At 68.5% G+C, this 53,900-nt stretch carries 41 protein-coding genes and 1 tRNA gene; 13 read left to right on the top strand and 29 right to left on the bottom strand.

Going from position 1 to position 53,900, the window contains the following annotated elements; all coding sequences use genetic code 11:
- Positions 1–320 precede the first annotated feature (320 nt).
- Positions 321–1,760, top strand: a complete 1,440-nt coding sequence (locus AB0M82_RS35865) for a DUF1996 domain-containing protein (RefSeq protein WP_364731784.1) — start codon at positions 321–323, stop codon at positions 1,758–1,760.
- Between the two features lie 110 nt (positions 1,761–1,870).
- On the top strand, positions 1,871–2,131 hold the full coding sequence (locus tag AB0M82_RS35860; RefSeq protein WP_364731782.1) for an FkbM family methyltransferase: 261 nt from the start codon (positions 1,871–1,873) through the stop codon (positions 2,129–2,131).
- 500 nt (positions 2,132–2,631) lie between these two features.
- Here AB0M82_RS35860 and AB0M82_RS35855 read toward each other — a convergent pair whose 3' ends face one another.
- From AB0M82_RS35855 to AB0M82_RS35840, 4 genes are all read right to left on the bottom strand, one after another.
- On the bottom strand, positions 2,632–2,781 hold the full coding sequence (locus tag AB0M82_RS35855; protein ID WP_364731779.1) for a hypothetical protein: 150 nt from the start codon (positions 2,779–2,781) through the stop codon (positions 2,632–2,634).
- Positions 2,782–3,381: 600 nt separating this feature from the next.
- Positions 3,382–5,817, bottom strand: coding sequence for a non-reducing end alpha-L-arabinofuranosidase family hydrolase (locus AB0M82_RS35850; protein ID WP_364731776.1), 2,436 nt, complete (start codon positions 5,815–5,817; stop codon positions 3,382–3,384).
- Positions 5,818–6,216: 399 nt separating this feature from the next.
- On the bottom strand, positions 6,217–6,762 hold the full coding sequence (locus AB0M82_RS35845) for a hypothetical protein (protein ID WP_364731773.1): 546 nt from the start codon (positions 6,760–6,762) through the stop codon (positions 6,217–6,219).
- Positions 6,762–6,962 carry a hypothetical protein gene (locus AB0M82_RS35840; protein WP_364731770.1) on the bottom strand — a complete coding sequence of 67 codons (201 nt, stop codon included), beginning with the start codon at positions 6,960–6,962 and terminating at the stop codon, positions 6,762–6,764. Before AB0M82_RS35840 ends, AB0M82_RS35845 begins: the two co-directional genes overlap by 1 nt.
- 170 nt (positions 6,963–7,132) lie before the next feature.
- On the opposite strand from AB0M82_RS35840, the gene AB0M82_RS35835 reads away from it, so the two are divergent.
- On the top strand, positions 7,133–10,477 hold the full coding sequence (locus AB0M82_RS35835) for a tetratricopeptide repeat protein (RefSeq protein ID WP_364731768.1): 3,345 nt from the start codon (positions 7,133–7,135) through the stop codon (positions 10,475–10,477).
- On the opposite strand, the gene AB0M82_RS35830 is transcribed toward AB0M82_RS35835, so the two are convergent.
- Entirely contained in the window at positions 10,467–16,670 is a 6,204-nt protein-coding gene (locus AB0M82_RS35830) for an RHS repeat-associated core domain-containing protein (RefSeq protein WP_364731766.1), read from the bottom strand. The genes AB0M82_RS35835 and AB0M82_RS35830 overlap by 11 nt on opposite strands.
- Before the next feature lie 14 nt (positions 16,671–16,684).
- Positions 16,685–20,797 (bottom strand): LamG-like jellyroll fold domain-containing protein, encoded by a 4,113-nt coding sequence (locus tag AB0M82_RS35825; protein ID WP_364731763.1) that lies wholly within the window; start codon positions 20,795–20,797, stop codon positions 16,685–16,687.
- A gap of 302 nt (positions 20,798–21,099) precedes the next feature.
- Here AB0M82_RS35825 and AB0M82_RS35820 point away from each other — a divergent pair, with 302 nt between their 5' ends.
- Both AB0M82_RS35820 and AB0M82_RS35815 read left to right on the top strand, forming a co-directional pair.
- The gene (locus AB0M82_RS35820) at positions 21,100–21,420 is read left to right on the top strand and encodes a hypothetical protein (protein ID WP_364731761.1); all 321 of its coding nucleotides are present in this window, start codon (positions 21,100–21,102) and stop codon (positions 21,418–21,420) included.
- 574 nt (positions 21,421–21,994) lie between these two features.
- Positions 21,995–23,086: a hypothetical protein gene (locus AB0M82_RS35815; protein ID WP_364731759.1), complete on the top strand. Its 1,092-nt coding sequence runs from the start codon at positions 21,995–21,997 to the stop codon at positions 23,084–23,086.
- Positions 23,087–23,549: 463 nt separating this feature from the next.
- Here the strand turns inward: AB0M82_RS35815 and AB0M82_RS35810 are convergent, their stop codons facing one another.
- Complete coding sequence (locus AB0M82_RS35810; RefSeq protein WP_364731756.1) at positions 23,550–24,221, bottom strand: YdcF family protein; 672 nt, start codon at positions 24,219–24,221, stop codon at positions 23,550–23,552.
- Between the two features lie 18 nt (positions 24,222–24,239).
- On the bottom strand, positions 24,240–24,560 hold the full coding sequence (locus AB0M82_RS35805; RefSeq protein ID WP_364731754.1) for a UTRA domain-containing protein: 321 nt from the start codon (positions 24,558–24,560) through the stop codon (positions 24,240–24,242).
- Here AB0M82_RS35805 and AB0M82_RS35800 point away from each other — a divergent pair.
- Positions 24,560–25,060: a tyrosine-type recombinase/integrase gene (locus AB0M82_RS35800; protein WP_364731751.1), complete on the top strand. Its 501-nt coding sequence runs from the start codon at positions 24,560–24,562 to the stop codon at positions 25,058–25,060. The two genes, AB0M82_RS35805 and AB0M82_RS35800, sit on opposite strands and share 1 nt — an antisense overlap.
- Positions 25,061–25,138: 78 nt before the next feature.
- Here the strand turns inward: AB0M82_RS35800 and AB0M82_RS35795 are convergent.
- The 3 genes from AB0M82_RS35795 to AB0M82_RS35785 form a co-directional block, all read right to left on the bottom strand.
- Positions 25,139–25,215, bottom strand: a tRNA-Leu gene (locus AB0M82_RS35795).
- A gap of 48 nt (positions 25,216–25,263) precedes the next feature.
- On the bottom strand, positions 25,264–27,399 hold the full coding sequence (locus AB0M82_RS35790) for a hypothetical protein (protein WP_364731748.1): 2,136 nt from the start codon (positions 27,397–27,399) through the stop codon (positions 25,264–25,266).
- Entirely contained in the window at positions 27,396–28,259 is an 864-nt protein-coding gene (locus tag AB0M82_RS35785; RefSeq protein ID WP_364731746.1) for a 5'-methylthioadenosine/S-adenosylhomocysteine nucleosidase, read from the bottom strand. Before AB0M82_RS35785 ends, AB0M82_RS35790 begins: the two co-directional genes overlap by 4 nt.
- A 217-nt stretch (positions 28,260–28,476) precedes the next feature.
- Between AB0M82_RS35785 and AB0M82_RS35780 the strand changes: the two genes are divergently transcribed.
- Complete coding sequence (locus AB0M82_RS35780) at positions 28,477–29,187, top strand: NUDIX domain-containing protein (protein ID WP_364731744.1); 711 nt, start codon at positions 28,477–28,479, stop codon at positions 29,185–29,187.
- A gap of 209 nt (positions 29,188–29,396) precedes the next feature.
- Here AB0M82_RS35780 and AB0M82_RS35775 read toward each other — a convergent pair whose 3' ends face one another.
- The 3 genes from AB0M82_RS35775 to AB0M82_RS35765 form a co-directional block, all read right to left on the bottom strand.
- Positions 29,397–30,731, bottom strand: a complete 1,335-nt coding sequence (locus tag AB0M82_RS35775; RefSeq protein WP_364731742.1) for an NAD(P)/FAD-dependent oxidoreductase — start codon at positions 30,729–30,731, stop codon at positions 29,397–29,399.
- Between the two features lie 84 nt (positions 30,732–30,815).
- The gene (locus AB0M82_RS35770; RefSeq protein WP_364731739.1) at positions 30,816–31,499 is read right to left on the bottom strand and encodes a uracil-DNA glycosylase; all 684 of its coding nucleotides are present in this window, start codon (positions 31,497–31,499) and stop codon (positions 30,816–30,818) included.
- Positions 31,496–32,167 carry an endonuclease V gene (locus tag AB0M82_RS35765; RefSeq protein ID WP_364731736.1) on the bottom strand — a complete coding sequence of 224 codons (672 nt, stop codon included), beginning with the start codon at positions 32,165–32,167 and terminating at the stop codon, positions 31,496–31,498. Before AB0M82_RS35765 ends, AB0M82_RS35770 begins: the two co-directional genes overlap by 4 nt.
- Positions 32,168–32,215: 48 nt before the next feature.
- Between AB0M82_RS35765 and AB0M82_RS35760 the strand changes: the two genes are divergently transcribed.
- Positions 32,216–33,709: a peptidase S10 gene (locus AB0M82_RS35760; protein WP_364731733.1), complete on the top strand. Its 1,494-nt coding sequence runs from the start codon at positions 32,216–32,218 to the stop codon at positions 33,707–33,709.
- Between the two features lie 37 nt (positions 33,710–33,746).
- Here AB0M82_RS35760 and AB0M82_RS35755 read toward each other — a convergent pair whose 3' ends face one another.
- The 8 genes from AB0M82_RS35755 to AB0M82_RS35720 form a co-directional block, all read right to left on the bottom strand.
- Positions 33,747–34,538, bottom strand: coding sequence for a hypothetical protein (locus AB0M82_RS35755; RefSeq protein WP_364731730.1), 792 nt, complete (start codon positions 34,536–34,538; stop codon positions 33,747–33,749).
- A gap of 49 nt (positions 34,539–34,587) precedes the next feature.
- Entirely contained in the window at positions 34,588–35,424 is an 837-nt protein-coding gene (locus tag AB0M82_RS35750; protein ID WP_364731727.1) for a hypothetical protein, read from the bottom strand.
- A 78-nt stretch (positions 35,425–35,502) separates the two neighbouring features.
- Positions 35,503–37,197: a S8 family serine peptidase gene (locus AB0M82_RS35745; RefSeq protein WP_364731837.1), complete on the bottom strand. Its 1,695-nt coding sequence runs from the start codon at positions 37,195–37,197 to the stop codon at positions 35,503–35,505.
- Between the two features lie 102 nt (positions 37,198–37,299).
- The gene (locus tag AB0M82_RS35740; protein WP_364731725.1) at positions 37,300–38,298 is read right to left on the bottom strand and encodes a dipeptide ABC transporter ATP-binding protein; all 999 of its coding nucleotides are present in this window, start codon (positions 38,296–38,298) and stop codon (positions 37,300–37,302) included.
- Positions 38,291–39,289, bottom strand: a complete 999-nt coding sequence (locus tag AB0M82_RS35735; RefSeq protein ID WP_364731723.1) for an ABC transporter ATP-binding protein — start codon at positions 39,287–39,289, stop codon at positions 38,291–38,293. Before AB0M82_RS35735 ends, AB0M82_RS35740 begins: the two co-directional genes overlap by 8 nt.
- Before the next feature lie 5 nt (positions 39,290–39,294).
- Positions 39,295–40,248: an ABC transporter permease gene (locus AB0M82_RS35730; RefSeq protein WP_364731720.1), complete on the bottom strand. Its 954-nt coding sequence runs from the start codon at positions 40,246–40,248 to the stop codon at positions 39,295–39,297.
- Positions 40,241–41,170, bottom strand: a complete 930-nt coding sequence (locus tag AB0M82_RS35725; protein ID WP_364731718.1) for an ABC transporter permease — start codon at positions 41,168–41,170, stop codon at positions 40,241–40,243. The genes AB0M82_RS35730 and AB0M82_RS35725 overlap by 8 nt, the downstream gene beginning before the upstream one ends.
- 108 nt (positions 41,171–41,278) lie before the next feature.
- Entirely contained in the window at positions 41,279–42,904 is a 1,626-nt protein-coding gene (locus AB0M82_RS35720; RefSeq protein WP_364731715.1) for an ABC transporter substrate-binding protein, read from the bottom strand.
- 384 nt (positions 42,905–43,288) lie between these two features.
- Between AB0M82_RS35720 and AB0M82_RS35715 the strand changes: the two genes are divergently transcribed.
- Positions 43,289–43,522 (top strand): DUF6355 family natural product biosynthesis protein, encoded by a 234-nt coding sequence (locus tag AB0M82_RS35715; protein ID WP_364731713.1) that lies wholly within the window; start codon positions 43,289–43,291, stop codon positions 43,520–43,522.
- A gap of 29 nt (positions 43,523–43,551) precedes the next feature.
- Here AB0M82_RS35715 and AB0M82_RS35710 read toward each other — a convergent pair whose 3' ends face one another.
- The 6 genes from AB0M82_RS35710 to AB0M82_RS35685 form a co-directional block, all read right to left on the bottom strand.
- Positions 43,552–44,505, bottom strand: coding sequence for a Ppx/GppA phosphatase family protein (locus AB0M82_RS35710; RefSeq protein ID WP_364731711.1), 954 nt, complete (start codon positions 44,503–44,505; stop codon positions 43,552–43,554).
- Positions 44,506–44,599: 94 nt separating this feature from the next.
- Positions 44,600–45,763 (bottom strand): lytic murein transglycosylase, encoded by a 1,164-nt coding sequence (locus tag AB0M82_RS35705; protein ID WP_364731709.1) that lies wholly within the window; start codon positions 45,761–45,763, stop codon positions 44,600–44,602.
- A 65-nt stretch (positions 45,764–45,828) separates the two neighbouring features.
- The gene (locus tag AB0M82_RS35700; RefSeq protein ID WP_364731707.1) at positions 45,829–46,338 is read right to left on the bottom strand and encodes a DUF501 domain-containing protein; all 510 of its coding nucleotides are present in this window, start codon (positions 46,336–46,338) and stop codon (positions 45,829–45,831) included.
- 141 nt (positions 46,339–46,479) lie between these two features.
- Positions 46,480–47,031: a septum formation initiator family protein gene (locus AB0M82_RS35695; RefSeq protein WP_364731704.1), complete on the bottom strand. Its 552-nt coding sequence runs from the start codon at positions 47,029–47,031 to the stop codon at positions 46,480–46,482.
- 6 nt (positions 47,032–47,037) lie between these two features.
- On the bottom strand, positions 47,038–48,324 hold the full coding sequence (gene eno, locus AB0M82_RS35690; protein WP_364731702.1) for a phosphopyruvate hydratase: 1,287 nt from the start codon (positions 48,322–48,324) through the stop codon (positions 47,038–47,040).
- A 102-nt stretch (positions 48,325–48,426) separates the two neighbouring features.
- Complete coding sequence (locus tag AB0M82_RS35685; protein WP_364731700.1) at positions 48,427–48,888, bottom strand: VOC family protein; 462 nt, start codon at positions 48,886–48,888, stop codon at positions 48,427–48,429.
- A gap of 73 nt (positions 48,889–48,961) precedes the next feature.
- On the opposite strand from AB0M82_RS35685, the gene AB0M82_RS35680 reads away from it, so the two are divergent.
- Positions 48,962–49,366: a tetratricopeptide repeat protein gene (locus tag AB0M82_RS35680; RefSeq protein WP_364731698.1), complete on the top strand. Its 405-nt coding sequence runs from the start codon at positions 48,962–48,964 to the stop codon at positions 49,364–49,366.
- 224 nt (positions 49,367–49,590) lie between these two features.
- Here the strand turns inward: AB0M82_RS35680 and AB0M82_RS35675 are convergent, their stop codons facing one another.
- Complete coding sequence (locus tag AB0M82_RS35675; protein WP_364731835.1) at positions 49,591–50,337, bottom strand: murein transglycosylase; 747 nt, start codon at positions 50,335–50,337, stop codon at positions 49,591–49,593.
- Positions 50,338–50,705: 368 nt separating this feature from the next.
- Between AB0M82_RS35675 and efeU the strand changes: the two genes are divergently transcribed.
- The 3 genes from efeU to efeB form a co-directional block, all read left to right on the top strand.
- Complete coding sequence (gene efeU, locus AB0M82_RS35670) at positions 50,706–51,548, top strand: iron uptake transporter permease EfeU (protein WP_364731696.1); 843 nt, start codon at positions 50,706–50,708, stop codon at positions 51,546–51,548.
- Entirely contained in the window at positions 51,545–52,696 is a 1,152-nt protein-coding gene (gene efeO, locus AB0M82_RS35665; protein ID WP_364731693.1) for an iron uptake system protein EfeO, read from the top strand. The genes efeU and efeO overlap by 4 nt, the downstream gene beginning before the upstream one ends.
- Positions 52,693–53,900, top strand: a 1,208-nt coding sequence (gene efeB, locus AB0M82_RS35660; RefSeq protein ID WP_364731691.1) for an iron uptake transporter deferrochelatase/peroxidase subunit, incomplete at its 3' end; no start/stop codon positions are given. The genes efeO and efeB, both read left to right, overlap by 4 nt.

Genomic DNA, 53,900 nt, shown 5'->3' with positions numbered 1-53,900 from the left:
GCTGGCGACGTCGGTGACCTACGGCTCGGTCGCCGAGGGGTTCGCCGGCGCGCCTCAATGAGCCATTCACGGCCTTCCGTTGACCGCTTGCGCGGCAGAGGAATCCTTAACTACCCAGCGATTTGGTAACGAAACGATAACGCAGTCAGGCCGACTTGAACCGCTTGCCCGAATTGCCCGTTTCCGTCTACGTCGGGACCAGTGGTCCTCCGGCCACTCCCCGGGTCCCGCGCGTCCGGACCGGACGTGCCGCCGGTTGCCGCCCAGGCCGCGCTTTACCTTGCCGCGCCTGGGGAAACCCGAACGAGGTGAACAACTCCATGCCCAGAAATCCCACCACGGGCCGACACCGCGTCACCCGCCGCACCAAGATCGCCACGCTCGGCATCGGCCTGGCCCTTGCCGCCGGCGCCCTCGTCGTCGCCACGACCACGGGCGGCACCGGCACGGCCGGAGCGTCCGAAGTGGACAAGTCGTTCTTCGTCGACATCACCCAGGTACCACCGGGCACGAACGTCAACCAGGCGCTGCAACGCCAAGGCGCGCGCGGGACGTTCACCGTGGACTGCGGCCGCAACGAGAACGGCCACTTCAACCCCGACAACTTCATCGCCCAGCCCGGTGTCCGCAACGGCGCCGAGCACCTGCACGACTACGTCGGCAACCTCTCCACCAACGCCGACTCCACCAACGAGAGTCTCGCCAAGGCGGGCACCACCTGCAAGAACGGGGACAAGTCGACGTACTTCTGGCCGGTCGTCCGCATCGACACCGAGGAAGACGAAGAGAACCCGCCCGCCAAAGACGTCTCCGGCGATCGTGAGCAGGCGAAACAGGAAAAGGCGGCCACGCAGGTGGACTGCCCCGACGTCGCCAGCAAGCTCGCCGACGTCCCCGATCCGGCGGCCGCCGAGGTCGAGCGCAACCTCGACCTGCTCGACAACCAGGTCAAAGAGGCCAACACCCGGATCGCCGGCGGCGACCTGAAGTCGGAGCAGGACATCCGCAACGCCGTCCTGAACCCGCTGACCGAGAAGCGGAAGGCGACGCTCGACCGCATCGCGATCGCCATCGGCCGCACCGGAGCGAAAGCGGAAAACCTCGGCGGCCTGGCCCCGTGCGCGTTGAAGCAAGGCGGGCAGGGCGGCCTGGACAACGGCGGCGGCAACAGCGACGGCAAGCCCGCCGAGCTGCCGGGCGTCAACGAAAACAACGAGATCGGCGACAACGAAGGCGAGATCCAGCGCGTCGAACGGGCCGACCTGACGTTCACCAGCGGCGGCGCGCGGCAGGTCGTGGCGATGCCGCAGTTCCTGCGGATCCTCTACGGCGACGCCAAGCAGAGCACGAACGGCCCGGCCAACGCCCGCCCGAGCTGGACGTGCAGCGGCTTCGAGGACCGGCTCACCGACAAGTACCCGATCTGCCCCGAGGGCAGCAAGGTGAAGCGCGTCCACGCCTTCCCGAACTGCTGGGACGGCAAGAACATCGACAGCGCCAACCACCGCACGCACATCGTGTTCTCCGACCAGCAGGGCCGCTGCCCGCAGGGCTTCAAGAACGTCCCGCAGCTGCGGATCACGCTGACCTACGACATCCCTCGCGACGTGCAGGTCAACGGACAGTACAAAGTGGACGCCTTCGAACAGGAAAAGCACAACCCGCGCTCGGACCACGACGACTTCGCCAACGTCATGGGCCAGCGCCTGATGAACCAGGTGGTCGGCTGCATCAACAGCGGCAAACGCTGCTCACAGTGACCGGGCCGAGCTGAGGCGGGCCGGCGCGACGAGGGGGGAGGGTACGCGCCGGCCCGCACGCTCAACCGTAGTGCGGCGCGGGCCGGCCCGCCGCGCAGTCGAACAACGTCATGCCCACCCTCGACGGACTCCGCGCGGCCGCCGGCCTGACCCGGCTCGACTTCGTCAAGATCGATGTCGAAGGCGGGGAACTTCACGTCCTGCAAGGCGGACAGCAGACCATCGAGACGTTCCGGCCGACAATGCTGATCGAGATCGAGGCGCGGCACACCGCACGCTACGAATACTCCCCGGACGACGTGGTGGACTGGCTGACGCGCCGCGGCTACACCATGCACGCCTGGCGGAACACGTCCGAAGCCGCCAACTAAGGTCCGCCCGGCCGACCCATCATTTGGCGTTGACAGTGGGGCGAAACCGGGGACACTTGATCTTGTCCCTGCCCCGGCACGGGCCGTCCTCAACCAAGATCCCCTTAACCTCATCGACCGGAGTAGGGACAGGTGCGCTCGGCCGCGCGCGGTCCGCCTTGACCCTGCGATACCCGCTTTTGTGGATCACGTCTTCCGGCGATCATCGAGGCTGATCGACATGTACCGTGACCAGCTGATCCGGTCTGTGCGCCGAGTGTGGATCCGTGGTCATCTGTGGTCGTCTCTCGCTCATTGGTGAGGGTAAGGCATGGGTTGGGCGCCGTGTCGGGAGCTCGGCCTGCACGTAACGATCCGGCGGTCGGCGAGTTGGAATCACAACGCCGGGCTGGTTGAAGTCGACTCCCGTGTATGACGAGTCGGGCTGTGCAGGCGCTGCTGGCTGCTGCCACGGGCCTTGCCCTGGTCGCATGTGGCCCGTCCTCAACGCCCGCGCCCGTTCACTCGGTGATGCCCCAGGTGTCACCGAGTCCGGCAACGACACAAACGCCGTCGGCTTCAACTTCGAAGCCGTCGACGTCTTCTGTGGCGCCGACGTCGGCGACAAGTGCTCCGCCGCGATCCACTACGAAGCGGGCGAGTTCTGCCAACGGGCCAGGCTGCGGACAGCGTGCCGTCACCGCAGGCAAGTTCAACCCCAAATGCCATGAGTACCAGGGCTATCTCGATCCTGGAGGACCTGGCCGGCAGAAGACCTCGGGCGATCTCCAACACGAGTATGGGTGTCAGCAGGGCTACATCCCGAAGGACGAATGTTGACCCGAGGTCCCCTATGCACTTACTCGCCCGATCGAGGACCGGCGCAGCCCGTCAAGCTGTAGCCGTTGTGCAGGGAAGACCCGGCTCCTTGGTCATGATCATTCATCCTCATTCGCGGGTGCCATGTGGGCAGAACGTGGTTGCCCGGATGTTCCAGGCTGCGCGCGTTCGTACTCCAGAGCATGAGTGCAATGCCGAAGTAGGCCTGGGCGGTCGTGATCGCAGGCTGCCTGATGGTGGTCGCCGCCGCGTTCGTGCCAGACCGGTTCACCTTCTTGTGCCAGGCCACGGGGGGTCAGCCAGGACCGGCTCAAGCGCCAGTTCTTCGCACCGCGGGCGCTGAATCGTAACGGTGCACACGCCTGCCTCGCGCCGCCGGTGCGGGAGGGGGCGATCCGTTGTACGCACCGGCGGCGGTCACCAGCTCCCGGTCAGCAGGTGGAGTTGGTCTGGGTCAGCAGGCCGAGCCGCCAGGGCAGGCTGTTGTAGTCGCCGCCCGCGCTGGGGTCTTTGCCTTGGTACAGGTACTGCATCCGGCACGGGCTGATGGTGAGCGTCTGGTCGGCGGTGCCGCTGCGGACCATCTCGCCGTGGCTGATGTCGGTCGTCCACGCGGAGCCGCTGAAGGTGACGTTGCTCGCGCCGGCGAACGGGTTGCTCTCGCTGGCGGCCAGCGGAGTCCAACTGCCGCCGAGCGACGACGACGTCCAGGACCGGAAGTACCGGCCGCGGGAGCCGATCGCTTCGACGATGAGCAGGTACTGGTTCTGCCCGGCGACCTTGTACACATTGGACGCCTCGAACAGGTTGTCGCGGTTACTGTCCTGCAGGGCGATGACGGTGTTGGTCATGCCGTTGGGGAAGTTGGCCACGCTGGTCTGGGAGCGGTAGAGGCGGCCGTTGTCGTCGGAGGAGAACAGGTAGCAGTTGGCGGCGTCGCAGATGACCCACATGTCGACCCAGTAGCCGTTACCGATGTTCTGCTGGATGATCGTCGGCATGCTGGAGTAGAAGTTCTTGGGCGCGCTCCACCCGTTGGGATTGCTGATGTCGGGATTGGTGGAGTACGACGCATTGCCGGTCTGGTAGACGAGGTACCACAGCCCCTGCGGCGCGAAGTAGAACACCTCCGGCGCGGCCCGGTAGCCGGAGCCGATCGGGGTCCGGTCCAGGTAGTAGTGCGTCGCCGAGCCGGCCTGCGACCAGTCCGTGAAGCTCAGGTAGACCATGTTGTAGCCCGAGGCGTTCGCGACGCTGGCGAACACGTGGTATTTGCCGTTGTAGTACACCACCGACGGGTCCTTGATTCCGGCGATGTTGTGGGTGGCGTCCGGCTTCGGCGCGATCAACGCACCGCCGGAGCTCCACTGGAAGCTCGACGGCAACGTCCCACTCGCCGGTGGCGGTGAGGACGGGGGTGGCGAGGACGGCGGCGTGGTGGTGGTGGTCGTGGTGGTGCCGCCGATGGGCACGAGGCTGAACTTCTGGTTGGCCTGCCCGCTGCAGTCGTACAGCTGGACCGGTGCCCCGTTGGCAGTGCTCCAAACGTCCAGGCAGCGCCCGGACCGCACGCCGGTGATGGTGCCGTTGGCGTTGACGTTCCACTGCTGGTTGGTCTGGCCGTTGCAGGCGTAGAGCTGGATCGCCGCGCCGTTGCCGGAGCCGGCGGCGTCCAGGCACATGGTGCCGTACACGGTCAACTGCTTGCCGGCGGTGTACGTCCACTGCTGGTTGACCTGGCCGCCGCAGTCGTAGAGCTCTACCCGGGTGCCGTTGTTCCGCGTCGCGCCGGGCACGTCGATACACCGGCCCGACTGAGTTCCGACGATCTGGTTGGCGCCGTTCGGCGGCGCCGTGCTCGTGGTGGGCGAGGTGGTCGGTGCAGGGGTCGGCGATGGGGTCGCAGAAGTGGTCGGCGAAGTGGCGTTGAGGGCGTTGAGCACCGCGGTGTACGCGGGCTTCTTGTTGCCGGAGCCGTCGAACAGCAGCGGGCTCTCGTTGGAACGCCACGAGTCGCTGTCTCGCACGCCCCAGACGCTGACGCCGACGCAGCGGGCCACGTTGAGGCAGGCCTGGGTCAGCCCGGCGTACTGCGTGGTGGATGCGTTGGTCACGTCGACCTCGGTCAGGGCCACGTCCACGCCGAGTGCGGCGAAACTCGACAGGGTGGTCTGGAAGTTGCCCGGCAGTGAGCTGCCGCCGGTGAAGTGGGTCTGCAGCCCGACGCAGTCGATCGGCACGCCCCGGTTCTTGAAGTCCCGGATCATGTTGTACACGCCCTGGGTCTTGGCGTACGACCAGTTCTCGATGTTGTAGTCGTTGTAGCACAGCTTGACCGACGGATCCGCCGCGCGGGCGGTGCGGAACGCCACCTCGATCCAGTCGTTGCCGGTGCCCTGCAGGTTCGACTGCCGGCGGCTGCCGTCCTCGTTGAACGCCTCGTTCACCACATCCCAGTACGCCAGCTTGCCCTGGTAGTGGGCCATCACCCCGTTGATGTGGTCGATCATCGCCTGCCGCAACGTGCTGCCGGACAGGCTCTGCATCCACCCTGGCTGCTGCGAATGCCACGCCAGCGTGTGCCCACGCACCTTCATCCCGCGCTGCGTGGCCCAGTTGTAGATCTGGTCGCCGGCGCCGAAGGTGAACTGCCCCCGCTGCGGCTCGGTCGCGTCGATCTTCATCTCGTTCTCGGCCGTCACCATGGTGAACTCACGGCCGGCGATCGTGGTGTACGCCGGGTCTCCGAGCCTCCCGCCCGCGATCGCCGTGCCGAAATACCGGCCCGACTGCGCCGCCGCCGCACCCAACGTGCTCGCTGCGGCGTCCGCCGACGGAATCATCACCACCACCGCGGCCACCGCCACGACAGCAAGCGTCCCCGCGACCAGCGCTCTGACGATGGGCGGTCGTTTCCGCCGAGCCGTGCCACGATGGATGGTGTGGTTTACCGCCATCATGGTCTCCTTCCTGGTCGGGGCCCGAGCCGTCTCTGGGGAACGACTGGACGTTTCATTCGAAAGAGGAAATCACAACCAAGGACCCCTGGCAGGCAACGGACGCGGGTGGCGGCCCCCCGTTGGGGGAGGGCGGGTGACCGCCACCCGCTTCTCGAACGGTGACTCTCCGAGGGAGAAAGAGTCACCGAGGTCGTGAGGGAGAGTGCGTCCCACGGCACTGTCCACTCACGACGGTGCGGCGTACCCCGACAGGCGCGCGCACCCGCCGAAGGCCTGCCCGCGAACCCGGGTCAGGCCTTCGACGCGTCAGGGGTGGGCGGGTTTGGTGACGGTGGGCACGGTCTTGTGTGCATCACCCTGTCCCTCGGTCGGATGGGGCTGCGTTGCGTGGTCGTTCGCGGCCGACGCCGGGGAGGGCGCAGCGCCCTTCGAGGGGTGATCGGCGTCGGCGAGGGTCTTCACGCAGTAGGCGTCGACCTTGTCCTTGCCGCCCGCGGTGGTGATCAGCACGGTGAACGCCGGGCTCTCCAAGGCTTTTCCGTGGTCCGATCCGGCGCCGGCGGTGTAGGCGTGGCACAGGCCGACCAGTGAGGGGGATGGGGACCCACTGGGACCGGCGCCGTTGCTCTTCGCGTCGCCGTGCGAGGGCTCGGCCGCCTCCGTGGTCGACACGCTCGACTTGGCCGAAGCGGTCGTCGGTGCCGACGAGCTCGCGGAGTGCGAGTCCGACGAACCGGACAGGTTGCCGGTCGCCGCCACCGCGGCGACACCCCCGGCGGTCACGGCAGCGGCCGCGGCGGCCGCCACCGCGAGCTTGGCCGTGAGCAGTTTCGCCAGCATCGTCTTGATCATCAAACGTCTCCGGGGTCGAGGAGCAGGGTCGAGACGAGCGGCCCGGAACGCCGCGTGTTCCCACGCAGTTCGGCCTCGCTCGCTGCCCCGGCCGCGGCGGCGAGCAAAGCGTTCAGCGCGTGGTCGCGCCCGCCCGGCGCGCCGTCGAGGAGTTCCTCGGCGGTGCGCCGGTCGAGTCGTCGAGAACGGTCCATGCTCATCTCACCTCCTTCAGCGTCGACGGTCTCATTTCTGTCACACCAGCTTCTGACCTGCGGCTTCTGTCTGGGTATGCGTGTCGTCCGTCGTGCCCGTGCTGTGCGGAGTCCGGCGAACGGAGGAACCTGAAGGGTGTTCGGGGCTAGACTTGCGTCCCGGCGATGGGGGGCATATGTCGGTGTTGACCTTCGGTCTACTCGGCCCGCTGGATGTGGTCCGCGATGGACATCAGATCGCGCTGAACACCGGCAAGCTACGCGTTGTGCTCGCCACGTTGCTCCTACGGGCCAATCGGACGGTGTCGGTCGACGAGCTGGTGGAACGGCTGTGGGGCGAGTCGGCACCGTCCGGTGCCCGCAAGACCGCTCAGCTCTACGCCATGCGGCTGCGGCGGGCGCTGGGTGACGACAGCCATCCGCGGCCGCTGGTGCTCACCCGCCCAGGCGGCTACGTGATCGAACTCGAGGCATCGGGGCAACTGGATATCAGCCGCGTCGATCAGCTGCACGGTGAGGCGAAGGCTGCCGCGCACGCGGGAGACCTCGTCGCCGAGTCGGCACTGCTCGGCAAGGCGCTGGCGTTGTGGCGTGGCCGTCCGCTCGACGACGTCCCATCGGAGTCCCTGCAGCGCGAGGTGGTGCCGAAACTCGAGGAGACGCGGCTTCTGCTGACCGGGCGCCGGCTGCAGATCGGCCTGGAACTCGGACGCCACCAGGAGATCATCGGCGACCTCGGCCAGCTCACCGGCGAGCACCCGTGGCACGAGCGGTTCTGGATCCAGCTGATCACGGCGCTGCACCGGTCGGGCCGCCTGGCCGAGGCACTCGACACCTGCCGCCGGATGCGGGAGCTGTTCCGCGCGGAACTGGGTATCGACCCGGGTGAGGAGCTCCAGCAGTTGCACCGGGAGCTGCTCGCCGGCAGCGTCTCCGCCTCGGCACCGGCGGCGGAGGCCCCGCCACGAGCGGTAGCCGGGACGACACCGTTCACGGCGTCGATCGATCAGCTGCCACCACCGGTCCGGCGCTTCGTCGGCCGGGCTCGTCTCGTGGAGAAGCTCACGGCGCTGGTCGTCGCCGGACCGGACCAGGACTCCGTGCCGATCATCAACGTGTCCGGCCCGCCGGGAATCGGGAAGACGGCGCTCGCCCTGCACGTCGCCCACCGGCTCGGCGCGCATTTCCCCGACGGTCACCTGTACGTGAACCTGCGGGGCTATACGGCGGATCCACCGCTCCCGCCGTCGGCAGTCCTGATCCGCTTCCTGCTCGCGCTCGGCGTGCCGCTCGGCCACATCCCGGTCGAGATCGACGAGCAGACCGCGCTGTACCGCAGCATGCTCGCCGGCCGCCGGATGCTGGTACTGCTCGACGACGCGGCCCATCCCGATCAGGTACGCCCGCTGCTGCCTGGGCGTCCGGGGTGCGTGGTGCTCGTGACCAGCAGAAGCGACCTCCGCGGGCTGGCGGCGACGCACGGGGTCGATCAACTCCGGCTGTCCGTGCTGAGCGCCGAAGACTCCGCGGAGGTGCTGGCCGGCCTCATCGGCGTCGAGCGCGCCTCTGCCGAGCCCGGCGCGGTCGCTGCCCTCGCCGCGACGTGCGCCCACCTGCCGCTGGCGCTGCGCATCGCCGGCGCCAACCTCGCCGCCGACCCGCACGGCAGCGTCGCCGGGTACGTCGAGGAGCTCCGGGAGTCCGGCACGCTGGCGAAACTCGCCATCGACGGCGACGAGCGAGCCGGCGTGCGGGTGGCCATCGACTCTTCCTACGACCGGCTGAACGTGGCGGACCGGCGGCTGTTCCGGTTGCTCGGCATGTCCTATGGCCTGGACTTCACCGTCCACGCCGCGGCGGCGGTCGCGGATCTGACGCCTGCCGGTGCGGCGAGCTCGCTCGACCGGCTGACCGCGGTCAACCTGCTGCACCGGCACGCGCCGGGGCGGTTCCAGATGCACGATCTGATCCGGGAGTACGCGGCGCAGCGGGCGGAGACCGACGACCCCGGCGTCGCCACCAAATCGGCGCTCGTCCGGCTGACGGACTTCTATCTGCACACGGCCGACCAGGCCGCCAGGCGCCTCTACCCCGGCGCGCCCTGGCTGCCGCTGCCCGCGCCGCCGAACTCGCGCCCCGCCACCGGCTTGACCACCGAGGCGGCATCCTTGCGCTGGTTGGACGCCGAGCGCCCCAACCTGCTCGCCGCGGTGATCAGGACGGCGGACTGGCCGGGCCACCGCCACAACGCCTGGCGGCTCATCGACGTCCTACGCGGCTACGTCGAATTGCGAGGCTGCCCGGTCGAGGCCTCAGCCGCATGTGAAGCCGCGCTCGGGGCGGCGGAGCGTGACGGTGACCATCGGGCGCAGGCCGCCGTCCTCGACATCAACGGGCTGATCTCATACAACCGCAGTGACTACCCGCGGGCGATCGAGTACCACACCAGGGCGCTGGAGCAGGCCAGGCTGGCGGATGACCTGGACGCCGAGTGCCACTGCCTCAACAACCTCGGCCGGGCATATGCCCAGCTCGGGCAACCACAACTGGCCGGGAGGCGCCACGAGGAAGCGCTCGCCGCGAGCAGGCGGGCAGGGAACCGGGAGGCCGAGGCGCTGGCGCTGCACGGCATCGGGACGACCAGGCTGGCGTTCGGGCGGCCCGTCGACGCCATCGAATGGCACCAGCGGGCGCTCGGTGTGTACGAAGCGATCGGCGACCGCCGGACGGGGTATCGCGCGTTGAACGGCCTCGGGCTGGCAAGCTGGGCGCTCGGCCGGCTGGACGACGCCGCGAAGTACCTCGAGGAGGCCCTCGGCTACTGCCGGGAGCTGGGCTTGGGTCCTGACGAGGCGGTCTCGCTGGTCTGCCTCGCCGAGACCAACTGCGACGCGGGCCGCTTCGAGGTCGCGGCCGAGCTGGCTCGCGAGGCGATCGAGCTGAGCCTCGAGGTCGGTGAACGGCGGATCGAGGCCGGCGGTTGGGAGATCCTCGCGACCGTGCGGCGCCGTCAGGGCCGGCACCAGGAGGCGATCGAGGGTTACGCGAAGGCGCTTCGGCTGGCCAAGGAAATCAGCATCACCTACAACGAGGCCTCCACACTGATCGGTCTCGCCGGTGCACACCGCGGTCTCGGCGATCCCGCGTCCGGTGCGGAGATGTGCCGGCAGGTTCTCGACACACTGAGTGGCAACGGCATGGACATCCTGGCGGGTGCCGCGCTGACCGAACTGGCCCGCGACCAGCTCCAGCTCGGGGAATTCGACGAGGCGGCCACGACGATCGAGCAGGCGCTCACCACGGCCGGGCAACGCGGGCAGCGGTTGGTCCATGCGCGTGCCCTGTGCGTACTCGGCCTGATCCACGCACGCACCGGCGAGGGAGACCGCGCGGACACGGCGTGGCGATCCGCGCTCGAGATCTTCACCGACATCGGCACCCCGGAAGCCGAGGAGATCCGTGAATGCCACATCGAGGGCCCTGACAGCCCTCAATGTGGCATTCACGGATTTACCGGGTGACCCAGGAATACTCCACACCGGCGCTGGCGTCCACGCCGAACTTGGGCCTGAACGTCGGGGTTCCCGTGACCAGGGTCCCGCCGACCGACGGCTTGCTGAATGTTGGCATGCCGTTCTTGTCGAAATCGACGCTTATCCCGGCGCTCCCGCTGATGCCCAGGCCCGCGCCGGCGGACGCTTCCACTCCCAAGCCCCAGCCTGCGGCGTCGTCCAGGTTGTGCGCTCCGAAGACATACTTCGTCGATTGACCGCCCGACACCGAAACACCCGCCGCGACAGCGACCCTCGCCGTATGCAGTACAGCCCCTGGCTCCTTGGCCGAAGTGCATTCCTCGTAGCCCGCCGAAGCCGGCTCCAGCGTGCCACCGACGCCTTCGCAGGTGAGCAGCAAACCTTTGCTGTCATCTGGTTCCGCTCTCGCGGCCAGCGCCTTGTCGTTCGCGACGGTCTGCTTGAACGCCTGCATCTGTCCCCAGCACGTCGCCATCGACGGGCCCCCGTTACCGAGGTAGGCGGGTGAGAAAGCGGGCGAATAGTTCCCCTTGCAGGCAGGCATGTTCGCCTTCCCGAAGTAGTCGCCGCAGAAGGCACCGATCGAGCCGACCCGATCCCAGCCGTCCCGGCACACTCGCGGCAAGGGAGCTTTGCCTGTCGCATAGGGACCGCCCTTCGCCTTCGCCGGAGGATCGAAGACGCTCGGTCCACCGGGCTGCGTGTGGGGGTTCCCGCCGACCGGGTAGGCACCGTGACCGTTCTGGCATTCGCCGTCCGGGCAACTCTGCGGGATCAACCCGGTCGGGTCCGACTTGGTGGCCGGGTTGTTGTCCGCGTACGCGTACGCGTTGAACTGCTGCGGACTCCCCAACGCCAGGATCGCGTCCACCGAAACGAACTTCCCGGTCTTCGCGTCGTAGTCACGAGCACCGAGATGGGTCAGCCCCGTCCCCGGATCCGGTGCGCCGCCGGCGAAGCCACGGCTGCTCGGCCAGTTCGCCGGCTGTGCCTGCCGTAGCCGGCCGAAGGGGTCGAGCAGGCGGCGGTTCACCTCGAACGAGCCGGCGTTGACCGAAACCGTGTCGCTCCCGGAGCGGTCCTGGAACATCCAGTTGACCCCGCCGGCACCGGCCGCCTTGCGGACGGCGATCGTGCTGCCGCCATAGGTGTAGAACCGGCTGCCCTTGGCGATGCCTGTCGCGGTGTCGTACCGGACTTCGCTCCCGTCGGGCAGGGTCAGCGTGGCGCCGGTGGCGTCCCGCGTCGTGAGCCGGTTGCCGTTGGCGTCGTAGGCATACGTGGTCACCGCGGCGCCCGCGGTCGCCGAGACGACCCTGTCCTCCACGTCCCATGCCAGTACCTGGTTGCCGCTGGTCGGCGCGGGCCTGCCGATGGTGCCACCTGTCTCGCTGTAGGCGTAGCTGTCGACCTTGGTGGGAGCCGGGCCCGTCGTGGTCACCGCCGTCGGCGCGTGCGGCCGCGGCGCGCCCGCGGCCGGGTAGTCGGACTGGCGCAAGGTGTCCTTCGCCCCGCCCAAACCGTGCGACCGGTCCGTCTTCCGGTTACCGACCTGGTCGTACCCGAAGGTTGACCAGTAGGGACTCGGGCCGCCGAGCGAACTGCCCGGGCCGGCGCAGTCCACGGTCGACGTCCACGCTTCGGTGATCCTGCGCAGGTAGTCGTTGCCGAAGCACTGCCGATCCTCGGCCACCCCAGGAACCTTGGTGGACAACGACTTCGCGTTGCCTCCGGGGTCGTACCCGTACGTCACGTCCGATTGCAGATCCGTGTTCTTCGCGTGTTCGACGGTCGTCCTCGACAGCCGGTGAGACGCGAGTTCGTAACCCCGGCGCTCCCAGGTCTCGGCGCCTTCGACACCGAGCCGCACCATTTCCCGTTCCCCGAACGGCGTGTACCGAGAGTACCCGACGTAGGTGTCCGCACCGGCCATCGTGCTCGGCATGCCGTAGTCGTCGTACCCGTAGCTGACCGTCTCCCCCGCCAGGTTGCCACCGAGCTTGGGCCGGGTCTCGGTGCGCAGGCTGCCGTCGGCGTTGTACCCGGCGGTCGACTTGTAGGTGCCCGCGAGCCCGGTCTCCGACGCCGGGATCGTCACGGTCGTGGCCGTCGGCCGGTAGGCGACGTCGTAGCCGGTGACCTCCGTTTTGTAGGCATCGGCGCCCACATAACGGGTGGAGGACGCGAGCAGGCCCTTCAGCGGCCCGTTCGTGTCCGTGACGGTGTCGTACGTCCACTCGGCCACTTTCCGTCCGACGGCCGAGTCGGCGCGCGTTTCGATCCTCCGCCCCAGCACGTCGTACTTGTGGGCGACGAGCTTTTGGCGTGCGTCCTTTTTGGTCAGCAGCTGTCCGGCGGCGTCGTAGGTCATGGTCGACTCGCCCTTGTCGGGATCCTTTGCCGAGATCCGCCTGCCGCGGACGTCATAGGTGTAGCTCCAGATGTTGCCCGCGGCGTCGGTCACCGTTTCCGGCAGCCCCGCCTTCGTGTAGCTGTATTTCGTGACGTCGGCGGCCGCGGTCGGAGTCGCCGACTGGTGCTGGCTCAGCTGGATTGCCCGGCCACGTGCGTCGAGCAGCGTGGTCGTCGCCGTCTCACCCTTGGGCGGGGTCACTGCGGTGCTGTCACCACGGTGTTCGACGCTGCTCCGCCACTGCTCGAGACCCGCGCTGCGGAACACCGAGGCTGTCGTCCGTTCGGCACCGTCGTATTCGGTGGTGGTCTGAGACGGCACATCGGCGTCACCGCCGGTCGTGGCGACCAGACCCTTGCCCGCCGAGCCGGCGGCCAGGTAGCTGCCGTTGGCCTTGACTTCAAGACCGCGGGAGTCGTAGATCGTGTCCGTGAGCACGCGGCTTTTCTGGCCCGGCATCATCCAAGCCGGCGACTGTGTTTGCCGGGACCTGCCGAATCCGTCGTATAGCGCGTAGGACGTGACGTAGTTTTCGTTGGCCTTCAACGTCTGTGTGGTGACGGAGCTGACACCGTCGTTGCGGACGTCGTAGCCGTAGATCACGTGCCCCGACTCCTGGCTGTCTTTGGAGCGACCGGGTTTCCACACCTGGGTGACCCGGCCGAGCGGGTCGTAGGCGACGTCGGTCCGCCGGCCGTTGACATCCACCGTTTGGACCGCCTTGCCGGTGGTCCGATCCAGGGTCGTCACGGTCGCATTGCCCGCCGGGTCGGTCGACGTGGCCTTGGCAGGCGGCCCGGAGGTCGGTTCGTAGGCCACTTTGGACGTCCGGCCGAGCGCGTCGGACGTGGTCAGCCCACGGCCGTAGCCGTCGAACGTCGCCACGCCATTGGTGACGTAACTCGGCTTCCCATCGGGATAGCCGTCGACGACCTCGGTGCGTATCGTCGCGCCCGTGGTCGGCGGAGCACCCAGTCCGCCGTCGTCGTAGAAGGTGCGGACGTCGGAGATCGAATCCCCGGGGAAGGCGGCGGCCGCGCCGCAGGCGACACCGACGGTGACTTCCTGGCTCGGCAGGGTCAGCACCAGTTTGCCGGGATCACGTGCGTAGCCGATGGTTTTGCACCGGTCGTCCTTCGGATCGCCGACATCACCGAGGTCGTTCACCTGGGTGAGGATGCCCTCGTCGTTGTACGTGCTGGTCGACTCGGTCCGCCGGGCGCCACCGGAGGCCAGTGCCGTCCGGCCGTGGGTCGTCCCGGGCTGTACGACGTAGGCGAGGTGACTGCCCTGCTTCGCGGTCTGCCGGCGGAAGGGGTCGGTGACACTGCCCGAAACCTCGGCTCCCGCGGTTCCGTTGAAGGTGATCTCTTCCCGGAGGAATCCGGCCAGTCCGTCGGAATCCTCGGCGCTTCCCCCTTGGGAGTCCTCGACCGAGACCGGCTTGACGCCACCCTCTCGGTTGAGCCTGTCCCCGTTCATGCCACGGAAGTAGCGATACTCCTTTTTGGACGCCTTGACGCCGGGGTCGGCGGCCGGGTCGCCGTGGCGCTCGATCACCTTGCCGTAGCCGCGCCAATCCGCCCAGGTCTGCTTGTCGGCCGGGACGAGCGGGCTGTCGCCGAAGTGCCAGGCCCCGCCGTCCAGATATTCGTAGGTGGTCAGCTCCGCGAGCGCGCCACCGACCAGGTCACTCTTGACGATCTGCCCCACGACATACTTGGTGAACCAGTCGTCCCTCGGTTCGACCTGCCCGAACGACCACCGGACGGGGAAACATCGCTGCTTGTTGGCTTCCGGCACCGGCAGCGAAGCCGGGGTGCAGTCGACGGGCGCCCAGTTGACCTGCACCGACCCGCCGGTCTCGTTGCGCACCGCCGCGATCCGGTACTTGTTCATCGGCGGCAACCCATCCGTGGCACTGTTGACCCGGTTGGCCTGCGCGTCACCGTTGAACACGACCGGCGGTTCCGCGGCACTTCCGCCTGCCAGCCCGGTGTGCGTCACACTCTTGAGCCACAGCGCGGCGCTTGTCTTGTCCCCCGGATCGGGATAACTCTGGTCGAGCGCCCACGAATCCACCGGCTTGTCCACCATCTTCGTGGTCACCTTCGCCAGCCGCTTCGACGAGAAGAAGGTAGGCGAATACTTGTCACAGGTCGCGGTGTCGCACTGCTGATCCCACGGAGTGTCCACATAGGATTCCTTGGTGTGCTGCGCGCAGTCCGCTCCCGGCACGCACCGATCCGCGATATCGAAGTCGACGACGGCCGGTGCCGCGCCGGCGATCTGCTCGTTGGCACCGTACTCGACGCGGCGCAACGTGCCGCCGCGCGTGTAGCCGGCCGTGGCCCGCCCGACGTCGATCCCGTAGCTGTTGCGCTCTACGTCGTAGAAGTACTTGATCGTGTTGTGGTGACGGTCGACCACGTAGTCGAGATTCCACGTCCACGCCTGATCGCAGGAAGACCCGGCGTAGTCGGCGCCGTGGCACGGCTCATCCGGGTCGTTGCCGAACACCGGCACGGTCCACGTGGACTGCGTCTCCTTTTTGGACCCGAAGTAGTACTGGGTTCCGTCGGTCGTCGTCACCCGCCAGTGGTTGCCGTCGCGGTCGCCGTTGTCCGCGCCTGCCAGGTACTCGACCCGGGTACCGTCGTCGTTCCTCGGCCGCCAGGTCTTGGCGTCGTCGTCGAAGATCAGCTCGCTGGAGTGGCTCCCGAACGACATCGTGGCGTAGTTGCCGGCCCAGCACAGGTCGCCGGTCTTCGGCTCGACCCCGTCGTCGGCACACGGCTTGAACTGCCACGAAATGGCGCCCGCGCCGAGACTCCAGCCGTCACCGACCCAGGATGCCTGGTTGTTGGTCGAGACGACCCGGCCGTCGATGGTGCCGGAGCTGTAGGACAGGCCGAGGCTCGGTGCCAGCCCGCCCGGCACCTCGGGCATCTTGAACGGGTATTGCCAGGTGAAGGTTCCGCTCTGGAGGCCGACGCCCCACGACCCGGCCGGGGACAGCGGCGTCGCCGTGTAGTCGCCGGTGGGTCCGGCGGGAGCCGCGGCCAGCGCGAACACCGAACCGGCGGGTTCCGCCGTCACCGCGGCCGAAGCCCGCCCGGCCGCCGCATCGTTCCTGGTCGCCAGCGGCTTCTTGGCGCGGCATTCCGCCCGGTCCGGGGTGGTGGCCGCGCAGGACGGCAGTGTCACGACCTGGAGCCGGGACGCCCAGTCCCCACCGAACGCGCCACGGAAGGCCGAGTAGTCGAACTCGGCGGTCACCGGTGCCGCCTTGTTCATCCCGTCCGCGCGGCTGAGCCGCACCATGACGCCGGGGGTGCCGGCCCGTTCGGCGAGTTTCCGGTCAAGGACCTCGACGCGCACCTTTGCCGGTTGCGCGGCGGCCGGGCCGACGCCAGAGGTCGGCGGAATGAGCCGGACCGGCAGGTTCCCGGCCGGCACGGCCTGCTTCGCCTGCGGCTTCGCCGGGGTGAGGTCGACATCGGTCACCCCGGCCGCCGGCCAAGCGACCTTCTGGGCACCGCGCAACGCTCGAGCCACGGTGAAGTCGGGCGGGGGAGCCTTGACCGGCACAGCTGCTACCGACACCTCCTCGGGCGCGCTGAGCGGCGCCGGATCACCGGGCGGCCGGGCCGCCATCGCCGTTCCCGGCAACGCGACCACCAGTGACCCGGCGAGCATGACGGCGGTGACGACCACCCGGCGTCTCCGCCGGTCCGGCGTCGTCGTCTTCACTCTGACAGTGTTCATTTCATTCCCCCAGTTCACGGCACAACCACATAGCCGAGCACGTCGACGACGTCCTGGCCCTCGCAGTCGTCGGTGATCGAGTCGAACCGATCGACGGGCGTTTTCCCGTCGGGATCGAGCGTCTTGCATCGGGACAACGGCAAGCTCCGCAGCCCGGCCGGTGGACTGGCCCAGATCCAGCCCGCCTGACCCAGTGCTGTCTTTCCTTCACAGCCGGCCGAAAGGGAGCTGAACTTGTCGCCGTTGATCTCACACAGCATCAAAGGCACCGTGCCTGCCGTCGCGGACGTCGAAACCGCCCACATCGATCTCTCACGTTGGTAAGGCGCCGGCACGCCACCGATACTTGTCCGGCGGTCGGCCCCGAGATCGGTCTTGAGGTATCGGCTGAGCATCGCGTAGCTCAGGACGTAACCGAGCGGACCGTCCACGGGGAATCCCTCGCAGTCCGACCTCAATGATTCGAAATGCTCATATTTCGGTGCGCCGGTGTGACATCGGTAAAGCATCTGCGTCGGTTCGCCGGCCGGCTGCGCCTGGTATACCGCACCCAGCGTGCCCAGTTTCGTCCAGCCCTCGCAGTTGGGGTCGTGGGACGTCACTTCGTCCATCCCGGGGAACCGGCAGGAATACAGCGGCAAGGTGCCGGGAGTCCCGACCGGTACCAGCCAGCCGAGTGGGTGCTCCAGCCGATAGCCTCGCGGCACCGGGCCGCTCGCCGAGAAATGATCGGCGTCATAGCTGATATAGCGCGCGAGCGCGCCTGACCACGCACGATCGGTCACCGGGTCGAGACGTTCCTCATTGATCTCGGCCGCCGTCCGGACCCCCGAATACAGGTGCACCTCATCGATCGAGCCAAGGAAGGGGTCGGCCTGCCGGCCCGCCCACTTGCCCCGGCCGATCTGCAGCGGCTTGGCGGCGTTCGTCTGGATTCCACCGGGCGTCGGCGTATTCGCGACCTGCACACCGTCTACGTACAACCGGATCTCGGGCACGGAAGCGTCATAGACACCGGTCAGGTGCACCCAGCTACCGGTCGCCGCCTTCGGGTCCTTGGGTGCCGGTGCGCTGAACATCGTCGCGCCGTCGGCGTCGGACTGGGGCACCGAGAACACCCAGTTCTGGTGAACAGTGTGCCACATCAGAGAGAAACCGCTGTTGCGCTCACCGTCCTGGCTGACCGCGATCCGGGTTTCGCCGGCTCTGTCCATGTTCACGAACGCACTGACGGTGAAACTGTTGTCGGTGCGCACCGCGGGACCTTCGGCGGACACCGAACCCGACCCGTTGAACCGCAATGATTTTCCGACTTTGCCGGGCGCCCAGGTCACCCCTGGTTGCAGCGTCGCGGCCCGGTAGTTGCCGGACGCGTCCGTGGTGGTGGTACCCGTGCCCTCATCCAGCCGGAAGGACGCTTCCTCCGTAGCGGGCCGGGTGGCCAGCTTGTCGATTTCGGTGGCCTCGGCCACCTTCACGTCCGGCAGCGCGCGGTTGTAGACCTTGACCTCGTCGATCGCCCCCGCCCAGTTGTCACCTTGGTTGCCGTCCCACATCGCCCGGCCGATCTGCAAGGCTCCGGCCGACGGCTGCGGCGGCCCGGAATCAGCCGTACCGGCGAGCACGCCGTTGACATAGATTTCGATGCGGTTCTCCGACGAGTTGTAGACCCCGGTCAGATGGGTCCACATGCCGAGTTGCGGCGGGCTCTTCGCGAACGCGTACCGCAGGTCGGGCACTCCGTTGTTCTCATTGGTCACGAAGAGTCCCCAGGCGTTCACCTGACCGCCGATGTAGTTCAACGAGAACCTGGAGAACTTGGTGCCGTCCTGACTGACCGCCGCGTGAGTCACGCCGTCGCTGCGATCGAGCCGTACCCACGCGCTGACCGTGAAACTCTCGGTGGTGTTCACGCTGGGACCGCCCGCGGTCGACACCCATGCGCCGGGGGTCCTGCCGTCGAACTCCAGCGCGTCACCGACCCTGCCGCCGACCCACTTGGCCTTGCCCGCGGCGAAGGATCCGTCGTGGGCGGGGTCGACGGCGCTGAGCACGGTGGTCGACGGGTTGCGGCCGTCCAGCTTCCAATAGCCCGTCGGAGTGCTGGGCACGCCGACTCGGAACCGGTAGTCCTTGGTCTTGTCGGCCGGCGCTCGGTTGCCCGCCCGGTCCGCGCTGACCACGTGAAGCGTGTACGGATCGCGCGTCGGCGGCGTGATGTAGGCGGTGGCCTTTCCGTTCACCGCCTTGGCGATCTTCTCCTCCTGGCCGTCGAGCCGGTACCTGAACTCCGCCACATCCGTGTCACCGTTGGCGTTGAATTCGAACGCGGCCGTTTGCCCTGGCGCGCCGCCTTCGCCGTTTTCCGGATAGACGGTGGATGTGACGGACGGCATCGTGTTCGGCGGCGTGAGATCGACGGTGATGTCGCACCAGCTCGAGTAGTCCCCGGCGAAATCGTGGATGTCCCTGCCTTGGACCCGCCAGGCGATTTTCGAGCCGTCCTTGAAGGACCCGTCGGGAATCCTGAGACGGAACTCCGAGCCGGACTCCTGGAACTCCATGTCCTGCGAGCCGATCTCCCCGGCGAACCGGTTACCCCAGGCGAAGTGGGCTCGCACCCGGTCGCCGTTCGGGTCGGTGATCCTCGCCTTCAATATCGGAGTCGCCGTCGTGATGTACGGCTCGTTCGGTTCCGTGCCGCACGGACCCTTCGGCTCCGACGCCAGATCACTCGGCGCGAACGGGCGGTTGTTGTAGGTCACGATCAGGTTGGGGTTCGGGTCGAACTTCTTCCAGGAGAGATTTCCTTCGCGGGAGGCGCCCTCGTCGCCGGAAACGAGCCCGAACGTCACAGTCGAACCCCAGGCATTGATCGAGCTCGCCACCGCGCCGCCGACGTCGAAGCCGACCCAGTCGGGGCCGCAGCCGGGGTAGCCGTGGGCGACCTCCGCCCAGCCGACCTTCGAAATCCAGCCAGGCTGGTTGTTCCAGTTCAACCCGGCGTCGATGCCACCGGTGTGGTAGAGGTCGACCCACTTCGGCGCGCAGGAAGGCGCGTGGACCTCGAGGAAGTTGGCCTCGGCACCCAGGACCTGGCTGCCGAGCAGCGCGCTGATGTCGAACTGGAAATACGAACGGATCCGGACCGTCGGCGATTCCCAAGACGAGTAACCGACCTTGGCGACACCGTCGCCGTCCCCACCCCAGTAGGTGTTCCCCCGATAGCCGGACGGCTCGTCGTAGACCAGCCCCCAGCCATTCTGGCCCGTACTCCAGGTCGGGTCGATCTCGACGGGGAACCGCGTCCCCGGATCGGTCAGCATCTTCTGGTCCGGCACCAACCTGAGCTGCTTGCTGGACAGTTCCACGGGGATGATCGCCCGCCGCTGCGGCCGCTCCCCCGCCTGGGGCACCTTCGCGCCCGCGTCCCACATCTGGGCCGGCGGAGCCTGGAAGACGACCTTGCCACCATCATCCGTCGCGTTCAGTACGCCGCCGGCGCCCGCCCGCACCGAAATTCCCTTCGTCTCGAGTCCAAAAGAGACCTTGGCCAGCCGCGGATTGCGCGCCGCGGCTGGCGTCTTGACCACGAGAACGTGCGAGAAACCCGCGACGTCGGCCTTCACCCGCAGGTCGACGCCGGGCAACACCTCGGCATAGGTCGCGGAATCCCCGGACAGGGTCGGCGCGGGCAAGGTGTCCGGCCACCGCAACGTCAGTTGCCTGCCGTCCTTGCCTAAGCGCACGAGCGGCGCCGAGCCGCCGCCGGAGAACTCGAGTGGGGTCGCGGCGGCCCTGGGCGAGACCGCTCCCGCCGCGTCGCGCTCAAGTGTCCGGTCCACCGGGACCCAGCCGCCGCCCCGGCGCGCCCGCACCGGGAGCACGTGCTGCTCCAGTGTCATCCTGCCATCGGGATTGGCGAAGGTCTGCGAAGTCTCGGTGGTCTTTTCCGCCACCTCGACCCGCTCGCCCGATGCCAGCGCGGTGATCATCGCTGCCGTCGAACCGTCCTTGAGCGGTCCCGCGGGCGCAGCGTGGATGGCCGGAGCGGCGGAAACCAAGCCGGCCATGAGGAGCCCGGACAGCACACCCGAGACAAGACGACGTGATGCGAGCACAGACACCCCAAAAGATCGACGAGAACGAGCAAACCCGGCGCGGATCCCACCTGCTCGGACTTCTCGGGGTGATCACCACGGGACGCAGCCGCAAGTTCCCCTTCGAACCCCCGGTTGGTACCGATCGAAATTCTGGGGAATGCCGGCGTCACCCCGGTATCACGGTGGTATCGCCGACTCTCGCCCACGTCGACCGGACTCGACCGATATGCTCCGACCTCGGCTGATCACTCCGCGGTGCACGGCCGCTGAGGTGCGGTACCCATCTGCGGTCCACCATCTACTGCTCGGACTGCGGCGGCCGGTTGGTGTACTCCGCCAACAAGGGCAACGGTGTCACGTACGTCTACTACATGTGCGTCAAGCGGAAGACGAAGACCAAAGATGCTGTCCGGCAGGAGTTGGCCGCTCAGCAAGCTGAGGCCAGCCGCAGCCTGGAACGGGCCACGGCGCGCAAGACGCGCATCAACGACGAGCGGCAGAAGCTCCTCCAGGCTCACTACGCCGGGGCTATTCCACAAGACCTACTTGGCTCGGAGATGCAGCGCCTGACGCGGGAGTTGGCCCAGGCAGAGACTGAGATCAAGACGGCGAAGGTCGCCGCCGCAGGCGACGAGCACACAACGTGAAAGCGGCGTCACCGTGGGTGACGCCGCTTTCATCGAGAATGGTTTGAATCAGGACCTTCTGGTGCCCCCGACGGGACTCGAACCCGCACTGAATCGATTTGCAGGCCAGGTCGGCCGCGAATGGTCGTTGTTGATCGACATGGGTCACTGCCTGCAAGATTCGCGCGTGCCAACGGTGGCCGTCCGCGAAGATCGGTCATCCTTGGGCGTTAATAGTGGGGCGAAAGTGGGGCACTTCATCTCGCGCCCGGCAGGACCTGAACCAAGATCGCCTTGCACTTACTCACTCTTTCGGGGACATGCGTCGCCGACAGTTTGTGGCCGTTGAGCAGCAGAGATCGCGGTCCTTGATCACGGTCGTTGGTCATCGTTCGGTGCTGCCATGTGGGCAGAATGTGGGCTGTTGTCGGCGGACGGAGGGGCTGGGGGCCTTCTCGACGAGGTAGCCTAACGGGTCGGCGTACTGATCCAGGGGGCCTTGATCCTTTCAGGGCATGTACTAGAATGAACTGGCGCTTTGAATGATCAACGACAAAAGCGAGAGGCGCGCTCGACGGCGCGTGAAGGGGTCATCATGGACGCTAGCGAGGCTCTCGAAGAGCCCGATATACGCAGGTATGAGGCTGTGATGTCTCAAGTAAAACAGACCGGCTCAGCTGTCGCAGAGTTGAACCATCGCGTCGGGCGCGCAGGGCGGCCGTTTCTCGCGGGTGAGCGTGACGCAGCGTCGACCGCGGCAACTGCAATTGCGACTATTGAGAAATTCTTCGGCGACCTTTGGGAAATCCCCGGTTCGCTTAGGGCAATGACCGATGATGCTTATTTGCTAATGACTGTCGAAGAACTTAGTGAACCTCTCAGGGAGTTGCGTGTTGTGGCGGCTCAACAATGGCCAGACGACCGCATGCCCAATGGAGTTGTTCGTGCAATTCGCGCATCGGCAGGTAAGCTTATTGACGGGTTTGAGGAGATTCCTTCCCATGTTTTGAGCTTTGCGCCAAAGGTTCCTGAACAAGATGTCCGCGAGTCGATAATCGGTCTCGTAGAGCCCTATGCTGACAGGCTTGTTGCCCGCAAGGCTCTCGCGCAGGCAGAGTCTGCACGAGACGAGACTCTAGATGTCTTGAGTTCGGCAAAGAAGGCTGCTGGTGAGGTTGGGTCGACCGCACAGGCGGGTTATTATAGAGACTTTGCGGATTCAGAAAAAAAGATCGCAGACTGGCTCCGCGTTGCAGTCATTGGCGTGTCGCTCCTTATTGTCGCCTTGACTGGGGTAATATTGATCGCGATCGAGCCGGGCAACCTCATGCTTGCAGACCTGCTGAAGCTGACGTTTGTCATTCCACTTGCGGCTCTGGCGGCATATCTTGGACGCGAGTCTGGTCGTCATCGTGTCAGTGCGAATTGGGCGCGAGAGCTGGCCATGCAACTTCAGACTTTCGATGCTTTTGTTTCTCCATTGGATAGCGAATCGCAATCTGCACTTCGCACCAAATTCGCTGCGCAGATATTCGGCAATTCAACCTACCCGCGCATGGAGGTTGAGAGCGGACCTTCAGTTATAGCTGAGGCGTCTCGGCTGCTTGAAGTTGCGAGTGGGTTAGCTGATTCGAAGATTAAGAGGATTAGTGCTCAGGTCAAGAAGTCTGACGGAGATGGAAGCTGAATCGAGCTGTTTCAGAATTGGATTGGGTGGCTTTTCGGTATCTCGTGGAAACTGGCGCAGCCCGATCGCTTCGCGGCTGGAGCAATGATCACCTGCCAGTCCTCCCCTTCCCGATCCTAAGCTGCTTGAGCTCGTATCCGGCCCCGTCAAGGCCCGCAGGTACATTTCAGCCTTGACGGGGCCGGATGCGTGTTTGAGCCCGTGACGAGCGGGAAGGGGGCACGGACGGGACCACGGCTACCTGCAGACGCGACGGATGCTCTTCCCGCCGGCCATCGCGGAGACCTGCCGTGGGGCGAGGACATTCTTCTCCATGGCTGCGGCCCCGGTGCAGCCGCCGGCCGGTCGCGTGGGTGCCGGAGGCGGGCCCCGCGCGTGCCGGCCGATAGCGGCGCGGCCCCGGAGGGGCCGCCTTGAACAAGAAAAGAAACTCTGAACACACAGTCCTGGATGGACTGGAGAACTACGTCTTCGGGATGATCCGGCTGTCGTAACCTGCGGCGATCAAGCGGTGATAGGCGGCTTCGACGTGGGCAGGGATCTCCTGAGGAATCGCGTACCCGGCGTCGGCGTAGATCGTCAGTCGCTGGGTGTCTCCGACGAGCATGTCGATCACCCGCTTGGGGTCGCCGATGCTCTCGACGTAGTCGGCTAGCGGCTGCTGAATCGCGGAGCAGAGGAAGTCGACCTCTGGCCATAGCTTCTTCGCAGTCGTGTAGGCCCGACGCTGCTGGTACGGCCGACTAAGGATCAGGGCACTGGTGACCTTGGTGCCGTGCTGACGGAGCAAGTCCCGGGTGAACTCGAAGTTCTCAGCCGTATTGGTGGCCTTCGGCTCTACGAGAATTGCGGAGTCGGGAACGCCCTTCTCCAGCGCGATCTCGCGATAGTGGACGGCTTCACCGCGAGGAAACCGGTCAACCGTGGTGGGAGCGTTGGCGCCGGTGAATGCGATCAGCGGGAAAAGATGCCGGCCGTACAGCTCGGCCGCGTAGACGGCGACGCTCGGGTCATGGCTTCCGAGTCCGATCGCGACGTCTACCGGGTGTAGCTGGTCGTCGATGCGGTGGAAGTTCCACAGCGTCTCGACGTCCTCGCGCAGCTCGTGGGGGATCTCCGTTGTCGGCGTCGGCACAGGTCTCTCCTCGCGGAATTACTCGGGGATCTCGAACGTGTAGGACCAGGCGAACCGGGACGCCGCGTGTATGCCGCGTGCAAACTCGACCGGGGTGCCGTCCGCCGTCCGGGTCGTGCGCTCCAGGATCATCACGGGCTCGCCTGCGGGGAGTTCCAGTTCGTCGATCTCCTCGGGAGTCGGCATCCGGGAGTGGAACGTCTCGGTCATGCTGTCGGGCTCCAGCCCCTGCAGCGTGAGCACGGCGAAGCCGCCGCCGGGAGTCGCCGTGCCGGGTTTCGGGTCGACGATCGGTGTGTTCTCGACGTGCTCGGGCCGGAGTCCGGATCGGTGAGGCATTGGCCCTCTACTGGGAAGACGTCAGGCTCCCGGATGAGGTCGAGAACGGCGTCGGTATCGGGGTTGCGCGCTTCGAATGGACCGTCGTCCGTCTCAGGGGCGTCGGGCTCGTGCGCACCGACCCGAAGACACCGGCGTCCGAGCGGACGATCCCGCTGACATCGTGGGTCGTCGACATGCTTCGGCGACGACGTCGGGTTGCCCTCGCCGAAGGGCGGTTGCCGGCGAGTCCCGTCTTCCCTGACTCACTGGGTGGGCTGCGGGACCCGTCGAACACCCGCCGGTCACTGCGGGAGTGCCGGGGCTCGGAGGGCTTCTCGTGGGTGAAATCGCACGTCTACCGCAAGACGGCCGGCACGGTCCTCGACGAAGCGGGCTACTCCGCCCGTCAGATCGCGGACTTCCTCGGCCACGCTCGACCATCGGTTACCCTCGACCGGTACGTCGGCCGGGGCGCCGTGGCACCCACGATCGCGGACGCGATGGAAGACCTCTTGTGACCGTCACGGGCAAAGTGGGGCGTAACTGGGGCACTTGATCTTCACTACGCTCCACGCCGTGGCGCTGACCAGCGTGTTTGGTGCCCCCGACGGGACTCGAACCCGCACTGAATCGATTTTAAGTCGACTGCCTCTGCCGGTTGGGCTACGGGGGCACCGCACACTCTAGGTGATCGAGCCGGATGTGTGTCCAGTGCGGCGCGCTATCCCAGCGGTAACTGGGGCTCTTCGCCGTCGAGGAGGCTGGGGCCGGGCTCTCCTCGGCGCCAGTCCTCCGAGCGGCGGCGGCGGCGTTCCTGCTCCCTCGCTATCCAGTCGCGGCCCTCCGCCGAGACCGCCTCCAGGACGTGCAGTGCGCCCGCGATGCCCGATGACTCCAGTGCGAGGCGCTGCAACATCGCCTCGTTCTCCACGCTCTCGTCCGTCAGGCCTTCGAAGCCCTCGGCGACGACCGAGATCTGCTCGCCGCTGACCAGGGTCAAGCGGAACGCCCGCTTTCGCACCGACTGCATCTGCTGGAGCACCGCGTTGTCCCCGTTGAGGATCTGGTAGTGCCACCCGTCCGCGTAACGGACGCCGACTTCGGCGACTCGGGCAGCGGAGAGGGCGTCGTAGCGGAACGACGTTCGGCGCTCGTCGTGGACGTCGGCCTTGAGGAAGTCCAGGTCCACCTCGATCTCGCGGACGCCGCTGCGCGTCAGGAGGAACACGAGGATCACGTAACGCGAGTAACGCATCGGGCCGCCGAGGACGCGGGCGCGTCTTGCGTTGGCCGCTCCCTCCGTCAGGACCACGTGCGCCACCAGGTCCCGGTTGGTCAGCGCGCACCGGCGCAGTGCCTCGGTTTTGAGGTGTGACTTGTCCAGGTCGAGCCACCACGCCATCTCGGCGTCGTCGGGCCGGTCCGCGAGCACCTGGGACCATTCCGCGAACGCCTGCTCCTCCTCCTTCAGCAGCCGGCTGCCGCGTTCGTTCTCCTCGGCCTGGAACTGGTGGGCCACCATGATCCGGAGGCCGTGCTTCATCGCGAAGAAGCCGCCTATGCCGAGGAAGAACGCCGCTCCGGTGAAGCCGCCCGAACCGCCGAGCATGATCAGCGCTCCGACGACCGCGACCGCGATGCCGGCGCGGTGGACGAGGAGACTGATCCCCGACGGGCGGACCTCGTCGCGGTAGGCGAACAGGGTGCCGCTCCGCCACTCTGCGGCCACCCGGCGGGCGTGCCACCGGATCAGCCAGTTCACTGCCTCGGCGTCGACCTGCGCGTTGCCGAACAGGGTCACGAACCGCCATTTGTAGTACTCGCAGATGCCGCGGGTGTCGTTCACCCAGCTGCCCGGCGTGTGCGGCCGTGCATCCCAGAAGCGCGCCTCCACCAGTTTGTGGATCTGCTCGACGAACCGGGACGGCACCCAGTGGCCGGGCGAGGCGGCGGGCTGGAACTGCAGCGGGACGCCGTGCTCGCGGTCGCGGGCGACCAGCCGCATCGTGCCCAGTTCCTGCTCGCGGCCGGCCCAGATCGCGCCGGCGAACCCGGCCGCCATGACGAGCAGGGCAGCGACGCCCACTCCGACCCGGCCGTCGCCGAACCCGCTCAGGAACGCGAGGGTCCCGAAGAGCACGCCGACTCCGCCGAGGCCCGCCTTCACCCACTCCGCCGAGGGGATGGCCGCGCGCGCAGGCACGAAGTACCGCGGCACCGCGGGGTCCGGTTCGAAGAACTTCCACGCCCGGCCGGCCCGGTCGTGCGCCAGCCGCTCCGTCCGGACGCGCTCGGCGTCCACGGCGTCCACGCTGTCCTGGAGCGCACCGCCGAGGGCGAGCGCGAGGTGCCGCGTGATCTCGTTCTGCCGGTCCCGGTGCAGTTCCTGCAGGTTCGCCATGGCCTTCGCCAGGTCGGCGGCGTCCAGGGCGGTGCCCATCTCCTGCCGCCACACGAAGGACATGAGTTCCCACACCACGCCCAGCGCGCCACGCCACTCGTCGTGGCCGAACCGCCGGGCGGTGAGGTCCGCCATCCGGAACCGCGCGTACACGTCGTCGCTGATCTCGTTGAGCGACCGGTCACTGAGGACGGACAAGGCGTAGTAGTAGGCGAGCCTGGTCGACGCGTGGCCTTGCTGCAGTAGCTCCTGGAAGAGCGTCTCGGCCATGCGCGGGGTGCCACCTCGCAGGTGGTTCAGCGCGACCTGGTACCGCCGCTCCGGCGGATCCGAGGGATTGATGTGGTAGGTCGTCTCGTGGCGGTGGAACGTGCCGCCGTAGATCGCGCCGATCTGCTGCTCGACGTGGGATTCGCCGGACGCCTGGTTCTGGAAGCCGGGAGGCGGGACGTTCATGCGTGCCTCCGGGAGGACCGCTGGGTCACGTGGAAGTCGCCGTAGACGGCGCCCACCTGCTGGCCGACGTACGCGTTGTCCTTGGCCACGTTGGTGAAGCTCGCCGCCGGTTCCTCGGTGCGCTCGTCCTGACGGGAACCGTCCGCGCCCCCGATCCCGCCGGCGAGCACGCGGACGAAGTCCGCCGCGTTGCCGGCGGCGACCGCCTGCCAATCCGACTCGTCGGCCAGTTCCTTGGCGCCGTCCGCCCGGTCGCTGATCCCGCGGACGGTCAGTGCCGGGACGTTGTCGTTGAGGTGGCTGGTCAGCGCGAACCCCGCGCTCTCCATTTCGACCGCCACCGCGTCGTTGTAGTTGTCCCACAGGTACCGCGCGACCGCGGACGTCCGCCCGTCGACCACCACCTCGCCCGCCGCGACCGGCTCGAAGTGGACTTCCGGCACGCTCTCCGCGCCGGCCCAGTTCCCCTCCCTGGCCAGCGCCCGCGCCAGTTCCAGCAACCGGTGCGAGGGTTCCCACGCCTCCGGCCGGCTTCGGAAGCCTTCGTCGTCGCTGCGGCCACCGTGGTACGCGTAGACCTTCCGGGCGACGACGACGTCGCCGAGCCGGAGCCAGTCGCGCAGCCCGCCGGCGACGCCGGTGAACAGGACCGCGGACGGCGAGAACTCCGCGACCGCGCGTTCCGCGATCGCGGCGGCGCGGGCGTTGCCCATGCCCACCATGCCGAGCGCGGCCGGGCGACCGGCCAGCTCGCCGACGTCGAACACCGTTCCCGCGTGGTGCACGTGCCGCCGCACCCCGGTCATCCGGGCGCGCACCGCGGCGCGCTCCACTTCCATCGCGGTCAGGATTACCAGCACGGGACGGCCGTCCCTTCTTTCCGCTCTGCCATGACGATCTCCCTCTGTTCGCCGGAAACCGGCGCCCTCGATCGACGGCTCCTGCAGGCAGGATGCCAAGTGCACCATGCAAGGTAGCCCCATCGGACTATTCTCGTCAACAAGACGAATATTGGCCCGCTGCGTACACTGTGCACTATGGACACTCCACCGACCACGAACGGCCGTGTTGTCGAACATGCCTGAGCCCGACGAGTGGACGATTCCCGAGGTCGCGGTCGCCGTCGACCTGGCCGTCCTCACCGTGCACGACAACTCGCTGCAGATCATGCTGGTGAAGCGGGGAATTCCGCCGTTCGAGGCCATGCTGGCCCTGCCTGGCGGCTTCCTCGCGTCGACGTCGGAAGACCTCGACCACGCCGCGGCCCGCGAACTACAGGAAGAGACGGGCCTCGACGCGCAGGCGTTACACCTGGAGCAACTGCGCACGTACGGGACACCGGGCCGCGATCCGCGGCGGCGCGTGATCACGGTCTGCTACGTCGCCTTCTCGCCCCAGCTCCCGGTTCCCGTGGCCGGCGGCGACGCGCGCGAAGCGGTCCTCATGCCCGTGGAGAAGGTGCTGAAGCCACGCACCCGGATCGCGTTCGACCACAAGAAGATCATCGCGGACGCGGTCGAACGCGCCCGCAGCAAGCTCGAGTACACCACGCTCGCGGCGGCCTTCTGCGCACCGGAGTTCACGATGACCGATCTGCGCGAGGTCTACGAAATCGTCTGGGGTGAACAGCTCGACCCGCGAAACTTCCATCGCAAGATCATCGGCGTCGACGGATTCCTGATCCCGACCGGGAAGCGGGTCTCGCGCCAGCCCGGCCGGCCGGCCGCGCTCTACCGGCGCGGCCCCGCCACCGCGCTCCACCCGGCCATGCTGCGGTTCCGCCCGTAATCGTCACCTTGACGTTAACTGGCCGGCCGGGCTACCGTCGGCGCCAACCTTAATCGTCACTCTGACGGGAAGTGCCGGCATGGAGAGCTATCCCGCGCCGCACAACGCCGTCGCCCCGCCCGCCGCGGGATCGGCCACCGGACCGCACGACAGCTGAAAACGCGAGAGCCCCCGGTCGCGGGGACCAGGGGCTCTCGAAAAGCGGGATCTCAGGACTTCGAGACGCGCGCGAACTCGTCCTTCGGGTTGTTGATCTGCCCGAGCGAGATGACCTCGCGGCGGAACAGCCCGCCCAGGATCCAGTCCAGCAGGATGCGGATCCGCCGGTTCCAGGTCGGCATCGCCTTGAGGTGGTACGCGCGGTGGAAGAGCCAGGCCGGGAAGCCCTTGATCTTCAGGTTCAGCGCGTCCGCGACACCCTTGTGCAGGCCGAGGCTGGCGACCGCGCCGAGGTTCTTGTGGAAGTAGTCCTTCGGCTTGCCGCCGCGGATCACCTTGATGATGTTCTTCGCCAGCAGGCGCGCCTGGCGGACCGCGTGCTGCGCGTTCGGCGGGCACGTCGCCGTCGGGTCGTCTTCGGTGCGCGAGAGATCCGGGATCGCCGCGTTGTCGCCCGCGGTCCACACCTCCGGGTGGCCGACGACCTGCATCGCCGCCGTCGCCTCGAGGCGGCCGCGCTTGTCGAGCGGCAGGTCCGAGTTCTGCAGCACCGGGTTGGCCTTCACGCCGGCGGTCCAGATGATCGTGTCGGTGTCGAACTCGGTGCCGTCCGAAAGCACGACGTGACCGTTCTCGAACGACTTCGCCGCGGTCGACAGGTAGACCTCGATGCCGCGCTTCTCCAGCTGCTCGACCGTGTACACGCCGAGGGTCTCGCGGACCTCGGGCAGGATCCGGCCGGCGGCCTCGACGAGCACCCAGCGGATGTCGGAGGTCTTGATGTTCGGGTAGTAGTTCTCCACCGCGAACCGGGTCATGTCCTCGAGCTCGGCGAGCGCCTCGATGCCGGCGAACCCGCCGCCCACGACCGTGAACGTCAGCAGGCGCTTGCGCAGCTCGGGGTCCAGCGTGCTGGCCGCCTCGTCGAGCTTCGTCATGACGTGGTTGCGGATGTAGATCGCCTCGCCGATGGTCTTGAAGGCGATGCCCTCCTCGACCAGGCCGGGGATCGGCAGGATCCGCGCGACGGCGCCGAGCGCGACGACCAGGACGTCGTAGCCCAGCTGCTCGATGTGGCCGTCGGCCGCCTCGACCGTGACGGACTTCTTCTCGTTCTCGATCTTGGTGACGCGCGCGGTCAGCACGTGACAGCGCTTGAGCACCCGCCGCAGCGGCACGACCACGTGCCGGGGCTCGATCGCGCCGGCCGCGGCCTCCGGGAGAAACGGCGCGTAGGTCATGTGGGGCTGCGGGTCAACGACGGTCACGGAGGCCTCGTTGGCCCGGAGCATCTTCTGGAGGCCGTACGCCGTGTAGAGCCCGACGTACCCACCACCGAGGACGAGGATCCGAGTCGGTTCCGACTTCGACTTCGCAGCAGCCATGTCCTCATAGTCGCACCTTCACGGGCGCCTTGCTCGGGGACCCCATCCCGCTGTGACCAGCGTCGCGGCCGTTTCCGTAACGATTCAGTCCGACATTGTCACCGAGGTCGCGGCACGAAACACGGCGGCCACCATCTCGTGCGTCACGCGCCGGGTCTGGACATTGCGCGGCGAGACGTGATAACAGCCGTATAGGCGCAGGTCGTCCAGCTCCACGACGGCGCCGTGCGCGAACGCCGGACGCGGTCGCGGCACCGGCCAGCCGGCCGCGGCGAGCACCGGCAGCAACGCCTGCCAGCCGAACGCGCCGAGCACGACGATCGCGCGCAGTGTCGGACGTAACAGTGTCAGCTCCTCCGCCAGCCACGGACGGCAGGTGTCCCGCTCGGCGGGCGTCGGCTTGTTCTCCGGCGGGGCGCAGCGCACCGGCGAAACGAGCCGGGTGCCGTACAGCTCCAGGCCGTCGCCGATCGCGGTCGACGTCGGCTGCGACGCGAGGCCGACCTCGTGCAGCACCCGGAACAAGAAGTCACCCGACGGGTCGCCGGTGAACATCCGGCCGGTGCGGTTCGCGCCGTGCGCCGACGGCGCCAGGCCGACGACCGCGAGCGACGCGTCCGGCGGCCCGAAACCCGGCACCGGGCGTGCCCAGTAGTCCTCGCCGCGGAACGCCGCCTTCGTGCCGACGACGCCTTCGCGCCAGGTGACCAGCCGGGGACAGGCGCGGCACCCGGCCACGGCGGCGTCCAGCTCGGCCAGCGACCTCACCTCAGTGCCGCCCGGGACAGCCGGTCGGCCTGCCGGGTGGTCTCCGGCAGCCGGTAGCGCGGGGTCAGGGCCAGGGTCAGCCGGCAGGCGTGGGCCAGGCCGATCCGGTGGCCGGCCGAGACGTACACCGGCTTGACGCCGTCCTGGGTCCGCAGCACCGCGCCGACCTCTTCCCCGGCGTCGACCAGCGGCGCCGACGAACCCCGGGATGCCGCCGGAGCGTCGTGCGAGCCGACGAACCGGGTCTTGCCGACGCCGAACGCGGGCAGCCCGGTCAGCACGCCGAGGTGGCAGGCGAGGCCGAAGCGCCGCGGGTGGGCGAGGCCGTGGCCGTCGCAGACCAGGACGTCGGGCGCGCGGTCCAGCCGCTCGAGCGCGGTCAGCAGCGGCGGCAACTCGCGGAAGGCGAAGAGGCCCGGCTCGTAGGGGAAGACGGCTTTCGCGCGGTACGTCCGTTCCTCCACCACGGTGAGCCCGGCGGTCTCGAGCGTGACGACGGCCGCGGCGATCCCGTCGGCGTCGTCGTAGACAGAGTCATAAGCAACGTCAAGGCCGGTCACCGTCGGCGGCAGCTCCGGGCCGTCGTCGGTGAGGTCGACCTGTTCGCGCAGCCGCTCCTGCACGGCGAGCGCGTCGCCGATCGTCGACGGCCAGTCCTCGATGTGCACCAGGTCACCCTGCCACAGGCGACCGGCGCCGCCCACTAAGTTGGGTCCATGGCGGACACCACCCCCGAAGAGGCTCCCGAAAAGAAGGATCCGGAAACCACGGAGATCCCGGCCGAGCCGACCGACGACATCGTCACCACCCAGCACACGTTGACCGTGAAGCGGAAGAAGCTCGCGTACACCGCGAAGGCGGGGCGGATCGTCCTCCGCAAGGAGATCATGAAGGACGGCAAGTCCGAGGGCTTCAAGGCGAAGGCGGAGGTGTTCATCACCTCCTACACCCTCGACGACGCCGACCCGGGCTCGCGGCCGGTGACGTTCGCCTTCAACGGCGGCCCCGGCTCGTCGAGCATCTGGCTGCACATGGGCCTGCTGGGGCCGCGCCGGGTGCTGTCGGGCGACGTCGACGACCTGGTGCCGCCGCCGTACGGGCTGGCCGACAACCCCGAGACGCTCCTGGCGCACAGCGACCTGGTGTTCATCGACCCGGTGTCGACCGGCTATTCGCGGGTCTCGGGCGGCGAGGAGACCAAGGACTTCCACGGCTTCAAGGGCGACATCGAGTCGGTCGGCGAGATCATCCGGCTGTGGGTGTCGCGGCACCAGCGCTGGCTGTCGCCGAAGTTCCTGGCCGGCGAGTCGTACGGCACGCTGCGCGCCGCCGGGCTGGCCGCGCACCTGCAGGACCGGCACGGGCTCTACCTGAACGGCCTGCTGCTCATCTCGTCGGTGCTCGACCTGGGCACGCTGCAGTTCTCCGAGGGCAACGACCTGCCGTACTCGTTGTACGTGCCGACGTACGCGGCGATCGCGCACTACCACGGCCTCCACGGTGAGCGCCCGCTCGACGACGTGCTCGCCGACGCCGAGGACTTCGCGGCGAAGGACCTGCCGTGGGCGCTCGCCCGCGGCGCCCGGCTGTCCACACAGGACAGGGCCGAGGCGGTGGCCACGCTGGCGTCGCTGACCGGGCTGACCGAGTCCTATGTGGACCGCGTGAACCTGCGGATCGAGCACGTCCGGTTCTTCACCGAGCTGCTGCGCGACCGCGGCCTGACGGTCGGCCGGATGGACGGCCGGTTCACGACGTGGGAACCGGACGGCGGCCGCGAGCACATGAGCGACGACCCGTCGATCTCCCGCGTGATCGGCGCGTACGCGGCGTCGTTCAACCACTACGTGCGAGCCGAACTCGGGTACGAGAACGACCTCCCGTACGAGCTCATCAGCGAAGACACCTTCAAGGCGTGGTCGTACTCGGACTTCGAGGGCCGCTCGGTGTCGGTGGTCGACTCGGTGAGCGCGGCGATGCGCGCGAACCCGCACCTTCGCGTCCATGTCGCCTTCGGCCACTACGACGGCGCGACGGCGTACTACGCGGCCGAGCACGTGCTGGCCCACCTGCGGATCCCCGAGGAGCTGCGGGAGAACGTCGACACGGCGTACTACCCGGCCGGCCACATGATGTACGTCCACGAGCCGACGAGGGTGCAGCAGTCGAAGGACCTGGCGAAGTTCGTCAAGAAGGCGTCGAACCGCTGAGTTCCGCGGTGGTGCCCGGTCCGGCCGGGCACCACCGTCAGGCCACTGCGGCCAGGATCGCCCGGCTCCGCCGCCGGTCCACGAAGCCGGCGACGGCCTGAGTTGCCACCGCGAGGGCCGCGTACCCGATCAGCCACGGGGTGTACCCCGGCGGCTGCGCGTTGTCGGTCATCGGCTCGAAGAGCAGGGGTACCGCGTAGACCGCGGGCATCGCGAGGAGCAGGTCCTCGATGCGCACGGCGGCGTCCACGGCCAGGGACGTCTCGTCCTCCGCGATGACCGGGCGCCGGAGGATGCCGGTCAGGATCACCGCCGTGACCACGCCGCCCAGCGCCAGGAGACCGAGCCAGCTCCACGCGTACGTCCGGAACGGTGTCGTCACGAAGATCGTGACGGCGAGCGCGGTGCCTCCGCCGAACGTGACCAGCAGCGCCGCGATGTCCCAGCCGCCCATTCCGGCACCCGGCGGGCGCTCGATCGCTCTTGTCCCGAGCAGCGCCCGTGCCTGGCGGTCGCGCACCCGCACCGGCACCCAGCCGGACAGCTGCAGGACGATCATGAGGAAGAACAGGTACGCGCTGTCGGTCAGTTCCTCGCCGCGGACGCCGGGCAGGAACTCCAGGCACAGGTAACCCACGTTGGCGACCATCATCACCAGGATCGCCGCGGCCGCCCACCGCCACGACCCGGGCGGCCGGGCGCCACCGCGGAAGCCGAGGCGCAACGCCAGCAGGTCGGTCAGCGTCGGCACCTCGACACGGTGCTTGACCAGCCAGCGTCCGGCCGCCGCGCGCTCCGCGTCCGTCACCACCGGTCCGTCCACCACCATCGGAATCCCTCCCCTGTCCCGTGGTACACGCCCGAAGCGCCGGAAAGGTTTACCGGCCGTAGAAACCCGGCGGCAGCCGGCGGTAGCGGTAGCAGACCAGCAGCCAGCCGATCAGCTGGAGGACGACCACGGTCACCAAGTACGCCAGCGCGGCCCAGCCCAGCAGGCCGGGCGTCGCCCAGTCGACCACGTAACCCGGCATCGCCAGCACGGCGTACACGCCGCTCGGGGCGAACCGGTAGGGGTCCTCGGCGCGCAGAATCCCGTCGACCAGCCGCGATGTTCCGTCCTCCGCGATCACCGGCGCGCGGAGGACCCGGCCGACGACCAGCGCGGTCGCGCCGGCGCCGACGGCCAGCGCGAACGTGTGCGTCCCGAGCGCCACGGACGGCGAATACCAGTGCTTCCAGGTGAACTGCGGCGCGGTGAGGAACGATGCCGCGCACAGCACCGCCCCGCCGACGAACGTGAGCGCCGTCGAGGTCAGGTACCACCAGCCGACCTGCTTCGCCGCCACCCGGAGCGGGGGCGGTGCTTCGGTGCCGGCCAGGCCCTCGACGAGCTGCTCACGGCTCTGCACCCCGCGCCAGCGAAGGATCTGCGACACGGCGAACATGACGGCCAGCACCGCGACCCGGCCCGGCAGCTCCACCACGGTGAACAGTGCCCCGATGGACACCCACAAGACCGCGAGGACGATCGAGTACGTGGGTGTCCCCACGCCACGGAGGCGACGCCCGCCGATGCGCAGGGCGAGCAGCCGGGTCGGCAGCCACACCAGCACCCCGCGGCGGGCCAGCCACAGCCGCGTGCCGCCCACCTCGAGCACCGTCGGCTCGCCCGGCAGTCTCGGATCCACCGGCAGCGCCGGTTCACGCACGGTCATGGGAACACCCCCACTCCCGTGATACACGCGGGCCGCCCCGGGAAGGTTGGCTTCCCGGGGCGGCCTTTTTCACGAGCCTTACTTCAGGTACTGCGACCCGCGCGTCACCGCCGCGTAGGCGTCGACGGCGCCGTGGCCGTAGAACCCGTTGAACGCCGGATCGCCTTCACAGGTGGCCGTGAACGTCGCGTCGCGGCCCTCCTTCAGGTAGTCCACCGTCCGCGGCACCGGGCAGGCGATCTTCGCCGCCGTGCCCTCGAGGACCCGCTGGACCTTGTCCGGGTCCATCCCGAACTGGCCGGACGCCTTCTTGCCGTACTGCGAGACGATCAGCGCCGCGACGCCGGCCGCGTGCGGGGTCGCCATCGATGTGCCCTGCAGCCACTGGTAGTAGCCGACCCGGCCGTCGGCCGCGGTCGCCTTCTTGATGCCCGCCGTGACACCGGCCGGCGTGATGTTGCCGTCCGCGTCGATGTTGCCTTCGGCGACGCCGACGTTCTTCGGGTACGTCGAAAGGATTTCGTTCTCGACCGTGCGGAACCACGGCGTGCCGAAGCCGTCGCGGAAGAAGCCGCCTGGTGCCGACACCGAAATCTGCTCGAGGCCGTAGTTGGAGTAGTCCGCCTTCCTCTGCGACGGCCCGAACGAGCCCACGCCGATGGTGTGGTTGCCCTCGGTCGGCAGGTTGAGGCAGGTCGAGTTGTCGATCTGCCGCGGGTGCGTGCTGTTCGCCGGGTAGTCCGGGCTGGTGGTGTCGGGCTGCGGCGCGCCGAGGTCGGTGTGCTCGTTGCCCAGTGCGACCACCATCGTGACGCCCTTGCGGTGCGCGTAGTTCAGCGCCCGCTGCGTCGCCTCGATGATCGTGCGCTGCTCGGCCTGCTCGGCGGCCGAGTCCGCCGGGTTCGCCGTGCAGTTGTACAGCCACGGGTCCGTGTAGAACGACATGTTGACCACGTCGATGCCGGCGTCGCCGGCGTAGGTCAGCGCGTCCACGGTCGGCTGCAGGAAGAAGAAGCCCGAGTCCTGGCCGGCGCGGATGTTCACCAGCGTCACGTTCGGCGCGACACCGGAGACGCCGAAGCCGTTCGCCGCGGCGGCGATGGTGCCGGCGACGTGCGTGCCGTGGCCGCCGTCGTCGTGGTTGGCCGGGTCGACGCAGCCGCGGAACTCGCACGGCCCGTCCACCTCGACGCCGTTGACGTCGGTCGGGATGTCACGGGTGAAGTTGCGCGAATCGGCCAGGTCGAAGTTCGGCGCGATGTCCGGGTGCGTGCCGTCGATGCCGGTGTCGATGACGCCGACCTTGACCTGCTTGCTGCCGGCCTGCTTGGTGCGCGAAAGGTCCGAGCGGACGGATTTGAGGCCCCAGAGCTGGTCGTCCAGCGGGTCCATGCCCACCGGCGCGGAAGCGGCCTGCTTCTTCGAAGCGGCTCCGCGGCCTTCCTTCTCGACGCCGGCGTCGCGCTTGACCTTCTTGCCCGCCTTCGGCACCGAGCCGATGGCCTGGGCCTTGGCCGCGCCGAACACGGCGCGGTTCCCGGTCACGCGTTCGGTGAACCCGGTGGCCGGAGCGCTGGCCTTGATCAGGCCGACCGCGGTGTTGGTCTCGAGGACCGTGCCACCCGCGTCGCGGATCGCCTTCTGCGCGCTCGCGACGCTCTGGACGTCCTTGGCGAGCACGGTGAACTCGGTCGCCGGGCCGGCCAGGGCGGGCTGCGCCGAAGCGGCGGGCACCGCGACGGCCGAGAGCGCCCCGAACAGCGGGACGGCCATGGCCGCGGCGAAAAGCCTGGGTCTCTTCACGATTCTCCTCCTCGGAAAGCGGTTCCTGCACCGTATAGATCGGACAATGCGTAAACAACGGCCGAACGTACGTTATGGAACAACCGACTTCGGCTCCGCGAAGTGACAAGCTGACAAGTGCCCGTCCGTCCTGGGGACCAGCTCCGGTACTTCCGACGCGCACCGGTCCTCGGCCTTCCAGCACCGCGTGCGGAACCGGCACCCGGACGGCGGATCCAGGGGACTCGGCACGTCCCCGGTCAGCCGGATCACCTGCCGCCGCCCGCGCACCGCCGGATCCGCCACCGGCACCGCGGAAAGCAGCGCCTGGGTGTACGGGTGGGACGGTCGTTCGTAGATCTCCTCGTCGGTGCCGATCTCGACGATCCTGCCGAGGTACATCACCGCGACCCGGTTGGACAGGTGCCGCACCACCGAAAGGTCGTGCGCGATGAACACGTAGGACAGCCCGAACTCGCCCTGCAGGTCACCGAGCAGGTTCATCACCTGCGCCTGGATCGAGACGTCCAACGCGGACACCGGCTCGTCGCAGATGATCACCTTCGGCCGCAGGGCCAGCGCCCGCGCGATGCCGATGCGCTGGCGCTGCCCGCCGGAGAACTGGTGGGGGTACCGGTTGAGGTGCTCCGGGTTGAGCCCGACGACGTCCAGCAGCTCCCGCACCTTGCCCGCCCGCGATCCTCTGGGCGCGACCTCGGAATGGATCTCGAACGGCTCGCCGACGATGTCGCCGACCGTCATCCGCGGGTTCAGCGAGGTGTACGGGTCCTGCAGCACGATCTGGATCTCGCGCCGCAGCTTGCGCAGCTCGGCCCCGCGCATCGCGAAGATGTCGCGGCCTTCGAACTTCGCGCTGCCACCGGTCGGCTCCTCCAGGCGCATCAGCACCTGGGCGAGCGTCGACTTCCCGCAGCCGGACTCGCCGACGACGCCGAGCGTCTCGCCCGGCATCAGGTCGAACGAGACGCCGTCGACGGCCTTGACCTGGCCGATCGTGCGCTTGAACAGGATGCCGGTGCGCACCGGGAAGTACTTCGTCAGGTCGCTGACGGAGAGAACAGGTTCAGGCACGGGAGTTCACCACCACTTCTTCGGCGAAGTGGCACGCGCTCGTCCGGCCGAAGCCGATCGCGTGCGCCGGCGGGACTTCCTCGGCACAGCGCGCTTCGGCCCGTTTGCAGCGTGGGTGGAACGCGCAGCCCGGCGGGATGTCGAGGAGGCTGGGCGGCAGGCCCTTGATGGTTTCCAGCGTCTGTCCTTTGAGGTCGAGCCGGGGCAGGGAGTCCATCAGCGCGGCGGTGTAGGGGTGGGCCGGCGCGCGGAACAGCTCGGTGACGTCGGCCTGCTCGACGATCCGGCCCGCGTACATCACCGCGATCCGGTCGGCGACCTCGGCGACCACGGCCAGGTCGTGGGTGATGAGGACGAGCCCCATCTTCCGTTCCGCCTGGATCTCGGCCAGCAGGTCCATGATCTGGGCCTGCACGGTGACGTCGAGCGCGGTGGTCGGCTCGTCCGCGATGAGCAGGTCCGGGTCGAGCGCGAGCGACATCGCGATCATCGCGCGCTGGCGCATGCCGCCGGAGAACTGGTGCAGGTAGTCCTTGATCCGCCGGTCCGCGGCCGGGATGCGCACGATGTCGAGCAGTTCGATCGCGCGCTTGCGAGCGTCCTTCTTGGACATTCCGAGCCGCACGCGCAGCTGCTCCTCGATCTGGAAGCCCACGGTGAAGACCGGGTTCAACGCCGAGAGCGCGTCCTGGAAGATCATCGCGATCTCGCTGCCGCGCACCTCGCGACGGCGTTCGTCGGACGCCTTCAGCAGGTCTTCGCCGCGCCAGCGCACGGCGCCGCCGGTGATCACGCCGGGCGGCATGTCGAGGATGCCCATCACGGTCTGCGCCGTGACGCTCTTGCCGGAGCCGGACTCGCCGAGCACGGCCAGCGTCTCACCGGCGTGCACCGAGTAGCCGACGCCGTTGAGCACGTTCGCCACCCCGTCGGAGGTGCGGAACTCGACGTGCAGATCCTCTACTTCGAGCAGGAGTTCGTTGTCGGACAAGGGAGCTACCTCGACTTCGGATCGAGCGCGTCGCGGATGCCGTCACCCAGCATCACGAAGGCCAGCACGGTCAGGGTGACGAAGGCGCCGGGGAACAGCAGCATGTGCGGATCGGCGCGGAAGTAGTCCCGCGAGTCGCTGATCATCACGCCCCACGAGATCACCGGCGCGCGCACGCCGATGCCGAGGTAGGCCAGCGTCGCCTCGGCGCCGATGAACGCGCCGAGCGCGATGGTGGCGTACACCAGCACCGGCGCGATCGTGTTGGGCAACAGGTGCCGGAAGATGATCCGGGGCGTGCTCGCGCCGAGGCCGCGCGCGGCCTTGACGTAGTCGAGCTGCTTCGCCACCAGCGTCGCCGAGCGCATGATCCGCATGGCCACCGGCCAGCTCAGCACCGCGATCGAGCAGACGACCTGGACGATGATCGTGACCGCGCCGGGGTTGGCGCCGGGCGCGTTGAACGTCGTCAGGATGACGATCGCGCCGAGCACGAACGGCAGCCCGGCGAAGATGTCGCCGAACCGCGACAGCAGGCTGTCGACGAACCGCCCGTAGTAGCCGGCGAAGATGCCGACCAGTGAGCCGAACAGCACCGTCAGCAGCGTCGAGAACACGCCGACCAGCAGGGACGCGCGGGTGCCGTAGATCGTGCGGGCGTACACGTCGGCGCCCTGGTTGTCGTAGCCGAACCAGGCTTCCGCCGAGGGGCCTTCGTTGGCGTGCGTCAGATCGCTGAAGCCGGCGTCGCGCGAGCTGAAGAGGCCGGGCGCGATCGCGATCAGCACGATCAGGGCGATGATCAGGGCGGAGGCGACGAACGCCGGCTTGCGCCGCAGCTGGCGCCACGCGTCGCCCCACAGGCTGCGGGGTTTGTGCGGGCCGGTGGCGGAGTCGTCGACGCGGGACAGCTCGGCCGCGTCGGCCCCGCCGCCGCCCACCAGGTTCGGGTCAGTCATAACGGATCCTCGGGTCGAGAACGGCGTACAGGAGGTCGACGAGCAGGCTCATCAGCAGGTACACCAGCACCAGCAGCACGACGACGCCGACGACGGTCGCGCTCTCGCGGTTCTGGATGCCGCGGAAGATGAGCCCGCCCAAGCCGTTGATGTTGAACACGCCCTCGGTGACGATCGCGCCGCCCATCAGGGCGCCGAGGTCGGTGCCGAGGAACGTGAGCACCGGGATCACCGAGTTGCGGAGGAGGTGGACACCGACGACGCGGCTGGTCGGCAGCCCCTTGGCGATCGCCGTCCGCACGTAGTCGGCGCGGCGGTTTTCGGCGATGCTCGTTCTCGACAGCCGCGCGACGTAGGCCATGGACAGGCTGCCGAGCGCGATGCCGGGCACGATGAGCTCGCCGACGCTCGGGTCGGCCGACACGCTCGCTTCGATCAGGCCGAGGCCGTTGGTGCCCAGGGCGAGCTGCAGCACGATCGCCGTGACGAAGACCGGCAGCGAGATCAGGAAGGTGGTCGAGACCAGCACCAGGTTGTCGAGGAACCCTTTGCCGCGCAGGCCGGTCAGCACGCCGGCGGTGAGCCCGATGACCGCTTCGATGACCACCGCGATCACGGCAAGGCGCAGCGTGATCGGGTACGAGGTGGCGATCAGCTCGCCCACCGAGGTGCCGTTGAAGGTTTCGCCCCAGTCGCCGGTGAACAGGCTCCCGAGGTACTTGAAGTACTGGACGAAGAGGTTGTCGTCCAGGTGGAACTTCTCGGTCATCGCGGCGATGTAGGCCGGCGGGCAGGCGACCTGGCCGCACTTGCCGGAGAAGGGGTCGCCGGGCACGGCCCAGACTAGGACGTAGATGAGGAACGTGGTGCCGAAGAACACCGGGACCAGCTGGAGCAGCCGTCGCAGGACATAGCGGATCATGACGAGTTCCTAGTGCGCGCCGGCCGTCGTGAGTGAGAAACAGCGTGAGAACACTGTTTCTCACTCACGACGGCGTGGTGGTGGTTGCGGCAGGTCAGCGCGTCACCACTACTTCTTGAGGACCTCGATGGACGGGTAGTCCGGCATGCGCCGGAAGTCCAGGGCCGCGGACTTGAGGTTCTTCGACTTCGCCGCGGTGCCCTTCTCGTCCCACACCGGGATCGTCGGCAGATCCTTCGCGATCAGGTCCTCGGCCTGCTGGTACAGCTTGACCGCGGCGTCCTTGTCGACGGTCGAGTCCGCTTGCGCGAGGAGGGCGTCCACCTGCGGGTTGGAGTACGTCGAGTCGTTCGAGGACCCGCCGGTCTTGTAGATCGGGTTGAGGAAGTCCTCGATGGACGGGTAGTCCGCCGACCAGTCCGAGCGGCCCATGCCGGTGAGCTTGTGGCCGTTCACGATGCTGCGCCACTGGCCGAAGTCGGTCGCGGGCACGAAGTCGCACTCGACACCGAGGGTGTTCTTGATGCTGTTGCACGCCGCGACCAGCGGTTCCTTGCGGCCACCGTCCGCGTTGGACGCGATGGTCAGCTTGCCCTTGAAGCCGGACTTCTGGAAGGCCTCCTTGGCCGCCGCCGGGTCGAACTTGCAGAACTGGCAGACGCCGGGACGCGCACCGGGGATGCCCTGCGAGATGTATCCGTCCGCCGGCACGTAGGTGTCGTTCATGACGGTTTTGGTGATCTGCGCGCGGTCGATCGCCATCGAGATGGCCTTGCGCAGGTCGAGGTTGTTGTAGCCGGGCACGTAGTACGGGATGTTGATGGTGCTGATCCCGAGCAGGTGGCCGGTCACCAGCCGGTCGCCGAGGTCGGCCTTGTACTTGCCGCCGGCGACCGCCGACGGCGGCAGCGCCTCCATGAAGTCGAGCCGCCCGCTCAGCAGGTCCTGGTAGGCGGTCTCCTGGCTGGCGTAGATCTTGATGTCGAGGTTCTTGAACTTGACCTTGTCGTCACCCTTGTAGTCGTCGAAGCGGGTGAGCTTGATGTCCTGGTTGGGCGTCCGCGAGACGAACTTGAGCGGGCCGTTGCCGATCGGGTGCTGCTCGAAGGCCGGGCGGTCCTTGAAGAACACGTCGGGCAGCGGCGCGAAGGCCTGGTAACCGACCTTGATGTCGAACACCGAGAACGGCGCGTTCAGCGTCACCTGGAACTCGTAGTCGCCCTTCACGACCAGCCCGGACATTCCCTCGGTGGACGGCTTGGCGTTCTTGTCTTCGGGGTGGACGTCGGCGTAGCCCTGGATGTTCGAGAAGAAGTCGGTGTTGAGCTGGCCATTCGGCGCGTAGGCGCCGAAGTTCCAGGCGTCGGTGAAGTTGCGCGCCTTCACCTCAGTGCCGTCGTGGAACTTCCAGCCCTGCTTGATCTTGATGTCGTAGACCTTGGAATCGGTCGTGGTGATCGACTCCGCCATCAGGTTGAAGGGCTTCGCGTCCGCGCCCTTGAACCCGACCAGGGTGGCGAACATCGGCTGGACCGCCTTGGTGCCGCCCAGGTCGTTGATGTTGGTCGGGACCAGCGCGTTCTCCGGTTCGGTGCCGTAGACGCTGACTGTGCCGTCCGGGTCCGTCTCGCCGGCGCCCGCGGAGCTGCCCGATCCACCGCCGCACGCGGTCAGCACGAGCGCCAGCGAGGTCATCACCACCGTGGGTCCCCAGAGCCTGCGCGAACGACGCATGATCCCCTCCATATCCGTGACGTCCAAAAGGTGAGACGCACGCTATCGGGGGCGGCGAAGCCGATCACAGGACTGCGGTGTTGCAAATCAGTGACGACCGTCGGGACCACCTGGTTGGAGGACAACAAACGTAGGAATCCGGATACGCCGGATGGCCTAGCGCGGACAGCTGGTCATCGCCCGCTCACCCACGGTTTGCGTTGCGGCACAAGCTCTTTCGAGCGGCCGAACGGTCGGTCGGCCGCGCACGTCATGAAAGGGGTCGGTCATGACGTCCGGCGTCATGAACGACCCTTCAAGGCCGGGTAGTTCCCCTGCCGCGCAAGCGGTCAACGGAAGGCCGTGAATCCGGGCCAATCCTTGCTGGCAGGGGCACCGGCGGCGATGGCGAGCACCACGGTCTCGGCGGCGCCGGGCACGGCACGGACCACCGCCGCGTGCGGCTATCGCGAGGAATACCCGTTCACGTACTGGTACAACTGCCGGTCCACGAACGTCAAGATCCGCGTCGACGTGCTCGCGTACCCGGATTACGACTACTGCACGCTGCCTGGCGACAATCTCCTCGACAGCGGCTCCACGCGAACCCGGGGCGCACGGGAGATCGGCGGTTGCTGACCGGCTGGGGTGCGTGCCGGCGCGGCAGCTCAGACGAGGGAGAGGGCGATGCCGTCGAGGATGTCGTGCTCGCTGACGACCAGCTCGGTCGGGCCGCCGCGGGCCGCGAACTGCTCGGCGAGGGTCTGGACCACCACCGCGCCGCCGCCGATCACGTCGACGCGGCCCGGGTGGATCACCGGATTGGCCGCGCGGGTGGCGTGGTCGCTCTGCAGCAGCTCCGTCGCGAGGCGGTCGATGTCCGCCGCGCTCAATGTGGACAGGTGCACCCGCTCGCTGTCGTACTCCGGCAACCCCAGCGCGATCGCCGACAGCGTCGTCACCGTGCCCGCGACCCCCATCCACGTGCGGGCGCGGGCGACGTCGACGACGTCGAACGCGTCGGTGAGCACCTTGCCGGCCAGGTCACGGGCGGCGGCGATCTCGTCGGCGGTCGGCGGGTCGCTCTTCAGCGCGCGCTCGGTGATCCGGACGCAGCCGATGTCGACGGACTTCGCGGCGAGCACCTCGGCCTGCCTGCCGTCCCAGGTGCCGAGGACCAGCTCGGTCGAGCCGCCGCCGACGTCGACCACGACGAAGGGGCCGTCGTCCGGGTCCTGCTCCCCGACGGCGCCGGTGAAGCTGAGGCGCGCCTCTTCGTCACCGCTGATCACCTCGGCCTCGACGCCGAGGGTTTCGCGGGTCATGCGGAAGAAGTCGTCGCGGTTCTTCGCGTCGCGGGTGGCGGAGGTGGCGACCATCCGCACCTTTTCGACGCCCTTGCGCCGCGCGGCGACCGTGTAGTCGGCGAGGGCGGCTTGCGTCCGCTCCAGCGCTTCCGGAGCGAGCCTGCCGGTGGCGTCGACGCCCTGGCCGAGGCGGACGATCCGCATCTCGCGGTGCAGGTCGCGCAGGTCGACCGTGCCGTCGTGGCGCGGCGTCAGCTCGGCGACGAGCAGGCGGATGGAGTTGGTCCCACAGTCGATCGCGGCAACACGAGGCATGCGATCACCCTAACCGGCCCGCCACTTTCCCTATGAAAGTGCCACTCGCGGGGGCCCGAAACGCAGCTTTCCCTAGGAAAGTGACGCTTGCGCCTCAGCCGGGTGGGAGCGTGGTCGTGGTCGGGGTGGTCGTCGTGCTGACCGAGGTGACCGTCGCTCCGCAGGTCGGTGTCGGGGTCGGCGACGGTGAGGTCTCACCGGTGGGCGTCGTCGGGTTCGTGGTCGGCGACGGCTCGGTCGTGGTGCTCGTGACCGTCGTCGTGGTGACTGTCGTCGTCGGGGAGGCGCACGACACCGAGGGCTTGGTCGTCGGCGACGTCGTCGTGCCCGGTGTCGTCGGCGGCGGGCTCGTCGGCGTCGTGGCCGGGACCGGTGGCGGCGGGATCGACGGCGGAGCCGGCGCCAGGGCCGCGTTCGGGGCGCCGATCGGCACCGTGCTGTCCGGCACCTGCATGATCCCGTTGCGGTAGGCCTCGGCCCAGAGGATCACCGTGTTCACGTACGTGTCGGAGTTGTTGTACCGGTGGAGCGCGCCGCGCAGCTGGTCCGGGTTCGCCAGGTCGAACCCGCCGGAGCAGAGGTAGCGGCCGGTGGCGAGCGCCGCGTCGAAGATGTTGTTCGGGTCGGACTTGCCGTCGCCGTTGCCGTCGGAGGCGTAGGCCTTCCACGTCGACGGGATGAACTGGGTCGGGCCGACCGCGCGGTCCCACACGACGTCGGTGTCGAGCACGCCCTGATCGGTGTCCGGGATCGCGGCGAACCCGCCCTGGCCGTCGAGCTGCGGGCCGAGGATCGGTTCGCGGGTGGTGCCCTGCGCGTCGACGTAGCCGCCGCGCGCGTGGTTGGACTCGATCCGGCCGATGCTGGCGATCAGCGCCCAGTCGACGTGGCAGGCGGGCTGCTCGCGGCCGAGGACGTCGGCGGCGTTCTTGTACGCGGCGAGCGCGGTGGCCGGGATGCCGAGGGGGCCGTCGGGCAGTTCGTAGGCCGGCAGCGGCAGCGGGGTGGGGGTGCCGGGGAGCGTGCCGTCGACGGCGATCTGCTGGGCGGCGGCGTGGCCGGGGTCGTAGCCCTGGCCGAGCGAGGCATCCCGGGTGTGGTCACCGCTGCCGCCGAGCCAGCCGAGGGTGCCACCGCCGGCGAGCAGCGCGGGGATCACGGCGAAGATGCCGGCGACCAGCGGGTACGCGGTGCGGTGGCGGATCCCGAATCTTCGGGCGTAGCTCCCGACTGCGTCTGGCAGTCGCCGCACGCGCATAGCTCGAACCCCTCCTGGCCGGATCGGTCACCCGGACCAGTTTATCGCTTTACGCGCCGCTGGCGTTACGCGGCGCAGTCACCCGATGGCCACCCGTTCGTCTTGAGGAGCGCCAGGGTCTCGTCGCCGAAGGGGTTGACGCCGGGACCGACCGCGAGCGAGTGGGCCACGTGCACGTGCAGGCACTTGACGCGCCCGGGCATGCCCCCGGCGGTGACCTGGTGGCCGAGCGGCTCGATCGCGTCGCGCTCGGCGAGGTAGGTCTCGTGGCAGCGCTGGTACTGCGCGGCCAGGTCCGGATCGGTGGCGAGCCGCTCGGTCATTTCCTTCATGATCCCGGACGCCTCGATCGTGCCGATCATCGAGTTCAGCTTCGGGCAGGTGAGGTAGTAGAGGGTCGGGAACGGCGTGCCGTTCTCCAGCCGCGGGCTGGTCTGCACCACGGACGGGTGCCCGCTCGGGCATCGGGCGGCAACGGCGCGCAACGCCCGCGGCGGCCGCCCGAGCTGCTCCGCGATGATCTCGCGGTCGGCGTCGGTGACGGGCTCGAACCGGTGCTGCTGCGTGCTGTTCACCCGCTCAAGGTTAATGCGTGGGCCCCGCCACCCGGCCCGCGCCCCAAGCGCCCCAATGTGGCTTTGGGTGCGTTGGACGCACCCAAAGTGGCATTCGGTGCGCTGGACGCAACCAACGCCACATTGGGGCGCATGAAAACCTCAGCCGCCGGAGACCTGGTTCCAGAGGTTCTCGTACCAGGAGCCGCCCGTGGCCGGCTGCTGGCCCGCCGGCGGGGCCGAGTCCGGCGCCTTGTCCTCGGGCAGCTGGACGATGTACGGCGTTTCGCCCGGCTTGACGTACCGCAGCCGCCGCCGGGCTTCGGCCTCGATCTGCGCGGGGTCGCTCAGCTCCGCCTTGCGGCCTTGGAGCTGAGCGACCTCCTGCTGCAGCTGAGCCTGCTGCGCCTGCTGTTCGCGGACCTCGGTCCGCTGGGAGAGGTACGTGCGCAGGGGCACGGCGATGGTGAACGCCAGCGCGCACACCACGATCGCCACCACCGCCGCGCGGCGGGTGGTGGACATGCCGAGCACCTTCGCCGCGCCCGACGCCCGCTTCGCCGCCAGGCCCCGGCGCAGCCGGTCCCTGGTGGTCTCGACGTCGCCGGTGCGCCGCCGCGCCGCTTCGGGACGGCGGGCCCGGGCGGGCCCGCCGGTCCGCGAATCCCCGCCGCCACCGCGGCGGTTGCGCGTCGTTCTCCCCCGGTCCGCCATGGGCGATCAGGCCTCGGCGCTGAACCGCGGGAAGGCCAGCTCGCCGGCGTACCGGGCGGCGTCACCGAGGGTCTCCTCGATGCGCAGCAGCTGGTTGTACTTCGCGATCCGCTCGCCGCGGGCCGGGGCGCCGGTCTTGATCTGGCCGACGCCGGTGGCGACCGCCAGGTCGGCGATGAACGTGTCCTCGGTCTCGCCGGAGCGGTGGCTCATCATCGACTTGTAGCCGAACGACGTGGCCAGCGAGATCGCGTCGAGCGTCTCGGACAGGGTGCCGATCTGGTTGACCTTCACCAGCAGCGCGTTGGCGGCGCGGCGGCTGATGCCTTCCTCGAGCCGGTCCGGGTTGGTGACGAAGAGGTCGTCGCCGACGATCTGGACCTTGTCGCCGACCTCGGCGGTCATGGTGACCCAGCCGTCCCAGTCGTCCTCGCTGAGCGGGTCCTCGATCGACACGAGCGGGTAGTTCGCCAGCAGCTCGCCGTAGTAGGCGGACATCTGCTCGGCGCTCTTCTTGCTGCCTTCGAAGGTGTACGCACCGTCGGCGAAGAACTCCGTCGCGGCGACGTCGAGGGCGAGCGCGACGTCGCGGCCCGGGGTGTAGCCGGCCTTCTCGATGGCCTGGAGGATCAGGTCGAGCGCCTCGCGGTTGTTCGCCAGGTTCGGCGCGAAGCCGCCTTCGTCGCCGAGACCGGTCGAGAGCCCGCGGCCCTTCAGCACCGACTTCAGCGAGTGGTAGACCTCGGTGCCCCAGCGCAGGGCCTCGCGGAAGGTCTCCGCGCCGATCGGCGCGATCATGAACTCCTGGACGTCGACGTTGCTGTCCGCGTGCGAACCGCCGTTGAGGATGTTCAGCATCGGGACCGGCAGCACGTGCGCGTTCGGCCCGCCCAGGTAGCGGAACAGCTCCAGCTCGGCCGACTCGGCGGCGGCCTTCGCGACGGCCAGCGAGACGCCGAGGATGGCGTTCGCGCCGAGGCGGGACTTCGCCGGCGTGCCGTCGAGGTCGACCAGCTTCTGGTCGACGATCCGCTGGTCGACGGCTTCGATGCCGACCATCTCCGGGCCGATCTCGTCGAGCACCGCGGCTACCGCGCGCTCGACGCCCTTGCCGTTGTAGCGGCCGGTGTCGCCGTCCCGCAGCTCGACCGCCTCGTGCTCACCGGTCGACGCCCCCGACGGGACCGCGGCCCGCGCCAGGGTGCCGTCGTCGAGAGCCACCTCCACCTCGACCGTCGGGTTGCCGCGCGAGTCCAGAATCTCGCGCGCGCCTACCTGCTCGATGAGAGCCACGCCATGCTCCTCGGTGCTTTGTGCTGTGTCTACGCCGCCTCCGCGGGAAAGAGAGCGTCGGCGGGCCTGCGGTAACGGCCCCAGCCTAGCCGTCGTCGCAGTTCACTCGTCGGAGGACTCACCGCCCGAGCGGACGGCCTGCCAGCCCGGCGGCAGCTCGACGGTCTCGGACGTCTGCTGCCAGAACGTCCAGCTGTTGCCGCCGAGATCCGCGACGGTGAACACCCGCGCGCCGTAGGGCTGGTCCTGCGGCGGCTCCAGCTCGGTCTCGTCGCCGAGCGCGGCCGCGATCCGCTCGTACTGGTCGTCGACGTCGTCGACGTACAGGATGTTGAGCTGGCCGACGGGGCCGTCGACGCCCTTGGCCTGCCAGTAGTCCGGCCCGACGCCCGCGATCTGGATCCGCGCGTCGCCCGCGCACAGCGTCGCCTGGAAGACCTCGCCCGCGGCGTCGCAGAACCGGACTTGCTCGCTGAACCCGAAGACCCTGGTCAGCCAGGCGAGCGCCGCCGTGGCGTCGGCGTAGTAGAGGTAGGGCGCCAGGCCCCGGTACCCGCTGCTCATGACGGCACAGTCCATCACGTCCGTTCGCAGGGCGTGTGCAACCCCCCTCTCCCGAGGTATCGTGGGAGTGACCATGACGGACGCCGCAGCTGCTTCGCAGCCTCCCGAGCAGTCGGGTTTTCATGCCTTCCGTCAGGCCGAAGAGCTGGTCGGCCGTCGTCGTCCGTTGGACGCGCTGAAAGCGTTGCAGCCCCTGCTGGCCTCCGAAGCGGACAAGCCGTCGGTGCACCTGCTGGCCGGGCGCGCGTACTTCCACTCGGCGCAGCTGCGGCGGGCCGAACAGGCTTTCACGCGGGTGCTGGAGCTGGATCCGACGGACCACTATGCCCGGTTCATCCTGGGCCGGACCCTCCAGCGCCTCGGCCGGTTCGTCGAGGCGCTGGCCCAGATGCGGATGGCCTCGGCGATGAACCCGGTCCCGGAGTACCTCGAGGCGATCAACGAGGTCAAGGCGCGTATCGCGCTGCACGAGTCCTGATCGGGGCACCAGGGCCGAACGGCCCGCGCGGGACTGGCCGTTCGGCTGATCCGCACGGGCCCCTCGGCCGATCCGCGACACGCCCTCCGCGGGGGAAGCTGGTGCCAGACCCACTCAGGAGGGACCGGAAATGTCGTTGTTCGTCACGCTTGGTGCTTACGCCGGCTTGCTGCTGCTGGTGCTGATGGCCGTCACGCCGCTGTTCGCGGACCGCGAGCTCTGACTCAGGGCGCGACACTCGCCTCCGCGTAGGCGTCCGCCGCGCTGAAGACGTCCTGGCTGTAAGTCAGGGCCTGGTTGTAGAACAGGATCGCCCGCCACCAGCCCGCCGGCGTGCCCAGGTCGTCGCCGCCCGAGCACAGGAACCGCGCCGCCGTGAAGGCCGCGTCGTCCACGTTCTGCGGGTCCGGTGTGCCGCCGTCGCCGTTCGCGCGCTCCTGGTACTTCTTCCACGTCGACGGCAGGAACTGCATGGGGCCGATCGCGTGGTCCCACGACTTGTCGCCGTCGAGCTTGCCGCCGTCGGTGTCGTGCACCGCCGGCACGCCCGGCGATCCGTCGAGCGGCGGGCCGACGACCGGCTTCACGACGCGGCCGTCCGCGCCGATCGCCGCGAGGTCGAACTCCCCGCGCCCGGTCTCGACCCGGCCGATGCCCGCGAGGGTCGCCCACGAGAGGTGACACGTCGGCCGCTGGCGCTGCATCCACATTTCCGCCCGGCCGTAGGCGGCCAGCACGCGCGCCGGGACGTGCGTCTTGTCCGCGACGCGGGTCGCCCACGCGGTCAGCTCCGCCTGGTCGGACACCTGCGGCCGGTCGACCGGCGCGGCGAGGCCGGCGCGCGGGGCTTCCGCGCCGGGCTGCGGGCGCTGCTCCGGGATGGCCAGCGCCGGTTGTGCCGGCGGCGGCGCGGCCGGCGCGTCCGGGTTCCGGACACCGATGGTGACGACCAGGACCACGCCGGTGAGCACGAGTCCCAGCGCGAGGGCCGCCCGGCCGAGATAACGCCGCGGCGGTCCCCCCGAAGGTGGGGTTTCGGGAGGCGTGACGGTCGGCTGAGCGGTATCGGCCACCCGAACAGGTTACGGACGCACTCAAGGGGACCCCAACAGTCTGACCAGGCAAGCGGAGGGTTAAAACGCCTCCCCCGCCAGCGACATCACACATTTTGTTACCGAGTCGACGCGCAAGGCCCTGACCTGCGGTTACCCTAACCTAACTTCGCTCAGCGATCCCATTTGACCGTTTTATCCTGATCCCTCGGGCGTACGCGCGCTGGACTTACAGGTGAGCCTTACCTAAAACCATCACTGAAGCGAAGGAACAGGGAGGCGGACCGGTGTTGTTCTCGAGCGCGCTGATCGGGCTGCGCGAAGGCCTGGAAGCGGCGCTGGTCGTCAGCATCCTGGTGGCCTTCCTCGTCAAGACCGAGCGGCGGCACGCGCTGCGCTGGGTGTGGCCCGGCGTCGGCGCCGCGGTGGTGCTGTCGGTCGCCGTCGGCGCCATCCTGACCTACACGACCGCCCAGCTGTCCTTCGAGCACCAGGAACTGCTCGGCGGGAGCCTGTCGATCGTCGCGGTCGTGTTCGTCACCGCGATGATCTTCTGGATGCGCAAGGCGGCCAAGAGCATCGCCGCCGAGCTGCGCGGGAAGATGGACGACGCGCTGAACGTCGGCCCGATGGCCGTGCTGCTGCTGTCGTTCCTCGCGGTCGGGCGCGAAGGGCTGGAAACGGCGGTGTTCTTCTACTCCGCCGTCCAGACCGCGCAGTCGGACACCGTGCAGCCGCTGATCGGCTTCGCCGTCGGCATCGCGGCCGCGGTGGTGCTCGCCTACCTGCTCTACAAGGGCGCCGTCCGGTTCAACCTGACCAAGTTCTTCACGGTCACGGGCGTCCTGCTGGTGTTCGTCGCCGCGGGAGTGCTCGGCTACGGCCTGCACGACCTCCAGGAAGCCGCGTTCCTGCCCGGGATCGGCACGCTGGCCTTCGACGCTTCGGCCACGCTCCCCGAAACGTCCTGGTTCGGCGCGCTGCTGAAGGGGATCTTCAACTACTCGCAGCAGACGACCGTGCTGCAGGCCGTCGCCTGGGTCGCCTACGTCGCCATCGTGCTGCCCCTGTTCCTCAAGCCCAGCAAGACCGCGCCGGCACCCGTCGCCGCGGCCGCCTCGAAGGAGTGACCGTGCGCAAGACCCGTCGAACCCCGCTGGCCGTACTGGCCGGCGCCACCGCCCTGGTGGCGCTGACCGCGTGCGACAGCAAGAACGACACCGCGGGCGCCGCCGCGGACGGTGGTCCGATCAAGGTCGAGGCCACCGACACCGCGTGCGCCGTCTCCGCAACCACGGCCAACGCGGGCAACCTGACCTTCGAGATCACCAACAAGGGCACCAAGGTCACCGAGTTCTACCTCTACGCCGAGGGCGACCGGATCATGGGCGAGGTCGAGAACATCGCGCCCGGGCTGAACCGGCGGCTGATCGTCGAGGTCGCCGACGCCGGCAAGTACCAGACCGCGTGCAAGCCGGGCATGGCCGGCAACGGCATCCGCGGCGACTTCACGATCACCGGCGGCGTCGCGAAGCAGGACGACGCCAACTCGCAGAAGGCGCAGGCCACCAAGAGCTACGCGGACTACGTCGCGAACAACACCGCCGCGCTGCAGGACGAGACGGGGAAGTTCGCCGACCTCGTCAAGGCGGGCAAGGTCGACGAGGCGAAGGCCGCGTACGCGCGCACCCGCGTCTACTACGAGCGGATCGAGCCGGTGGCCGAGAAGTTCGGCGACCTGGACCCGGCCATCGACGTCCGCGAAGCCGACCTCGAGCCGAACCAGCAGTTCACCGGGTTCCACCGGCTGGAAAAGGACCTGTTCAAGACCGGCCTGCAGCCCGACAGCCCCCAGATCGCCGACAAGCTGGTGACCGACGTCAAGGACCTGGTCGCGAAGTCCAAGACCATGGAGCTGACCGCGCTCGACCTGGCCAACGGCGCGAAGGAACTCCTCGACGAGGTCGCCACCGGCAAGATCACCGGCGAGGAGGAGGCCTTCTCGCACACCGACCTGTGGGACTTCCAGGCCAACCTGGACGGTTCGAAGGGCGCGATCACCGCGCTGCGGCCGATCCTGCAGGTGAAGGACGCGGCTCTCGTGTCCACTTTGGACAAGGAGTTCGCGAACGTCCAGGGCCTGCTGGACAAGCAGCGCGCGGGCGACGGGTTCAAGCTGTACAACGAGCTGTCCCAGGACCAGGTCAAGGAGTTCGCCGCGGCCGTCGACGCGCTGAGCGAACCGCTGAGCAAGGTTGCGGAGGTCGTCTCCAAGTGACGGCAGAAGAAGGCACGCGCGTTTCGCGGCGGAAGCTGTTCGGCCTGGCGGGCGCGGGTGTCGCGCTCGCCGGGGCGGGGGCCGCCGCCGGCATCGGGATCGACAAGGCGACCGGCGGCAACGCCGAGGCGTCGGTGAACACCGTCGACTTCCACGGCGAGCACCAGGCCGGGATCGTCACGCCGGCGCAGGCCAACCTGCACTTCGCGGCCCTCGACGTCACCACCAAGGACCGCGAGAAGCTGCGGCAGCTGCTGAAGACGTGGACCGAGGCGGCCCGCCGGATGACCGCCGGGCAGGAGGTCGTGCCCGGCGGCGCGATCGGCGGTGACGAGCACGCCCCGCCGGGCGACACCGGCGAGGCGCTCGACCTGCCGGCGGCGAACCTGACGCTGACCATCGGCTTCGGGCCGTCGCTGTTCGACGGCCGGTTCGGCCTCGCGGCCAAGCGGCCGGCGCAGCTGATCGACCTGCCGCTGTTCCCGAAGGACAAGCTCGACCCGGCCCGCAGCGGCGGCGACCTGTGCATCCAGGCCTGCGCGGACGACCCGCAGGTCGCCGTGCACGCGGTCCGCAACCTGGTGCGGCTCGGCTTCGGCGTCACCGCGGTCCGCTGGTCCCAGCTCGGCTTCGGGCGCAGCTCGTCGACTTCGCGCGAGCAGCAGACCCCGCGGAACCTGTTCGGCTTCAAGGACGGCACGAACAACATCAAGGCCGAGGACGCCGACTTCCTGCGCGACCAGGTGTGGGCGCAGGCCGGCGACGGCCAGCCGTGGATGGCCGGCGGCAGCTACCTCGTGGCGCGCCGGATCCGGATGCACATCGAGACCTGGGATCGCGAACCCCTCGAGGGCCAGCAGCAGATCATCGGCCGCACCAAGGGATCGGGCGCCCCGCTCGGCCAGACCGCGGAGTTCGACGAGCTGGACCTGGACGTCGGCGGCGCGGGCGGCGAGAAGGTGATCGCGGAGGACGCGCACGTCCGGCTGGCCTCCCACCAGGCGCTGAACGGGGTGCGGATCCTGCGCCGCGGCTACAACTTCGTCGACGGCTCCGACGGCGTCGGCCACCTGGAGGCGGGGCTGTTCTTCCTGGCGTTCAACCGCGACACCCGGAAGCAGTACGTGCCGATGCAGCAGGCGCTGTCGTCGAAGGACGCGATGATGGAGTACGTCCAGCACACGGGCTCGGCGCACTTCGCGGT

The sequence above is a fragment of the Amycolatopsis sp. NPDC051128 genome (assembly GCF_040682715.1).
GTDB lineage: Bacteria > Actinomycetota > Actinomycetes > Mycobacteriales > Pseudonocardiaceae > Amycolatopsis.
The sequence above is the reverse complement of the archived record's forward strand: the minus strand, read 5'-3'. Positions and strand labels throughout refer to the sequence as shown.

What these genes read in the sequence shown, in the direction of transcription:
- AB0M82_RS35760 (WP_364731733.1), top strand. Translation starts at nt 32,216, where the DNA reads ATGGCGGACACCACCCCCGAAGAGGCTCCCGAAAAGAAGGATCCGGAA.
- AB0M82_RS35840 (WP_364731770.1), bottom strand. Translation starts at nt 6,962, where the DNA reads ATGAGCATGGACCGTTCTCGACGACTCGACCGGCGCACCGCCGAGGAA.
- AB0M82_RS35695 (WP_364731704.1), bottom strand. Translation starts at nt 47,031, where the DNA reads ATGGCGGACCGGGGGAGAACGACGCGCAACCGCCGCGGTGGCGGCGGG.
- AB0M82_RS35685 (WP_364731700.1), bottom strand. Translation starts at nt 48,888, where the DNA reads ATGAGCAGCGGGTACCGGGGCCTGGCGCCCTACCTCTACTACGCCGAC.
- AB0M82_RS35805 (WP_364731754.1), bottom strand. Translation starts at nt 24,560, where the DNA reads ATGCCTCACCGATCCGGACTCCGGCCCGAGCACGTCGAGAACACACCG.
- AB0M82_RS35775 (WP_364731742.1), bottom strand. Translation starts at nt 30,731, where the DNA reads ATGGCTGCTGCGAAGTCGAAGTCGGAACCGACTCGGATCCTCGTCCTC.
- AB0M82_RS35780 (WP_364731744.1), top strand. Translation starts at nt 28,477, where the DNA reads ATGCCTGAGCCCGACGAGTGGACGATTCCCGAGGTCGCGGTCGCCGTC.
- AB0M82_RS35710 (WP_364731711.1), bottom strand. Translation starts at nt 44,505, where the DNA reads ATGCCTCGTGTTGCCGCGATCGACTGTGGGACCAACTCCATCCGCCTG.
- AB0M82_RS35815 (WP_364731759.1), top strand. Translation starts at nt 21,995, where the DNA reads ATGGACGCTAGCGAGGCTCTCGAAGAGCCCGATATACGCAGGTATGAG.
- AB0M82_RS35755 (WP_364731730.1), bottom strand. Translation starts at nt 34,538, where the DNA reads ATGGTGGTGGACGGACCGGTGGTGACGGACGCGGAGCGCGCGGCGGCC.
- AB0M82_RS35680 (WP_364731698.1), top strand. Translation starts at nt 48,962, where the DNA reads ATGACGGACGCCGCAGCTGCTTCGCAGCCTCCCGAGCAGTCGGGTTTT.
- AB0M82_RS35860 (WP_364731782.1), top strand. Translation starts at nt 1,871, where the DNA reads ATGCCCACCCTCGACGGACTCCGCGCGGCCGCCGGCCTGACCCGGCTC.
- AB0M82_RS35790 (WP_364731748.1), bottom strand. Translation starts at nt 27,399, where the DNA reads ATGAACGTCCCGCCTCCCGGCTTCCAGAACCAGGCGTCCGGCGAATCC.
- AB0M82_RS35845 (WP_364731773.1), bottom strand. Translation starts at nt 6,762, where the DNA reads ATGATCAAGACGATGCTGGCGAAACTGCTCACGGCCAAGCTCGCGGTG.
- AB0M82_RS35835 (WP_364731768.1), top strand. Translation starts at nt 7,133, where the DNA reads ATGTCGGTGTTGACCTTCGGTCTACTCGGCCCGCTGGATGTGGTCCGC.
- AB0M82_RS35830 (WP_364731766.1), bottom strand. Translation starts at nt 16,670, where the DNA reads ATGAACACTGTCAGAGTGAAGACGACGACGCCGGACCGGCGGAGACGC.
- AB0M82_RS35720 (WP_364731715.1), bottom strand. Translation starts at nt 42,904, where the DNA reads ATGCGTCGTTCGCGCAGGCTCTGGGGACCCACGGTGGTGATGACCTCG.
- AB0M82_RS35750 (WP_364731727.1), bottom strand. Translation starts at nt 35,424, where the DNA reads ATGACCGTGCGTGAACCGGCGCTGCCGGTGGATCCGAGACTGCCGGGC.
- AB0M82_RS35865 (WP_364731784.1), top strand. Translation starts at nt 321, where the DNA reads ATGCCCAGAAATCCCACCACGGGCCGACACCGCGTCACCCGCCGCACC.
- AB0M82_RS35725 (WP_364731718.1), bottom strand. Translation starts at nt 41,170, where the DNA reads ATGATCCGCTATGTCCTGCGACGGCTGCTCCAGCTGGTCCCGGTGTTC.
- AB0M82_RS35745 (WP_364731837.1), bottom strand. Translation starts at nt 37,197, where the DNA reads ATGGCCGTCCCGCTGTTCGGGGCGCTCTCGGCCGTCGCGGTGCCCGCC.
- AB0M82_RS35705 (WP_364731709.1), bottom strand. Translation starts at nt 45,763, where the DNA reads ATGCGCGTGCGGCGACTGCCAGACGCAGTCGGGAGCTACGCCCGAAGA.
- AB0M82_RS35730 (WP_364731720.1), bottom strand. Translation starts at nt 40,248, where the DNA reads ATGACTGACCCGAACCTGGTGGGCGGCGGCGGGGCCGACGCGGCCGAG.
- AB0M82_RS35715 (WP_364731713.1), top strand. Translation starts at nt 43,289, where the DNA reads ATGGCGAGCACCACGGTCTCGGCGGCGCCGGGCACGGCACGGACCACC.